Origin of the sequence: Bradyrhizobium sp. 154 (genome assembly GCF_023073875.1) — a bacterium.
GTDB lineage: Bacteria > Pseudomonadota > Alphaproteobacteria > Rhizobiales > Xanthobacteraceae > Bradyrhizobium.
In genome coordinates this window covers 1-57,671 of sequence record NZ_JADPKG010000072.1, presented here as the reverse complement: position 1 = coordinate 57,671, position 57,671 = coordinate 1, and the positions used below count along the sequence as shown (strand labels likewise).

50 protein-coding genes (1 of these 50 running past the window's edge) are annotated in these 57,671 nt (G+C 57.1%); 34 read left to right on the top strand and 16 right to left on the bottom strand.

The window, feature by feature from the left end:
* From IVA92_RS18010 to IVA92_RS17985, 6 genes are all read left to right on the top strand, one after another.
* Window positions 1–1,079, top strand: partial view of an ABC transporter ATP-binding protein gene (locus IVA92_RS18010; RefSeq protein ID WP_247281192.1) — the 3' portion only. 4 nt of this gene lie to the left of the window's left edge; the window shows 1,079 of its 1,083 coding nt (coding positions 5–1,083); the start codon falls outside the window, past its left edge; the stop codon is at window positions 1,077–1,079.
* 36 nt (window positions 1,080–1,115) lie between these two features.
* Window positions 1,116–1,832 carry an HAD family hydrolase gene (locus IVA92_RS18005; protein WP_247281191.1) on the top strand — a complete coding sequence of 239 codons (717 nt, stop codon included), beginning with the start codon at window positions 1,116–1,118 and terminating at the stop codon, window positions 1,830–1,832.
* 14 nt (window positions 1,833–1,846) lie between these two features.
* A complete protein-coding gene (locus IVA92_RS18000) occupies window positions 1,847–3,154 on the top strand; it encodes an FAD-binding oxidoreductase (RefSeq protein ID WP_247281190.1) in 1,308 nt (435 codons plus the stop codon).
* 22 nt (window positions 3,155–3,176) lie between these two features.
* Window positions 3,177–4,223, top strand: a complete 1,047-nt coding sequence (locus IVA92_RS17995; protein WP_247281189.1) for an ABC transporter substrate-binding protein — start codon at window positions 3,177–3,179, stop codon at window positions 4,221–4,223.
* A gap of 69 nt (window positions 4,224–4,292) precedes the next feature.
* Window positions 4,293–5,105, top strand: a complete 813-nt coding sequence (locus tag IVA92_RS17990) for an ABC transporter permease (RefSeq protein ID WP_247281211.1) — start codon at window positions 4,293–4,295, stop codon at window positions 5,103–5,105.
* Window positions 5,102–5,887 (top strand): ABC transporter permease, encoded by a 786-nt coding sequence (locus IVA92_RS17985; RefSeq protein ID WP_247281188.1) that lies wholly within the window; start codon window positions 5,102–5,104, stop codon window positions 5,885–5,887. The genes IVA92_RS17990 and IVA92_RS17985 overlap by 4 nt, the downstream gene beginning before the upstream one ends.
* A 938-nt stretch (window positions 5,888–6,825) precedes the next feature.
* On the opposite strand, the gene IVA92_RS17980 is transcribed toward IVA92_RS17985, so the two are convergent.
* Window positions 6,826–7,041, bottom strand: a complete 216-nt coding sequence (locus IVA92_RS17980; RefSeq protein WP_247281187.1) for a hypothetical protein — start codon at window positions 7,039–7,041, stop codon at window positions 6,826–6,828.
* 701 nt (window positions 7,042–7,742) lie between these two features.
* Between IVA92_RS17980 and IVA92_RS17975 the strand changes: the two genes are divergently transcribed.
* From IVA92_RS17975 to IVA92_RS17965, 3 genes are all read left to right on the top strand, one after another.
* Window positions 7,743–7,988 (top strand): hypothetical protein, encoded by a 246-nt coding sequence (locus IVA92_RS17975; protein WP_247281186.1) that lies wholly within the window; start codon window positions 7,743–7,745, stop codon window positions 7,986–7,988.
* A gap of 182 nt (window positions 7,989–8,170) precedes the next feature.
* Entirely contained in the window at window positions 8,171–9,310 is a 1,140-nt protein-coding gene (locus IVA92_RS17970) for a PqqD family peptide modification chaperone (RefSeq protein WP_247281185.1), read from the top strand.
* Window positions 9,297–10,376, top strand: a complete 1,080-nt coding sequence (locus IVA92_RS17965; RefSeq protein WP_247281184.1) for a nucleotidyltransferase family protein — start codon at window positions 9,297–9,299, stop codon at window positions 10,374–10,376. The genes IVA92_RS17970 and IVA92_RS17965 overlap by 14 nt, the downstream gene beginning before the upstream one ends.
* 160 nt (window positions 10,377–10,536) lie before the next feature.
* Here the strand turns inward: IVA92_RS17965 and IVA92_RS17960 are convergent, their stop codons facing one another.
* On the bottom strand, window positions 10,537–10,920 hold the full coding sequence (locus IVA92_RS17960; protein WP_247281183.1) for an H-NS histone family protein: 384 nt from the start codon (window positions 10,918–10,920) through the stop codon (window positions 10,537–10,539).
* 725 nt (window positions 10,921–11,645) lie between these two features.
* Between IVA92_RS17960 and IVA92_RS17955 the strand changes: the two genes are divergently transcribed.
* Window positions 11,646–12,014, top strand: a complete 369-nt coding sequence (locus tag IVA92_RS17955) for an H-NS histone family protein (protein ID WP_247281182.1) — start codon at window positions 11,646–11,648, stop codon at window positions 12,012–12,014.
* A 42-nt stretch (window positions 12,015–12,056) separates the two neighbouring features.
* On the opposite strand, the gene IVA92_RS17950 is transcribed toward IVA92_RS17955, so the two are convergent.
* From IVA92_RS17950 to IVA92_RS17940, 3 genes are all read right to left on the bottom strand, one after another.
* Window positions 12,057–13,523: an exopolysaccharide biosynthesis polyprenyl glycosylphosphotransferase gene (locus tag IVA92_RS17950; protein WP_247281181.1), complete on the bottom strand. Its 1,467-nt coding sequence runs from the start codon at window positions 13,521–13,523 to the stop codon at window positions 12,057–12,059.
* Between the two features lie 168 nt (window positions 13,524–13,691).
* A complete protein-coding gene (locus IVA92_RS17945) occupies window positions 13,692–15,689 on the bottom strand; it encodes a hypothetical protein (RefSeq protein ID WP_247281180.1) in 1,998 nt (665 codons plus the stop codon).
* Between the two features lie 100 nt (window positions 15,690–15,789).
* Window positions 15,790–18,117, bottom strand: coding sequence for a Wzz/FepE/Etk N-terminal domain-containing protein (locus IVA92_RS17940; protein ID WP_247281179.1), 2,328 nt, complete (start codon window positions 18,115–18,117; stop codon window positions 15,790–15,792).
* Window positions 18,118–18,509: 392 nt separating this feature from the next.
* On the opposite strand from IVA92_RS17940, the gene rfbC (IVA92_RS17935) reads away from it, so the two are divergent.
* Genes rfbC (IVA92_RS17935) through IVA92_RS17915 form a run of 5 tightly spaced genes read left to right on the top strand, consistent with a single transcriptional unit; the run spans window position 18,510 to window position 23,284 of the window.
* Window positions 18,510–19,208 carry a dTDP-4-dehydrorhamnose 3,5-epimerase gene (gene rfbC / locus IVA92_RS17935; protein ID WP_346015613.1) on the top strand — a complete coding sequence of 233 codons (699 nt, stop codon included), beginning with the start codon at window positions 18,510–18,512 and terminating at the stop codon, window positions 19,206–19,208.
* 14 nt (window positions 19,209–19,222) lie between these two features.
* A complete protein-coding gene (gene rfbB, locus IVA92_RS17930) occupies window positions 19,223–20,281 on the top strand; it encodes a dTDP-glucose 4,6-dehydratase (protein ID WP_247281178.1) in 1,059 nt (352 codons plus the stop codon).
* Between the two features lie 8 nt (window positions 20,282–20,289).
* Complete coding sequence (rfbD, locus tag IVA92_RS17925; protein WP_247281177.1) at window positions 20,290–21,276, top strand: dTDP-4-dehydrorhamnose reductase; 987 nt, start codon at window positions 20,290–20,292, stop codon at window positions 21,274–21,276.
* Window positions 21,185–22,060 (top strand): glucose-1-phosphate thymidylyltransferase RfbA, encoded by an 876-nt coding sequence (rfbA, locus tag IVA92_RS17920; protein ID WP_247281176.1) that lies wholly within the window; start codon window positions 21,185–21,187, stop codon window positions 22,058–22,060. The genes rfbD and rfbA overlap by 92 nt, the downstream gene beginning before the upstream one ends.
* Before the next feature lie 54 nt (window positions 22,061–22,114).
* On the top strand, window positions 22,115–23,284 hold the full coding sequence (locus IVA92_RS17915) for a hypothetical protein (protein ID WP_247281175.1): 1,170 nt from the start codon (window positions 22,115–22,117) through the stop codon (window positions 23,282–23,284).
* A 22-nt stretch (window positions 23,285–23,306) separates the two neighbouring features.
* Here IVA92_RS17915 and IVA92_RS17910 read toward each other — a convergent pair whose 3' ends face one another.
* Complete coding sequence (locus tag IVA92_RS17910; RefSeq protein WP_247281174.1) at window positions 23,307–24,212, bottom strand: glycosyltransferase; 906 nt, start codon at window positions 24,210–24,212, stop codon at window positions 23,307–23,309.
* 188 nt (window positions 24,213–24,400) lie between these two features.
* Between IVA92_RS17910 and IVA92_RS17905 the strand changes: the two genes are divergently transcribed.
* The 7 genes from IVA92_RS17905 (at window position 24,401) to IVA92_RS17875 (ending at window position 32,467) form a co-directional block, all read left to right on the top strand.
* The gene (locus IVA92_RS17905; protein WP_247281173.1) at window positions 24,401–25,195 is read left to right on the top strand and encodes a WecB/TagA/CpsF family glycosyltransferase; all 795 of its coding nucleotides are present in this window, start codon (window positions 24,401–24,403) and stop codon (window positions 25,193–25,195) included.
* 3 nt (window positions 25,196–25,198) lie between these two features.
* Complete coding sequence (gene wecB / locus IVA92_RS17900) at window positions 25,199–26,323, top strand: UDP-N-acetylglucosamine 2-epimerase (non-hydrolyzing) (RefSeq protein WP_247281172.1); 1,125 nt, start codon at window positions 25,199–25,201, stop codon at window positions 26,321–26,323.
* Entirely contained in the window at window positions 26,316–27,578 is a 1,263-nt protein-coding gene (gene wecC, locus IVA92_RS17895) for a UDP-N-acetyl-D-mannosamine dehydrogenase (RefSeq protein WP_247281171.1), read from the top strand. The genes wecB and wecC overlap by 8 nt, the downstream gene beginning before the upstream one ends.
* 34 nt (window positions 27,579–27,612) lie before the next feature.
* A complete protein-coding gene (locus tag IVA92_RS17890; RefSeq protein ID WP_247281170.1) occupies window positions 27,613–28,779 on the top strand; it encodes a DegT/DnrJ/EryC1/StrS family aminotransferase in 1,167 nt (388 codons plus the stop codon).
* Window positions 28,780–28,798: 19 nt separating this feature from the next.
* Window positions 28,799–29,797, top strand: coding sequence for an NAD-dependent epimerase/dehydratase family protein (locus tag IVA92_RS17885; protein ID WP_247281169.1), 999 nt, complete (start codon window positions 28,799–28,801; stop codon window positions 29,795–29,797).
* Window positions 29,798–29,966: 169 nt separating this feature from the next.
* The gene (locus IVA92_RS17880; RefSeq protein ID WP_247281168.1) at window positions 29,967–31,019 is read left to right on the top strand and encodes an SDR family oxidoreductase; all 1,053 of its coding nucleotides are present in this window, start codon (window positions 29,967–29,969) and stop codon (window positions 31,017–31,019) included.
* 329 nt (window positions 31,020–31,348) lie between these two features.
* Complete coding sequence (locus IVA92_RS17875) at window positions 31,349–32,467, top strand: acyltransferase (RefSeq protein ID WP_247281167.1); 1,119 nt, start codon at window positions 31,349–31,351, stop codon at window positions 32,465–32,467.
* A 115-nt stretch (window positions 32,468–32,582) separates the two neighbouring features.
* On the opposite strand, the gene IVA92_RS17870 is transcribed toward IVA92_RS17875, so the two are convergent.
* A complete protein-coding gene (locus IVA92_RS17870; protein ID WP_247281166.1) occupies window positions 32,583–33,926 on the bottom strand; it encodes an NAD(P)-dependent oxidoreductase in 1,344 nt (447 codons plus the stop codon).
* A gap of 57 nt (window positions 33,927–33,983) precedes the next feature.
* On the bottom strand, window positions 33,984–34,604 hold the full coding sequence (gene rfbC, locus IVA92_RS17865) for a dTDP-4-dehydrorhamnose 3,5-epimerase (protein WP_247281165.1): 621 nt from the start codon (window positions 34,602–34,604) through the stop codon (window positions 33,984–33,986).
* A 197-nt stretch (window positions 34,605–34,801) separates the two neighbouring features.
* Between rfbC (IVA92_RS17865) and IVA92_RS17860 the strand changes: the two genes are divergently transcribed.
* The 4 genes from IVA92_RS17860 to IVA92_RS17845 are packed head-to-tail and all read left to right on the top strand — an operon-like array spanning window position 34,802 to window position 38,880.
* Window positions 34,802–35,599, top strand: a complete 798-nt coding sequence (locus tag IVA92_RS17860) for a sugar phosphate nucleotidyltransferase (protein ID WP_247281164.1) — start codon at window positions 34,802–34,804, stop codon at window positions 35,597–35,599.
* Window positions 35,596–36,249 carry a PIG-L deacetylase family protein gene (locus tag IVA92_RS17855; RefSeq protein WP_247281163.1) on the top strand — a complete coding sequence of 218 codons (654 nt, stop codon included), beginning with the start codon at window positions 35,596–35,598 and terminating at the stop codon, window positions 36,247–36,249. Before IVA92_RS17860 ends, IVA92_RS17855 begins: the two co-directional genes overlap by 4 nt.
* A gap of 36 nt (window positions 36,250–36,285) precedes the next feature.
* On the top strand, window positions 36,286–37,761 hold the full coding sequence (locus IVA92_RS17850) for a lipopolysaccharide biosynthesis protein (RefSeq protein ID WP_247281162.1): 1,476 nt from the start codon (window positions 36,286–36,288) through the stop codon (window positions 37,759–37,761).
* Window positions 37,762–37,794: 33 nt separating this feature from the next.
* The gene (locus IVA92_RS17845; RefSeq protein ID WP_247281161.1) at window positions 37,795–38,880 is read left to right on the top strand and encodes a hypothetical protein; all 1,086 of its coding nucleotides are present in this window, start codon (window positions 37,795–37,797) and stop codon (window positions 38,878–38,880) included.
* Here IVA92_RS17845 and IVA92_RS17840 read toward each other — a convergent pair.
* Entirely contained in the window at window positions 38,877–39,884 is a 1,008-nt protein-coding gene (locus IVA92_RS17840) for a glycosyltransferase family 2 protein (RefSeq protein WP_247281160.1), read from the bottom strand. The two genes, IVA92_RS17845 and IVA92_RS17840, sit on opposite strands and share 4 nt — an antisense overlap.
* A gap of 380 nt (window positions 39,885–40,264) precedes the next feature.
* Here IVA92_RS17840 and IVA92_RS17835 point away from each other — a divergent pair, with 380 nt between their 5' ends.
* From IVA92_RS17835 to IVA92_RS17820, 4 genes are all read left to right on the top strand, one after another.
* Window positions 40,265–41,566 (top strand): glycosyltransferase family 4 protein, encoded by a 1,302-nt coding sequence (locus IVA92_RS17835; protein WP_346658126.1) that lies wholly within the window; start codon window positions 40,265–40,267, stop codon window positions 41,564–41,566.
* Window positions 41,563–42,813, top strand: coding sequence for a GNAT family N-acetyltransferase (locus IVA92_RS17830; RefSeq protein ID WP_247281158.1), 1,251 nt, complete (start codon window positions 41,563–41,565; stop codon window positions 42,811–42,813). The genes IVA92_RS17835 and IVA92_RS17830 overlap by 4 nt, the downstream gene beginning before the upstream one ends.
* Window positions 42,814–42,968: 155 nt before the next feature.
* Window positions 42,969–44,222: a glycosyltransferase family 4 protein gene (locus IVA92_RS17825; RefSeq protein WP_247281157.1), complete on the top strand. Its 1,254-nt coding sequence runs from the start codon at window positions 42,969–42,971 to the stop codon at window positions 44,220–44,222.
* Window positions 44,223–45,070: 848 nt separating this feature from the next.
* On the top strand, window positions 45,071–46,126 hold the full coding sequence (locus IVA92_RS17820) for a glycosyltransferase family 2 protein (protein ID WP_247281156.1): 1,056 nt from the start codon (window positions 45,071–45,073) through the stop codon (window positions 46,124–46,126).
* A gap of 283 nt (window positions 46,127–46,409) precedes the next feature.
* Here the strand turns inward: IVA92_RS17820 and IVA92_RS17815 are convergent.
* From IVA92_RS17815 to IVA92_RS17795, 5 genes are all read right to left on the bottom strand, one after another.
* Window positions 46,410–47,548 (bottom strand): IS3 family transposase gene (locus IVA92_RS17815; RefSeq protein ID WP_247281155.1). Its coding sequence is split into 2 segments (ribosomal slippage): window positions 46,410–47,287 and window positions 47,287–47,548, totalling 1,140 coding nucleotides; the frame shifts between segments, so codons are not numbered across the junction.
* A 396-nt stretch (window positions 47,549–47,944) separates the two neighbouring features.
* Window positions 47,945–48,781: a hypothetical protein gene (locus IVA92_RS17810; protein WP_247281154.1), complete on the bottom strand. Its 837-nt coding sequence runs from the start codon at window positions 48,779–48,781 to the stop codon at window positions 47,945–47,947.
* Window position 48,782: 1 nt separating this feature from the next.
* On the bottom strand, window positions 48,783–49,499 hold the full coding sequence (locus IVA92_RS17805; RefSeq protein WP_247281153.1) for an SDR family NAD(P)-dependent oxidoreductase: 717 nt from the start codon (window positions 49,497–49,499) through the stop codon (window positions 48,783–48,785).
* A 5-nt stretch (window positions 49,500–49,504) separates the two neighbouring features.
* A complete protein-coding gene (locus IVA92_RS17800; protein WP_247281152.1) occupies window positions 49,505–50,758 on the bottom strand; it encodes a class I adenylate-forming enzyme family protein in 1,254 nt (417 codons plus the stop codon).
* Between the two features lie 83 nt (window positions 50,759–50,841).
* Window positions 50,842–51,090 (bottom strand): acyl carrier protein, encoded by a 249-nt coding sequence (locus IVA92_RS17795; RefSeq protein ID WP_247281151.1) that lies wholly within the window; start codon window positions 51,088–51,090, stop codon window positions 50,842–50,844.
* A gap of 172 nt (window positions 51,091–51,262) precedes the next feature.
* On the opposite strand from IVA92_RS17795, the gene IVA92_RS17790 reads away from it, so the two are divergent.
* Entirely contained in the window at window positions 51,263–51,937 is a 675-nt protein-coding gene (locus IVA92_RS17790) for a polysaccharide deacetylase family protein (protein WP_247281150.1), read from the top strand.
* Window positions 51,938–51,971: 34 nt separating this feature from the next.
* Here the strand turns inward: IVA92_RS17790 and IVA92_RS17785 are convergent, their stop codons facing one another.
* Together IVA92_RS17785 and IVA92_RS17780 are read right to left on the bottom strand one after the other, a co-directional pair.
* Window positions 51,972–52,322 carry a hypothetical protein gene (locus IVA92_RS17785; RefSeq protein WP_247281149.1) on the bottom strand — a complete coding sequence of 117 codons (351 nt, stop codon included), beginning with the start codon at window positions 52,320–52,322 and terminating at the stop codon, window positions 51,972–51,974.
* 90 nt (window positions 52,323–52,412) lie between these two features.
* Window positions 52,413–53,354, bottom strand: coding sequence for a hypothetical protein (locus IVA92_RS17780; RefSeq protein WP_247281148.1), 942 nt, complete (start codon window positions 53,352–53,354; stop codon window positions 52,413–52,415).
* 259 nt (window positions 53,355–53,613) lie between these two features.
* Between IVA92_RS17780 and IVA92_RS17775 the strand changes: the two genes are divergently transcribed.
* From IVA92_RS17775 to IVA92_RS17765, 3 genes are all read left to right on the top strand, one after another.
* Window positions 53,614–54,471, top strand: a complete 858-nt coding sequence (locus tag IVA92_RS17775; RefSeq protein ID WP_247281147.1) for a 2OG-Fe(II) oxygenase — start codon at window positions 53,614–53,616, stop codon at window positions 54,469–54,471.
* A 409-nt stretch (window positions 54,472–54,880) separates the two neighbouring features.
* A complete protein-coding gene (locus IVA92_RS17770) occupies window positions 54,881–55,930 on the top strand; it encodes a hypothetical protein (RefSeq protein ID WP_247281146.1) in 1,050 nt (349 codons plus the stop codon).
* Window positions 55,931–56,332: 402 nt separating this feature from the next.
* Window positions 56,333–57,202 (top strand): right-handed parallel beta-helix repeat-containing protein, encoded by an 870-nt coding sequence (locus IVA92_RS17765; protein ID WP_247281145.1) that lies wholly within the window; start codon window positions 56,333–56,335, stop codon window positions 57,200–57,202.
* Window positions 57,203–57,671: the final 469 nt, after the last annotated feature.

The following is a 57,671-nucleotide window of genomic DNA, read 5'->3' as shown; positions in this document are numbered from 1 at the left end:
ACAAGCGAGCGGAAAGCGTCGAGATCAGGTCCGCCAGCAAGGCCTATGGCGCCGTTCGCGCCCTCGACGACGTTTCGCTCACTGTCGGCGCCGGTGAATTCGTCTCGCTGCTCGGCCCCTCCGGCTCCGGCAAGACCACGCTGCTCGGCATTCTGGGCGGCTTCATCCTGCCGACGTCAGGCACCATTCTCTTCGGTGGCCGCGACATCACCTATATGCCGCCGCACAAGCGCGATATCGGCGTCGTGTTCCAGAACTACGCGCTGTTTCCGCATATGAGCGTCGGCGAGAACGTCGCCTTTCCGCTGCGTGCGCGGCGCCTGCCGAAGTCCTCCTGGCCGGACAAGGTGCGCGCGGCGCTCAGCATGGTCGGCCTTGCCGGATATGAAGAGCGCGGCATTGCGCAGCTTTCCGGCGGCCAGCGGCAGCGTGTGGCGTTGGCGCGCGCCATGATCTTCGAGCCGCGCCTGATCCTGATGGACGAACCGCTCTCCGCGCTCGACAAGCAGCTGCGCGAATCCATGCAGATCGAGTTGCGCGCGCTGCACCGGCGAATCGGAGCCACCATCATCTACGTCACCCATGACCAGCGCGAGGCGCTGACCATGAGCGACCGCGTCGCGGTGATGAAGGATGGCAGGCTGATCCAGATCGACAAGCCTGAGCGCCTGCACGATCATCCCGCCGATTCCTTCGTCGCCAGCTTCATCGGCGAAGCGACGATGCTGCCGGTCCGCCGCGTCGATGCTTCCAGCGTCGCGCTCGGCAATGCCTTGCTGCGCAGCGCGCGTGCCATTCCCGATGGCGATGCCTTGATGCTGGCCGTGCACAGCGAAAAGCTGCTGATCGACGACGGTGCGCAGGATGAGGCCTGTAACCGGCTGACCGGGACCGTCACCGACATCGTCTACCAGGGCGAGAGCCTGCGCATTTTCCTCGCGCTCGCCGATGGCATAGCGCTCAGCCTGCGCCAGCCGAGCTACCACCAGGCCTATCACCGCATCCCACCGCTCGGCGGCAGCCTCACCGTCACGCTCCACCCCGAGGACACCATCATCGTGCCGAGGGTGGGGGACTGAACTCAAGCCTCATCCAACCCGAGAGAAGAAACTGATATGTCGACCCAAGCCGCGTTCAGCAATTTCAAGGTTCTCACCTTCGACGTCGTCGGCACCTTGATCGACTTCGAAACCGGCGTGCTCGAAGCCGTGCGCAAGATCGGAGGCAAGAAGGCGGCCGAGCTCAGCGACGAGCAGATATTCGAGCCCTACAAGCGTGGCCGCGACAAGCATTACGAGCGCTCGAGCGAGGTGATGTTCCACGTCTATCGCCATCTGGCCACCGAACTTGGGCTGCCAGCGGACGATGCGTCCTGCGACATGTTCCAGCTCTCCGTGCTGCGCTGGGGGCCGTTCCCGGATTCGGTCGAGGCGCTCAGGCGCCTGCGCACCAAATTCCGCTTGGTCGCGATGACCAACGCGGACCGCGTCGCGCTGTCCTGCTACGCGCACGCGCTGGGCAACCCCTTCGACGACACCGTCTGTGCCGACGACACGGGAGTTGCAAAACCGAACCCGGAATTCTTCGCCTACAACAGGGGCCGCCAGTCGGCGTTCGGCTACAAGCAATCCGACATCCTGCACGTCGCGCAGAGCCAGTATCACGACATCGGGATCGCGCGGAAGCTCGGCTACAAGGTGTGCTGGATCGAGCGCCGCCAGGGCATTGCCGGCTTCGGCGGCACGCCGGCGGTGGAGACGCTGACCAAGCCGGACTTCCACTATCCCACCCTGAAGGCGCTTGCCGACGCCGCGATCGGTCCGGCGGCGTAACGGAGAGCCGCGGCATGACAAGGGACTTCAGCACGCTGCCATCGGTCAATTCGCTGTGGGAAGCCACGGCGGACCCGGCGCGCGCGTTTCCCGTGCTGTCGGGCGAGAGCCAAGCGGATGTGGTGATCATCGGCGCCGGCTACACCGGCCTCTCCGCCGCGCACCACATCGCCAAAAGCGGGCTCAGCCCCGTCGTGCTCGAGGCGAACCGCCCCGGCTGGGGCGCGAGCGGGCGCAATGGCGGGGTGATCACGGCGAAATTTCGCCTGTCCTTCCGCGAGATCGATGCCTTACACGGCCGCGACATGGCACGGCGCATGTACGAGATCGCGCATGAATCGACCGACATGGTCGAGGAACTGGTCTCCGAGTTCGGCATCACCAGCGCGAACCTAGTGCGCACCGGCCAGGTCAAGGCCGCGCACAATGAAGCGACGCTAAAGGCCGCGATCGACGAGGCCAACTGGATGACGCGCGAGATGGGCTCGGCCGCGGTTCGCATTCTCGACAAGAACGGCGTGCGCGAGGAGACCGGCTCCGACATCTTTGTCGGCGGCGTGCTCAATCCCGGCTCGGGCGGGGTCCATCCGCTGAACTATTTGCGCGGCCTGGCAAATGGCGTGGCGAGCCGCGGCGTTCCGATTTTTCAGGAGTCGCCGGTCGTCAAGCTCCGGCGCGAGAAGGACGGCATCGTCGCCGAGACGCCGCAAGGCGCGGTGCGGGCGAAGCAGGCGATCATCGCCACCAACAGCTATTCGGATCTGACCGATGCCACCGTGCAGATACAGCGCACGCTGATCCCCTTCCGCAGCGCCATAATCGCGACCGAGCAGCTGCCACGCAATCTCGCGGGAAAACTGATGCCGACGGGGCGCACCTATACCGAGACCAAGCGCATGATGCGCTGGTTCCGCATGGTCGACAACCGCGTCATCTTCGGCGGCCGCGGCGCCTTCGGCAAGCAGGATTCGCAAGCCGCATTCGACGCCTTGCGCAAGGCGATGGTCGGCATCTTCCCCGATCTCGCCGATGTCCCGCTCGCATACAAATGGTCGGGGCTCGTCGCGATGACGCTGGACTCGGTGCCGCATATCGGCCGGCTCGACGACCGCACGCTGTTCTCGATCGGCTACAACGGTGCCGGCGTTGCGATGTCGAGCCTGATGGGCCGCTATCTCGCCGCCTTCGTGCGTGGCGAGACGCCCGACGTCGGCCTGCTCGATGCGCGGCGCATGAAGGCCATACCGTTCTATCCGCTGCGTGAGCCCGCCGTGCGCATGGTCGCGGGCTGGTATCAATTTCTCGATGCAATCGGTCAGTAAGATCTATTTGGAGAAGGCGAGGATGACCATGAAGCGCACTATTGGATTGGGCTGCGTCCTGCTGGGCGCAATCGGACTGACCAGTGCGGCCGATGCCGCCGAGCAGATCACCTTCGTCTCGCAAGGCGGGGCCTATCAGCAGGCCCAGACGGTGGCGATCCTCGATCCCGCCGCCAAGAAGCTCGGCATTACCATTAACCAGGACTCCATTCCGGATGCCTGGCCCGCGATCAAGACGCAGGTCGGCAGCGGCAAGCCGATCTGGGATGTCGTCGACACCCCGACCGGCAACTGCCTTCGCGGCGGCGAGCAGGGGCTGATCGAGAAGCTCGACTTTTCGAAGATTCCCAACGGCGCGGCGATGCCGGAGGCCTATCGCAGTCCCTATTCGGTGTCCTACGAGTTCTATTCCAGCGTGCTGTCCTACAGCCAGAAGACCTTCCCGAAGGACGCGCCGAACAGCTGGGCTGATTTCTGGGATGTCAAGAAATTCCCCGGCCGCCGCGCACTGCGCAACCACCCGTTCGCGACGCTCGAGGCCGCGCTGATGGCCGACGGCGTCGCGCCCGACCAGCTCTATCCGCTCGACGTCGACCGCGCCTTCAAGAAGCTGGAGGAGATCAAGCCGCATATCACGGTGTGGTGGACCTCGGGCGCGCAGTCGGCGCAGCTGCTCAATGACGGCGAGGTCGACATGGAGATGGCCTGGAACGGCCGCGTCAGCGCGGTCGCGAAGGAGGGCGCCAAGGTCGCCTTCACCTACAACCAGGGCATCCTGCAGAGCACTTCGCTCTGCATCCTCAAGGGCGCGCCGAATCTCGAGACCGCGATGAAATTCCTCAATGAGGCCGTTGATCCCGTGCACCAGGCCAATCTGCCGCTGCACATCGATTATGGCCCGGGCAACCCCAAGGCCTTCGAGACGGGCGTGGTCAAGCCCGAGCGCGCGGCGCAATTGCCGAGCGAGCCGGCCAATGCGGCGAAGCAAGCGCTGATGTCCTACGCCTGGTGGTCCTCGCCCGCGGGCGAAGCCGCCGAGAAGCGCTGGGCATCGTTCATGCAGAAGTAGGGCGAGGCAGCCTTGACGACATCCGTGCCAGATCCTTCCCAGAAGCATCAGCGCCGCGAGCACGGTCTGATGCTGGTATTGGTGTCGCCGGCGCTGCTGGTGATCCTGGCGCTGATCGTGCTGCCGGTCGGCTGGCTCACCTGGCAGTCGATCTACCATGACGGTTTCACGCTGGAGAATTATCGCCGCGTCTTCACCGAAGACGTCTACTGGCGCAGCTTTGCGCTGACCTTCGAGATCAGCCTCGCGGTCACTTTGATCGCGCTAATGCTCGGCTATCCCGTGGCCTACCTCGCCAACTCGGTGCCGAAAGGGTGGAGCATCCTGATCCTGTCGCTGGTCGTGCTGCCGTTCTGGACCAGCGTGCTGGTGCGCGCCTATGCCTGGCTGGCGCTGCTGCAGCGCACCGGCGTGATCAACCAGTTCCTGCGCTATCTCGACGTCATCAGCGAGCCGCTCGCGCTGGTCCACAACACGTTCGGCACGGTGGTTGCCACCGTGCACATCCTGCTGCCATTCATGGTCCTGCCGCTCTATGCCACCATGCAGAAGATTCCGAACGATCTCATGCAGGCCGGCGCCAGCCTGGGCGCGAGCCCGTCCCTGACCTTCGTCCGCGTGTTCCTCCCGTTGTCGCTGCCCGGCGTGCTCGCGGGCTGCACCATGGTGTTCGTGCTCTGCCTCGGCTTCTACATCACGCCGGAGCTGCTCGGTGGCGGGCGCACCGTGATGTTGTCGATGCTGGTGAGCCGCAATGTCGAGCTCTACAACCAGTTCGGCGCCGCGAGCGCGGTCGCCGTGGTGCTGCTCCTATGCGTGCTCGCGATCTTCTTCGTCGTCAGCCGTTTCATCTCGCTCGATCGCGTGCTGGGGCAGAAATGATGCGCGTCTCGCCCGCCCGGATCGTCCTCTACGTGGTCAGCGCGCTGGTGCTGGTCTATCTGATCCTCCCCGTTCTGATCATCGCGCCGATCTCGTTCTCCAGCGCGCGCTTCCTGACCTTCCCGCCTCCGTCCTTCTCGCTGCGCTGGTACCAGCAATACTTCTCAAATCCGGCCTGGATGCAGGCGACGCGGGTGACGCTGACGGTCGCGCTGCTGACCGTCCTGATGGCGACCCCGCTCGGCGCGGCCGCCGCCTATGCCATCAACCAGTCGAAGCTGCGGATCATGCGGCTGATCCACATGACGCTGCTGCTGCCGCTGGTGGTGCCGATCATCATCACCGCCGTCGGCATCTTCTTCGTTTATGCCAGGATCGGCCTGGTCGCGACCATGCCCGGTCTTGTGCTGGCCAACGTGATGCTGGGCCTGCCCTATGTCGTGATCTCGGTGCTGGCGGGTCTGCAGAGCTTTGATCCCGCGCAGGAGATGGTGGCGCGCAGCCTCGGCATGAATCGCCTGCGCAGCTTCTTCGCGGTGACGCTGCCGCAGATCAAGTCCAGCGTGGTCGCCGGCGGCATCTTCGCCTTCATCTCGGCGATGGATGAGACCATCGTCGCGCTGTTCATCTCCGGCGGGCAATACCAGCCGCTGACCAAGCGCATGTTCACGTCGCTTCGAGACGAGATTGATCCCACAATTGCAGCGATATCGACGCTGATGACGGCGGCTTCCTTCTTCCTCGTGCTGCTCGCAACTGGTCGACCGAGGAAGAAAACGTAGGGCGCACGCCATCTGAGGTCCGGTAGATTGAATCGTATAGGAGGGTGGGCGCCTAGTTCAGCTGCGCGTTGACAATGCGGATTCGTGCGACGAATGCCCATCTTCGGCCGGATAAGTCCAGTGGTACGACCAGTAAGTCACTGATTGTGCCCAACCCGTCGCTATCGCTTAATCAGCGGGTCCCAGGTTCGAGCCCTGGTGCGCCCACCAAGCTTTTCAACGGCTTGGGTATCTGGCGATACGGGTATTCCAGCAAGCGATCAGCGGCCTTTCAGCCGATCACCGTCTCAATTCGGATCGAGGAGTGATCGTGGTCTGTGCTCGTCTCTTTATTCTCGGCAAGATGCCCACGTCGCTGAATTTAGTCCGGGCCGAAAACATGCGCATCGTACAACTGGACATTCGCAGCCCGTCATCGGACTGCTACTCGCGCTGAGGCGATCGATGTCTTGCGCAGCGCGAGTCGCGCGTAGAGTTTCGGAACAATAGGACGCTTGCAGGTGATGTTGGTGAGGGTCACGCCGGCTACAGACGCGTGCGATACCTTGTTGCTCGGGGCGTTCGCGTGCGCGAGGCGGATGCTGATCGCCGTCGTTCTCCCGAGCGTCGTGCTTCCGCTCTTCGTACTTTCTCCCGGAGCCGCTGCAATTGAGCGAGCAGGCCAACGAGTTCGATCGTTGCGTGACGCAGAACAGCCAGACTGCAAATCCCACTACTCACGACAACACCCCCGAACAGGCCCTTGCCAAACCCGTGACGGGAAGCTCGAATTTGTGATGACCTGCCAATAACGTCTAAGCGATTGATCATCGCGCCGTCCGTTCGCTTTACGACGATACGCGGAAATATTTTCGCGCATTCTAACGCGTCGCAACAAAATGCCTGCATCGGGGAAAGGGAATTTGGACGCACTCTCTAGAACGGCCTCGTCATTTGCATCAGAACGAGGGAGCCGCACCAAGCATCTCCGCCGTCCGGATGATCGGCTCTTCGACCCAGGCCTCGCGGGCGAACCAGTTATGATTAGCCTGACAGATCGGACAACGAGTATTGCCGAAAAACACGATGCTCCGCAGGAAAGTCTCACGATCGGATTTGATGCCGGTCGTGATCGCGCGACCGGTTTGCGGGCACTTGACCATAATCATACCCATGCGAGCCTCCCTGAAATAATTTGATGGTTGAATAAGGGGCCGGCCGGCTGGAGTGCGCTCTCGTCGGTGCGGGTTAACTGGGGGGCATCGCACCTGGGGTCGTTTGTTCGAGCAAGGGGCAGCTTGCTCGTGACGACGCTTCTCCAACCGACCGGATTCCTGCTTGGCGAAATGGGGATATCGCCGGCTTTCGCTCGGCAACCTTGAATGGTGCTGCGACCTCAACCGAAAGCTTCTGGGAGGCGCCTAACAATAGTCATGTCCAAATCCCTGCGGTTTCGCGCGGAACGTTCCGCTTGCAATGAAACCATTATCTTGGTCTTGACGGACAGATCAGCCCACCGGATCACTGGTATCGCTCCCTCGTGCAATTCGTTAATATTCGCTGTCCTTATTTAATGTGCGAACTAAAATTTGCATTGTCGGTCTGATTTGCGACTCTCGGCCGATTTATTTTGCGGGTGCTGCACGGCACGATGTCCCTCACCGAAATATCGGTCTTTCCTCCTTGGCTATAGCAGCCCCGCATTGCCGTCGTCGAGTTCGCTGCGTGCTGCGGCTTGCTCGTAGGTATTAAATGGTTACGCGAGGTTCAAATATGAAACAAATTTTGATTATGCGATAAATATGCAAATTTCGTTGTTAATTGCTGCCAATCACGTAAGCTAAACTCGTCCAAGTTCGTGCGACTGGAGGAGACGATGTGGGAATCAATTCTTAACAAGCACAACCTCACCTCGAATACACTGCAGTTGGCTCAGATGCGCGCTGAATTGCTAAGCATTGGCGAGAAGGAGCGCATTCTGAGAGAACGGAGTGCCGATCGCGAAGCTTATCGGTACCTGTTGGATGCTCATCGGTTGATTGCGAGAGCGAGCCTTCTTGGAAAGCAGGTGTTGAACATTTCTCCGCAGGGAGGGGGCAAGGACGGTCAGCTGGCGGCCTGACCGGCCGGATTGTCATTTTCGAAACGAGCCCGATCGGGTGGCCTGTGTTCGGCTGAACGGGAATTGCAGCGTCGCAGGCCGGGCTAGACTGAATCTCGCGGGCGATGGCCGTGTCCTTGGTGCCGCGACAATAGCGCCTCCCAGACGCTGTCGCCGGCTCGTCGGTACAGGGCGAGGCGGATTTGTTCACATTGGTTGGAGCCGTGCTGGAAAGATCGTCGGCAGAGATGGTGTTGAGACCGGCTCCGGATGCAGTGTTCGCGCTGCTGGAGGGTCGATCAATACTCTTCAGCGAAGCAGGGCAGAAGATTTTTGAACTGGACCGAGTAGGGGCATTCATTTGGTGTAAGTTGGCACAAGGCGCCTCTCTGGAAGAGATTTGTCAGGGGCTTGGTGCGCTAGGCATTGACGAGCAAACGGCACGCCAATTCACGCGACAGGCTGTAAATGTCTGGATCGATCGAGCGTTGCTTGAAGTCGATCGGCGAATGCCGGCCGATTTTGCCTTCTCAGCGGTCCTGGGTCGGCACAGAATAGGCATCCGGGCTGCAAATCGGAACCTCTTGAATCGGCTGCTTCCGCTATTTTGTGTTCCGGACCAGAACGCCGGCTGCGACGTCGACATTGCCGTCGAGGCAATGATGCTGGACGAGCAAGTGTTCTTCCGGGGAGAGGATGCCCGCATCTCCAGATGTGAAGTCGAAGCGCTGGCCCCCACGATCAGAGCTCACATCACCGAGCGGCTCATTCGAAGCAGTCGTTGGGTCTTCTCCCTTCATGCGGCTTCTCTCGTGAAAGACGGCATGGGCCTGCTGTTATGCGGCCAACCGGGAGCTGGGAAATCTACCCTCACACTGCAACTGGTTGACGCCGGACTTCGGTATGCTGGCGACGATGTTGCGCTGGTTGGATCTGACGGAACGATCTGCGGGCTTCCGTTTGCGCTCACCCTCAAGCAGGGATCGTGGGGCTTTCTCTCGCGACTACATGGCGACCGGCACGACGCGACGCACTGCCGTTCCGACGGCGTTCTGGTGCGGTACGTACCCATTCCGGATGCACAGAATCGATGCTTTTCCGCAAGCTGGGTGATCTTCTTGAACCGAGTCGCGAGCGGTCCGGCCGAACTGACCGCGATAGATCAGTTGGATTCGATGAAGCGGCTCATCGAGGACGCATTTGCTGCTGACGGACGACTTTCGCAGGCCGGCTTTTTCGCTTTGAAGCGGATTGTCGCGGGAGCGCGATCGCTTCAACTCACCTATTGCGAGGCCGTGGAGGCTCGGCGATTGATTATGGATTTGTGCAATGGCAAGACATAGCGCCGCACTGACGAGCCTTTGCAATTGCTTGCGAGGCATGCCACCGGTCAATGTAGAGTGGACGCCCGTAATCGGGCTCGCAAACCAGACTCTGACGACGCCGGCGCTCATCGATTTTGTCGACAAATTCGCATTGATGCTGCCGGAGGACGTCTGCACATATATTCGCCAGATCCACCGCCGAAACGTGCTGCGCAACAATCGGCTCATCGCCCAACTGGAAGAAGCGGTCGTTGCGATGAACAGCTTGGGAATTACGCCGATCATGCTCAAGGGGGCATCGACACTGGCGACCGCGCCGGAGGAGCGACGAGGCGTTCGGTTAATGTCTGACCTGGACATCATGATTATGCCAGAGGAGGCCAGAACGGCAGTCGCCGCTCTATGTGCAATTGGTTACGATATCGATTACCAGGCCCCTTCCGAAAGCCAGAGATGGCACGTCGAGCTGAATCGGTCGCAGGATGTCGGGACCATCGACCTGCAGCGGGCAGCTCCAGGTCCTGCGTACCTCTACCAGAGCTTCGGGCATGCGCTGAACCATTGCGTCCCTGCGCCGCTGGGACGGGGACGCGTCTATATCCCCAGGCCTACCTACCAAGCGCTCATGTTGATCATCCATGATCAGTTTCAAGACTATGGTTATTGGCTCGGCGACCTCGACCTGCGGCACCTTGTTGAATTACGCGATCTAAGCAATTCCGCCGAGGGCCTCGATTGGGGGGAGCTTAGCTCTCTTGTCTCGGGCGAGTTGATGAAGAACGCAGTCGAAACCCAGCTGTTCGCTCTTGCTGAGCTGCTGGGCGTCGAGATTCCGCACGCGTTGCGCTCCCGACTGATTCCGCGCCTGCAGTTCATGCGGCAGTTGATGCAAGCACGCTTTCCGGCCACACGCGTGGCCCTCCTGGCGATGAACATTCTGGACCTCAGAAACTACCGCAGGGAGGCGGCCGTTGTCTCGACAAGAACCAGCGCGAACCGACGTGGATTGTGGTCTGTGCCAAGAGCGAGAACCTTACAATTTCTGCTGAATGCGACGACCGCAGTTCGCGCGGGAAAGGTCTAGTGCCTGTGACCGTCACACGAGCGTTCTCGAGAGATCGTGGCGGGAGGTCTTGGCTGAGCGGGTTTTCGATCCGCTACCTGCTCCAGGTGGGTGGGCGGCTGCCCCAATCCGCAGGACTGAACATTCTCAGTCGGTCCGAGGTGCGCCCAATGGCGCAGAGCTAGGAATGCTCTCGACCACCAGGATTCCCTTCGGACGATTCGCCGTTCTCGCGGATTTTGAACTCCTCCAGCGTGTGGCCTGATTGGAGGGCGGCAACCAGCCAGCGGGGCTGCTTACCACGTCCTGACCAAGTCTCTGTTGGCTGGAGCGGGTTGTAGTACTTCGGTACGACCTTCGGGTATTTGCGACGGGGCTGGCTGGTCCCCGTCTCAGACGCCCCGCTTTCAGCTTCGCCGAATTGATCCGGCTGGTTGAGTTGCGCAAGACGCTTTTCCAGTTCCCGCTTTTCGGCGGTGATCTTTTCGGCGAGAATCTTCGTCAGCTCCTCGTGAAGGAGCCAGAGTTCCTCGAAATCCATGGCTTCGAGATCTTGCCTTCGCATAGCATTTCTCGTCACCGTTCGACTGATGCCCCTACCTGCCTGTCATCTCCACGCCGAATATCGTTGTTCGCGCGGCGAGTTACGGACAGGGACCGAGACCGGTCTTTCAAATTTGACGCGACAATAAATAAATAGTATATTATTTAATATTATATCGCGAGCGTTATTTTCAGTCGACGTATTGAAAGGCCAGAAGCCTTGCTGCAAGCCCGAAAAGAAACATTGGACGCTATTGACTGCCCTATGGGGCGCCTTGAAGCGGCGATCAGCCGGTTTATCGCTCCGTCGGCTGCATTGGCCGACATCCAGGCTTTGAAGCTGCAAATCCAGCTGCGAGGGCTCGCGCTAAGAGACATCGCAATCATAAGCTCGCGATTGCGGCAGGCCGATGGTCGCATTTCAGGTGGATTGTCGACTACGAAAGGCGGCCTCGCGCGCCGGGCCTATCCGCCGAGAGTGCGGCGCGGCAGATTGATCCCACGGCCCGCTTAACGTGCATTCTTCGCTTGAGTGGAGGCGTCGGTGCACGTAAAGCGCGTGATGGCTTTGGCCGAATGAAATTGAGGGGGATAGTTCATTTTTCCGTCTTGATTAGAACCGGCGACGCAGTTATGTGGAGCACGAACTTGTCGTTCGGTTCCACATATTTTTGTAATGTTGACCCTCTTGGTTCTTGATTACCCGGCCGGGGCAATATTAAATGGGCGCAACTACAGGATGCTAGCATGTCGACCAAGAAGCTCGAACTAGAAGCGATGTCCCTCGACGATCTATGGTCGCTTCATGAGGAAATTAGCGGCATTTTGTCGGATCGAATCAAGGCCGAAAAGCAGGAACTGGAGAAGCGCCTGGCGGTTCTCGGCGGTGGCATAGCTGTGTCAGCCGAAATTGGGGGGGCGGGTGTCTCTCCGACCGGCAAACCGAGGCGCAAATATCCGCGCGTGCTGCCGAAATACCGCAACCCGCAGACTTCCGAAACCTGGTCGGGACGTGGCAAGCGGCCGCGGTGGTTGGTTGCTGCCATGAAATCCGGCCGTCGGATCGAGGAGTTTCGCATAGGGGAAGCGGCTCCGAAGTATCGGCAACGGGCGTGAATTGCCGTCCATGGGCCGGCGTGGCGCCGCGATCCTGTTCGCTTAACAGGCGTTGCGCCCCCGCAGCACTTCCATGGGAGTTCGCAGCAGGATTGCGAGGTCTAGCCGAAGACTCCAATTGTCGATATACCAGAGATCGTACTCCACACGTCGCTCAACCATGGCCGCTGTAGGCGTTGGTCCACGGCAGCCATGGATTTGAGCCCATCCGGTCAATCCGGGTCTCACTCGGCGCCGGAAGGCGTACTTCCGGACGAGCTTTTCGAACTGTCCGTCGTGGGCCACGGCATGGGGGCGTGGGCCCACCAGTGACATGCTGCCGTCGAGGACGTTCAACAACTGCGGCAGCTCGTCGAAGCTCGTTCGCCGTAGCCATCTGCCAACCCTGGTGATGCGAGGATCAAGAGGCGTTGCCTGAACGACGACAGGTCCATTCTCGAGCACATGCATCGTCCGAAACTTTCGGATGGAAAATATTCGGCCATTGAAGCCGCATCTTTGTTGTTTGAAGAGGATCGGACCGGGAGAATCCAGTCTGATCGCGACCGCAGCCATCGCGAGCAATGGTGCAAAGACTATCAAAGCAAATCCCGCGCCGATAATATCAATTATTCGCTTGCTTGCGCGCTCGATTGCGGTGAGGGGGCCCGGCTGGATTTCCACGCAAGCGGCACTTCCCAAGCTCCTCGCCGGATGTCGAAGCAGTTCGGATGCGGCACCAACCGGGACGAACACGATAGGGAATGGCAGCACCCTCAGGTCGGAGATAAAGGCACGAAGGTCGGCCCAACGTTCCGGATTGGCCTCCAGCACGATTTTATCGACTTCGGAATTCCGAATATGTTCGATCACGCGGCAGCTGAGCCGTTTTCTGGAACCGGGGTCCGAGCTCATCGCAGGCAACCCAAAGCGGCCCTTAACGCAATAGCCGAGGACCGCAAGAGTCTCCGACAGACCAGCATGATTCGAAGGCGGCTGATCGGTGATCAGGACGAGATTCGTCCGAGCGAACCTCCTGCCACTGAAGCATTTTATTAGCAGTGTCCTGGCAACGCACCGTTGCGCAATCAAAGATGCCAGGCCGAGTGCCGCAAACAGGAGGCCGGCACCTCGGAAGAACTGTGGCTTGTCATCCAGCATCTCTACAGCGGCGGCCAGGAGATGCAACAAAATCCACGTGAGGCAAATAGCGCGAACTTGGCTTCGGAGAACGAGGAGTTCTGTTGGCCGATACAGCCCCCTGCCTTTCAGAATGTAGACAAAAGATACTGATGCTGCTGCCGCGTAGGCGCATGCCTGGCCTAGGCCAGCTGGTGCCGGGCTGCCGGGTGAAAGAAGCGCGGAAAGGAAGCCGGCGAATAGAATGGTCGCGATATCGGCGCAGATCGCTACGAATTCAACAGAGTCGTACCGGACGGGCCATTTGCCTTCATCAGCAATGGACGATCGTGAGTTGACGAGAGCTAGATCGCTCTCATGGTCGCCGATATGCCGGTTGATAAAATTCATGGCCAATCAACAGGAGCGCATGCGGTTAATAATTAATATATTATGAATTTAAATATATTATTCAACCTGAATTGGTCGCAATTTGATAAATTTAATCGGATCTTGGACGCCCGCCCGATTATCAATCAGGACCGATCTGGGCGCGATCGGACACACTGCTGGAAAACGCTATGGGCCTTGCGAGCGCAACTTGTGGAGGTAGCTTGGGTCGAGCTCCGAAATCGAGCTCTCGGCAAGCGCCCTGCCGTCTGCCGATGCCGATTGGTATGCAGCGGCGATAGCTGGCCCGAGTGCGGTCCGGCCGGTAATCGCAACTTTAAGATCGCGCCGGATAAGATCTCGTAGCTCAGGATCCTTGATCGCAGCGTCAATGCCGAGAGCGACGGAAAGCCGTAGTGGAATAAGATCCAGCGCGTTTGGTGCAGTATAGTAGGACATCCTAAGTAAGCTTGCCGTGTCATAAGTCGCCGCGTGCTGCTTTGAAAGCGCCGCCAGCATGAGCCAAACGTCGCCTCGAAGGGGCGAGTATTCCAGCACTGCAGAAAAAGCATTTAAGTCCGTGGACCGGCCGGTGTTCTGCGGGTCCGTGGCCTTGTCAGACCTGAGGCGCACAGTTGCAGCGGCGACATCCTCGCGCGTGGATTGGTGCGCTGAGATCAAGGCTTCGTTCGAACCGGCAACCGATGTATCAGAGAGGCGATCACCAAACGGCCAACTTTGCGAGACCATCAAAGCTGCTTGCGCAGCCAACAGCAATCCGATCATTGTCAGAACAACGCGTGTCAGAGGCCATGGGAAAGCGAAGATGGCCGAATGAATTCGTCGCGCTGCCGTGGCTCGGTCGCTGGCGTCCTGTGTAGGCTGCCGCAACTTGATGGATTCCACGTCGCGGGCTGTACCGGACAGGCTTTGAGCGAAAGCCAGGCCGTAGACCGCCGCCACCAACAGTGATGTCCATAAATCGAAAAGGCCGTTTTCGGCAAAGGCCAGTATTGTCAACGATACGCAAGCGCCTGCGCCGACGGCTGGATATAGGTAAGCCTGATTGCGAGACAACGCGCGCCCGAACAAGATGCAGGCGCTGATGACGGTGACTATCAATAGCCCGCAGAGGAACGTACGTCCCATTTCGACCGCGACCGCCGCGGCAGCGGTCGGCCGTTCGCGCATTGGGACCATGCCAACGTCTCCATAAATCGGCAGAAGCACAACAAAAGTGCCTGCACCGGTCCCGATCGGGTGAGTGTCCTGTAGCATCCGCTCGGTTGCGGCCCGAGTTTGCGTCGATAAGGCAATCGTCAGGTCAGCATTCCGATTGATCGGAACGAAAGTGAGGCTGGCGACGAACAACATGGTGGCGGTTGAGAGAACACCAGCTCTGCCCCACAGGCCAAAGAACCATTTGCGAATTGCGACCACCGTGAGGATGATTGTCACCCCGAGCAGCACGGCAATCAGCGCTGTCGAACCGCTACAAAGTGCGATCGCCACAAGCGAGACGATCAATGATAGAAACGCGCTGCTAAGAATGGCGAGCGGTCCTGTCGGCGAGCGAGGCGATCGTCTAGGCCGCCGTAACTGGTCGATCGCACGGATAGCCATTGCAGTGGAGAGAAGGACACCAAGTGCTGCCGCGGTCGAGCCGGTCCAAGCTTGTTCGGCGGGCCAGGAGCCACTCAGGTTGTTGTTTCTCCAGATCGAAAATATACAGCTGACGGCGGTGATCGATACAAGGATATAGAGGACCTGCGCCGCCCGATGTGTGTCCAGAGCAACGACCGCGGTGACGAGGGCGGCAGCGAGGACAATGTTGTAATGTGAAAGCGCCAGTACCGTCTCGTGTACATCAACCGAGAACCTCTGTGCGAGAGGTTGGTGTAGAGCGGCCGACGCCGTCGCCCAGATCTGATTGCCGAGCCCGCGGAGCGGGATCGGAACAACTTGCAGTGCGATCCAAAGCACGGGTGCGGCAAGAGCCAGAATTATAAGGGGTCGCAGAAGCCTTGCGAAGGAGGCGAGGGTTGACGGCTTGGCGAAGAGGCCGATGGCCAGTATAGCGGCCGCAAGAATGCCCGATAGCACCACTGGACTCTTTAGGTTCTCGACCACAGCAAAAGCCGCAGCGACCGCCGCAGGCACAGCGAGCATTGCAGACTGGACAACCATTTTACACCATTTCTGACTCTGACCCGCTCAAACCAAGGGCATGTTGCAGCAGGCGCCTGACTCCATCGTTTTGGCTCGACGCGAGTTAGAGGGGGTCATCCTAAGAGACCGACAAGCCATATCTGACGTAGTGGCTGTCATCGTAGTAATCACTCCGGTGAGCGTCGTACCGTGCCATTGCCCTTATATCGGTCTTGTTAAGGACGACGCCGATCAAGGAATCGGAGATGGTCGGCGCAGTATGCAGGGCATGCTGAACCACATCGATTTTCGTCCGTCCCCATTCGACGACGAGAACGTAGCAGTCGACCAACGGCGCAGTGACACGCACGTCTACCAGGGGCGAGAGTGGCGGGAAATCAACTATGACGTAGTCATAGGTCTGCCGCAAACGGTCGAATAGCTTGCTTATGTTTTCGGCGGAAAGGATCTCGCTCGTATGAAGGATAGGGCCACGCCGGACGGCTGGCAAGAATGCAAGATTGGTTCTGGGGTCGTGCCACAGCGCTTCTTCGAGCGAACGCTTTCCGTTCGCCACCTCGAGTAAACCGAATGCAGCTTTCGGAGCCATGGCCGCAGAGAGTGAAGGGTTTCTAAGGTCGCAATCGACGACAATAGCTCGCTTACCGCTATGTCCGATGAGGTGAGCTAGAGAGGCTGCAATCGTCGTCTTGCCCTCATTTGGCAGAGCCGACGTGATTCCGATCACTTGGTTGGAGGCCTTCGCGGGGGTGTGGTCTATAGCGAGCTTGATCGAACGGATGGCTTCCGTGAAGCGGGAGAGCGGCATCCCGATGACGGCTCGGTGAAGCGTCGGAACGTTTGAGATCGTGCGTGATCGCAGATCTTCATCCGGTTGCTGGGATCGGGCGGTAGACTTCTGCCCCTTCGGAGACGACAGCAAGGGGACCAGCGACAAGCACGGCAGCTCCAGTGCGGTCTCCACCTGTGAGGACGTGCGGAAAACTCTGTCCAAAACATCTCTCAGAAGAGCCAAGCCGATCCCGAGTGCTAGCCCGGCGGCCAAGCCGAAACCGAGCACCAAGTTTGCCTTCGGCTTGCTCTTGCGCTCCGGCGGGGAGGCGGGAAAGATCACCCGTGTTTCCGAAATCGGAAATGTCTCCTGCTGGGTCGCCCCCATGGAGTGCTGCAGAAACGCCTCATGCATGGCGCGCAGACTTTTCGCTCGGCTCTCCAACTCCCGTATTGTCAGTTCTGCTGAGTTCGTCAGGCGTGATTGCGAGACGGCGCGAGCAAGTTGCTTCTCGAGCTCCTGCTGCCGCTGCTGAGCAGCTTCCAATTCGTTTCTGCTGGTTTCGGCGAGCCTCTTAACTTCTTCGAGGATGGATGTGCGAATGTCGCGTATCCGAGTGCGCAGGTTGACAACCGCCAGATGGTCGCGGCCGAACCGGGCTGACCAATCGGCTTCGCGACGTGACAACTCGAGATATTGCTGGCGAAGCGTATTGATGATCGCGCTCTGGAGGACATCGGCACTCGCCGCGTCAGGAGCGCTGACGGTGGAGGAGCCAGCTGCATTGGCGCGTAGGACGGCGTCGAAGCGGTTGAACTTGACCTGTGCATCGGAAGTCTGGGTTCGGGCAGCGACCAATCGGGCGTTGAGATCGTTGACGGGCTGTTCATCAATCGATTTTCCGCCGGTCGAGACGATGTTATTTTGGGACTTATATGCGCTCACGGCGCGTTCGGCCGTCAGTGCTTGCTCATTGAGGTTTTGGAGACGTTCCTGCAGCCAACTCGCTGCCGTTCGCGTGGCCTCGAATTTCGCATTCATCTGGTCGTTAATGTACGCGTTGGCCACGGCATTGGCGATCTCCGCCGCGCGTTCCGCGCTGCTCGAACTGTAGCTAACCTCGATGATCTTGCTATATCCGATCCTGTACGCGGAGAGCCTATCCAGCAACGCGGCGATCGCGCCTTCCGTGGGCGTATCAGCCTTCGAATCGTGCTCCGGCTGCTGACCGCGGTTTCGAATGCGATACAGTAGCGAGCTGAAGGACCAACGTGAACCCGTAAAGTCTGGATCGTTGGCGAGATTCAGCTGCGTTATGACTGCTGCTGCAATCCCCCGCGACCTTATCATCTGCAGTTGCGTTTCGATTTGGGCCGCGTCGACGACCGGCTCTGGAAGGAGTGACTGCTGCTGAACGAACTGAGCTCGAGGATTCGACAGCAGGATCTGTACTTGAGCTGTGTAGGTCGGGGGAGCGAACCGCAGGTAGAGCATCGCGGCTGCGAATACGAGAGCGGCGGTGACGATGATCATAAGATATCGACGCCTTGCAAAGATGACCGCGAACTTGACGAGATCGCCGATTCCCCCGCCGTTCATCTCGTTCGACTGGGCGGGGCTGGCCAGAGGAAAGCGTGTTCTGTCGGTCTGTAGAAGATTGCTCTGATGAAGCATGGGGTACCTGTCTGGCTCGGGAACACGTCGGTTTGGTCGCCCGCATGCGAGCGTTTGGTATATGATTTATTAAATGAATATAACGTAGAAAAATATGATTGCCAAATTAAATGTTATTCGGGTATTAATTGAACGGCGGTCCACGGAAGGGGCCTTTTTGGCCAATTCTGCGCGGAGTCGCTGTTGCGCGCCGGACGATAATCGGCGGATGGAATTAAATGTATTTGAATTATGGTGGTTAAAGGATGGCCCGGCGGGACCGATCGTGAAGGAAGAAGCGTGGCGGGTCTCCCCGATCATTCAACGACATTCGAACGCCTTGAATGGACCGCGTGCTGGCATAGCGATGCGACTGGGCTCAAGAAATCGAACTCCTCCCGCGCTGCAGACGCGTGGCATATGCGAGCGCCCATCATGACGGCTCGAATGACAACGGCGAAGGCAGTTTCGACGAGAGCAATTTCGATCGGTGCTTTGAAGACTTCGTTGCGCCTTCTGGCGGGACTGAGCACTACGTACGGGAGGACGCTTTCATGCTGGAAGTACGGTGTTTAGAGATCCCAGATATAAAGATCATTCAAACGGATCGAGTATCCGACGCGCGGGGTTATTTCTGCGAGACATTTCAGCGATCGGCATTCGCAGAGAAAGGGATTCTCGTCGATTTCGTTCAGGACAATCAATCCAGCTCAGATCAGGTCGGGACAGTCCGGGGCTTGCACTTCCAGCGACCGCCGTTCGCCCAGGCCAAGCTCATACGAGTGCTAAGCGGCGCCATCCTGGATGTCGCGGTCGATCTTCGGCGTTCCTCGGCGACCTTCGGAAAGCATATAGCTGTCAAGCTGGATAGCAAAACGGGTGAGCAACTGCTTGTCCCCAAAGGCTTTGCGCACGGTTTCTGCACGCTGCAACCTGAGACCGTCGTGTTCTACAAGGTCGACCAGGTCTACGCTCCAAGCCATGACGGAGGGCTCTATTGGGCCGATCCGGCCCTGGGGATCGAGTGGCCGGTGACAACAGTCGATGCCCAAGTGTCGCCAAAAGACAGGTCCCTGCCCAGGCTGGACCAGCTTATGGCCATTTTCGAGTGACGGAGAGCGGTCAGATGCGCGTTCTGGTGACCGGGGGAGCGGGATTTATCGGCTCTGCAGTGTGCCGTAGCTTGGTGCTACAGAAGGGCGCTGCAGTGATCAATGTCGACAAGCTGACCTATGCGGCCAACTCAGCCTCGTTGGCGTCTATCGAGGGGCGAAAGTCATACTTGTTCGAGCAGCAGGATATCTGCGACCGCGAGGCCATGGATTTCGTGTTCAGCAGCTACCAGCCTGACGCGATCATTCACCTCGCAGCCGAGAGTCACGTCGACCGCTCGATCACCGGCTCGGCCGCTTTCATTGCTACGAATATCGTGGGGACCTACACGTTATTGGAAGCAGCCAGAAAATATTATGAGGGCCTCTCGGTATCACGACGAAAGCGGTTTCGCTTCGTTCACGTCTCGACAGACGAGGTCTACGGCTCACTCGGACTTGCCGACTTCTTCCGGGAAGAAACGCCTTACCAGCCGAGTTCGCCCTATTCGGCGAGCAAGGCAGCCTCGGATCATCTCGCGCTTGCATGGTTCAAGACCTATGGCCTGCCGGTCATTGTATCGAATTGCTCGAACAACTACGGCCCGTTTCAATTTCCAGAAAAGCTCATCCCCTTGATGATTCTTAATGCGATCGAGCGCAAGCCGCTGCCGGTGTACGGCGACGGCCGAAACGTGCGCGACTGGCTGCATGTGGAAGATCATGCGGCAGGTTTGATCACGCTTCTGTCGGAAGGTAGGCCCGGCGAGAAGTACAATTTCGGCGGCGATAGCGAACGCTCGAACCTCGACGTAGTTACCCAGATCTGCGACGTCGTCGACAGGTTGTATCCCGGTCCGGCAACGCGACGATCGATGATTACCTTTGTGCCGGATCGTCCGGGACACGATGTCCGCTACGCGATCGACGCGTCGAAAGCTCGCCGTGAGCTCGGCTGGCGGCCCACAAGAACGTTCGAGCAGGGGCTGACCGAAACAGTCGCATGGTATCTCAAGAGCCGCGCGTGGTGGGAGCGTGCCCGCAGCGGGGTTTATGACGGCTCGCGTCTAGGGCTCTTGGCTACACAACATTGAGGCTGAGAATGATGGAAAGGCCCATTTTCATTGCTGGTCGCAACGGTCAGTTGGCAAGGTGTCTTCATGACCTCGCGGTGCTGCACAGCATGCCCGTGGTCTCCCTTGGACGCAGCGAACTCAATCTGGAGACTCATGGGGAACTCCGACGGGCGATCGATCCATTCGCACCGTCCATGATCATCAACGCTGCCGCTTACACGGCGGTGGACCTAGCAGAATCGGAAGTAGCAAGAGCCTTCAGCATTAATCGCGACGCAGCGGCCGCGTTGGCCGATGTCGCATGGCAAATGAATATACCGTTCATCCAAATCTCAACCGACTATGTCTTTGACGGCACAAAGCTGGATGCTTACGAGGAAAGCGATGTTCCAGCGCCAATGAATGTGTACGGCGCATCGAAGCTCGCGGGCGAAGCTGCCGTTCTAGCGGCTCACCCGCTCGCAACGGTAATTCGCACTTCATGGCTTTATAGTCCCCACGGCAACAACTTTGTTCGGACGATGCTGCGGCTCTGTGAATCGCAACCAGTCGTCAGAGTCGTTCAGGATCAATGCGGAAATCCGACTTCCGCGCTCGACCTTGCGTCGGCGATCCTTCAGCTCTCAGCGCGGCTGCTAACCCGCGATCGTAGAGCCATGGCCGGCATCTTTCATCTTGCCGGACAGGGTGAGACGACTTGGCATGGGTTTGCCCAAGCGATTTTCGACTTGCTCGCTCATCGCGGAATCCGAGTGCCGCAGCTTGAGGCGATCACGAGCGAACAGTACCAGACGGCCGCGCGACGGCCGCGGAATTCGCGCCTCGATTCATCCAAGGCAGAACGCGTCTTAGGCATTCGATTGCCGTTATGGCGCTGTTCTCTCGAAACTTGTCTCGACCAACTCCCGGAAGGTAGAATCGATGCTGAAAGGAATTGTGCTGGCTGGGGGCAGCGGAACTCGACTGTATCCAATCACGAGAGCGGTGAGCAAGCAGCTACTGCCCATCTATGACAAGCCGATGATCTACTATCCCTTGTCAACGCTGATGCTGACAGGCGTGCGCGAGATTCTTATCATAACCACACCATCAGATCGGTGTCAGTTTGAGCGCCTATTGGGGGACGGCAGTCAATGGGGAGTTAGGCTCAGTTACGCGGAGCAGCCCCGACCCGCCGGTCTGGCGGATGCGTTCATTGTCGGCGCAGACTTCATCGGGAGCGATCGTGTTGCGATGGTGCTTGGAGATAACATCTTCTTTGGCGACGGCCTGAGCGAAATGCTCGCAAGGGCTGCCGAGCGTGAGGAAGGTGCAACCGTTTTCGCCTATCATGTACGAGACCCGGAGAGGTATGGCGTCGTTACGTTCGACGAGGGCGATCGCGCGCTGCGGATCGAGGAGAAGCCGAAGCAGCCGAGCTCGAACTGGGCGATCACAGGTCTCTATTTCTTCGACAACAACGTCGTGCGCTACGCACGGCGCATTGAGCCGTCGTCGCGCGGGGAACTCGAGATCACCGATCTGCAGATGCAGTATCTTTCGGCCAAGGCGCTCCATGTCGAGCGGATGGGACGGGGGTTCGCTTGGCTAGATACCGGAACAGTGGAGTCGCTGATCGATGCGGCTATGTTCGTGCAGACGCTTGAAAAGCGCCAGGGCATGAAGGTTGCTTGCCTTGAGGAAATTGCGTTGGGGCAGGGATTCATCGAGCGCAACCAGATCGAAGAGTTGGCGCGACCGTTGGAGAAGAGTGGCTACGGTCAGTATTTGCGCGAGATCGGGTCTCTCCTGACTTGAGTCTCGGGTTGAGTCATCCGCAGACATTGGAACGAGTCGACTCATGGTTCTTCGATGAACATCAACCCAATCAACAGTGGGACTTTGATGCCCGATCTCTCGCAAAATTCCCCGCTGGTGCGCTATGCGCTCAGCGGATTGGAGCGGTGTTGGCTACCTGAACACGGCTGCTGGTCACATATCTACCATCTGGACGGGCGCGCTTCGCCGAACGAGTCTTTACGGCGCAGCGATGTATTCTACACGCTTAACGTTCTGCTCGGAATGTCAAGGATAAAGGAGGTTCCTGGCAGCATCAATCTAGCGGAAACATTCCATCGGAATGCGGTCCAGCTCACGGTCCTTTCGGTACCAAAGTATGCACTCGGCATGGCGCTTTGGGTTTCCGCAGAACTCAGCCTCGAGCTGCCCGAGCAAGTTAGGCGTGAAGTGAAGGCGCTCTTGAGCGATCAGGGGGGGTGGAAGACATTTCGGGCCCAAGATTTGGGTATGCTATTGACGGGCGTGGTGGCTCAGGCCAGGGCCGGCGGCAAGGAGTGGGCGCCTTTCGCCGCTCCGCTGTATCGCTTTCTCCAAGAGCGATTCTACACCGGATCAGGGCTATTCTTCGACGCAGCATCGGGATTTCGGCGGCGCTTCGCTTCGTTCGCGACGCAGATCTATCTCTCAATTGCGTGCTATCACTACGGTGAATTCGCAGGCGAGTCATCCGCACTCGCCATGGCAGAGGCCTGCGTGCGCAAGTTGATTGCGCTTCAAGGCCCCGACGGCGAGTGGCCCTGGTTCTTCGATGCGGCTGGTGGGCGCGTGCTTGATTTCTATGAAGTCTACTCGGTGCACCAGTATGGCATGGCTCCGGCGTTGCTTGAATGGGCAGAGCGCTACCGGGTTCGGGGGGCGCGGAATGCCCTAGTCAAGGGATTTACCTGGGTACTGGGCAAGAACCAGCTTCGCCGCTCGATGCTGGTGCCCGATCTCGGGCTGACCATCCGATCTCAGCTCCGCAAGCAGGAGCTGACAACGAGGGCGCCCAGGATGCTGCGCGCAATCACAAACGCCTACTCCGGACACGAGTCCGGGCTAATTGAAAATGCCGGTGTCGGACTTCGGCTGGAATGCCGTAGCTACGAACTGGGCTGGATATTGTGGTCATTCGGTCAGCGAGCTGACTTGCTGGAACTGACCCACAACTCGGCCTTTGGCAAGGTACCCATGCCGGCCTGACGCCGTCGGACGAACGCTTGTGCTAACGGTTCCAGATGACGGCTCGCCGATTGCGCAGCAGCGACAGCATTGTTGTGACCCGATGCATTCTTACGGCACACATGACTGCGATAGCTTTGATGCGGGCCCCGATACCGTAGAGCCGGTCACTCGTTAAGATCGTGATGATGCCCGGAGCGGGCGAGGCCAGAACAAGTAGGGCCTGCGCAATCCAGCGTAATCTCCACGCCGGCTTACCGTCGGCCATGTTGCGGTAGTGCAGAAGCTGTCGGTCCCACTTGACATAGAGCTCCTGGAGAGAACTCCTGGCCGGGTGGAAGACGATCATTTCCGGGATATATTGAAATCGAAGCCCGGCACGCTGCGCCCGTTGTCCCCACTCCATATCCTCCGCCACGTCGATCCCTGCGAACGGACCGACGCAATGGAAATCCCGGCGAAGCATCGCCATGTTGCCAGTGCCACAATAGCCATCGCGCTCAATATAGAGCTTGAATCGATAAGCGAAGACGCTCTCGTAGGCCGCGATGGCATCCTGATGTGGCTTCGTGCCACGCCAGATGCGGACGTCCCCTCCGAGCACCGTTCGAGGCGGCAACGAATGCAGTGAGCGCCACACGCTGCTCAGCCAATCCGGATGTGCCCTGCAATCGGCATCAATGAAGGCAAGTACCTCGCCGCTCGCAGCAGCAACTCCGGTGTTGCGCGCCGGGCCAGGCCCGGGCCGCGCCTCGCACAACAGTCGTACGCCCGGATATTGAGCGAGGACGCCGGTTGGCAAGGTTGCGGAGCCGTTGTCAACGACAATGATCTCGAACGAATCCCGGGGAATGCTCTGCGCCTCGAGACTGGCCAGGCATGTTTTCAGCGCGCCTGGCTGATTCAAATGTGGAACAATCACCGAGATCGCGCGACATTTAATGTTCATTTAATTCCCTCCGCCGACGACTGCCGCGACTTGACCGCTTACGCGGCTGTCGGCCTCGCATTTAAGGTCAAAATATAATATCAATATAACTTGCAAATAAAATCGCTATCATTATTATCTCGATATTATTTAAGTTTCAATTGAAAGCGGTCTTTCGCTCAAAGCGAACCATGGCCGGGGAGGAACCCATGCGTGCCTACTTTTTGGGGTGCCCCATCGATATCTTGACTATGGCAGAGACCGTCGACCTTGCTCGTAAGGCGATGCGAAACCGTCAGCGTCTGCAGCATGTGGCGCTCAACGTAGCGAAGTTCGTCAACATGCGCTCCGATCCAGTGCTTGCCGCTGATGTCGCGAACAGCGACATTGTCGGAATCGACGGCATGGGAATCCTTTGGGGAGCGCGGGTGCTTGGTCTCCCGGCAACGTCGCGAGTCACCGGCGTAGATCTACTCAGCGAGTTGCTGAAAGTGTGCGCGCAAGAGGGCCTCCGACCGTATTTTCTGGGAGCCTCACCCGCCGTCGTGCAACAGGCGGCGCAGCGTGTTCGGGACGAGCACCCTTCGCTTGTCTTTGCTGGGTTGAGGCACGGCTATTTTTCAAGCGAGCAGGAGAACGAGGTCGTCCGCGATATTCGGTCCAGTGGCGCTGATTGCCTGTTCATCGGCATGCCCACGCCGCGGAAGGAACGATTTCTTGCGGCCCACCGCGACGAGCTCGGCGTACCGTTCATCATGGGCGTGGGCGGCGGGTTCGACGTTCTCGCGGGCTCGGTTCTGCGAGCTCCCACTCGCATGCAGCAACTCGGCCTCGAATGGTTGTACCGCATTTATCAGGAGCCCAGGCGGATGTGGTGGCGGTATGCCAGGACCAACACGCTATTTGCGGGAATCTTGACGCAAGCCTTCATGTGGCAGGCAGTTAGACGGGCGCCTGGCATGTACAGTGTGCTGCCCCCTGGGGCAGGTCGGATCGGAGGGTGAGGCGTGCGAAAGCATTTTCTCATCCTGTTAGGAACCAGGCCGGAAGCGATCAAGCTGTTTCCGGTCATCAAGCGGCTCAAGGCCGAAAAGAACAAAGACATCGCCCTCACGGTCTGCGCGACAGCGCAGCACAGGGAATTGCTCGACCAGGTTCTCAAGGTGGCCAAGGTGGTCCCGGATGTCGATCTCGACGTCATGACAGTGAATCAGACGCTCGATAGTCTAACCGGCCGGCTATTGTCGCAGATCGGAGAAGTGCTGGAGAGGGTGAAGCCCACCAGAGTGATCGTCCAGGGCGACACTGCGACTGCTATGGCAGGTGCGCTGGCGTCGTACTATCACCGCGTTCCGGTCTCACATGTCGAGGCGGGACTGCGAAGTGGAGATATCTTCGCACCCTGGCCCGAGGAGGTGAACCGCAAGATTGTCGGCTCGATCGCCGATCAGCATTTCGCGCCGACCGAGCGTGCTGCGAGAGCGCTGCGGGCGGAGAACGTCTCCAAGGATCGCATTCATGTTACAGGAAATACGGTCGTTGACGCGCTGATCCTCGCGAAAGCCATGGTGGAGGCCGATCCGCAGCTCTCGTCCCGCTGGGACGGAATCAAGAAGCGCCACGGCAACCGCCGCATTATCCTAGTCACTTGCCATCGCCGAGAGAATTTCGGCGGGGGAGTTTTCAACGTCGTCAATGCACTGGAGACAATCCTGAGCAGGGAGGACGTTGCCGTTGTACTTCCGGTTCACCCGAACCCGAACGTTCGCGACGTGTTCGCGAGCCGCCTCGCCGATCATCCGCGTGTCGTACTCATTTCTCCCCAAGAGTACACCGATTTTGTCAGCCTTCTGTCGCTCTCGTATTTGGTTCTCACTGACTCCGGAGGCGTGCAAGAAGAGGCGCCGACGTTCGGAAAGCCCGTCCTTGTCATGCGTGAAACGACGGAGCGTCCGGAGGGCGTCGAAGCCGGCACCGCACGACTGGTCGGCGCGAACTACGATAGGATCGTCCAAGAAACATTCCGTCTTCTTGACGACGATGAGACTTATTCGGCTATGGCTCGCTCCCATAATCCCTTCGGTGACGGGCGGGCGAGCGAGCGGATCGTGAAGGTGCTTCTTGATGCCTGAATTCCATAAAGTTGCTGTCATCGGACTTGGCTACATCGGCTTGCCGACAGCCGCGCTGATAGCCAGCCGCGGCCTTCAGGTGGTTGGGGTGGACACAAAGGAATATGTGGTCAGGACGGTTGGTTCCGGATCCATTCACATTTCGGAGCCCGATCTTGATGGTCTCGTTTCCAAAGTGGTGTCGAGCGGAGCGTTGACGACATCAAGCGAACCGCAAGCCGCCGACGTCTTCATTATCGCGGTACCCACACCTATTGACGGAAACAATCGGCCGGATTTGTCCAACGTGAATACCGCGGTCGAGTCCATACTCGATCTGCTTCGACCGGGTAATCTCGTCATTCTCGAATCGACCTCGCCGATCGGAACGACTGAAGGAATTGCCAAGCGGATTAGCGAACGCAGGCCCGACCTGAGAGTTGGTGTCAACGGTCATGAGGATGGTGCAATCTACGTCGCTTATTGTCCGGAGCGCGTATTGCCCGGGAGGATCTTGAGTGAACTCATCAACAATGACCGGTGCATCGGGGGAGTGACGCCTGCCTGCACTCGGCGGGCTCAGCGCTTCTATAAGATGTTCGTTCGGGGCGCCTGCGTTGCAACCACCGCGCGCGCAGCCGAATTGGTCAAACTCACGGAAAACGCGTTCCGCGACACGAACATTGCATTCGCCAATGAGCTCTCATTGATCTGCGATAGGTTCGACATCAATGTTTGGGAGGTTATCGATATTGCCAACCGTCATCCGCGCGTGACTGTGTTGCGACCGGGACCAGGTGTGGGTGGTCATTGCATTGCGGTCGATCCCTGGTTCATCATCGACTCGGCGCCGGACCTCGCGCGACTCATGCGGGCAAGCCGCGAGGTCAACATTGCCAAGACGGAAAGCATTATTGAGCGAGCCGAGGCTCTGATCGACGATCATCCATATGCAAACGTGGCTTGCTGCGGGCTGACGTTCAAGGCAAATGTCGATGATTTGCGCGAAAGCCCGGCGATGGAAATCGCAATACACCTGGCGAAGAAGTACGGGGAGCGCATCAAGTTTGTGGAACCGAATCTGCGGCGGCTACCGCCCGAACTTGCAGACTACCGGCTCGGATTCTTGAGCATCGACCAAGCATTACGCACGTGTGAGATCGCCCTTCTCCTGGTCGACCACGACGAATTCAAGATGGTTCCACTAGCCGAACGCCGTCATCTCGACGTCATCGACACTCGGGGCATATGGCAAGATATGCCTGCGCGAACGTGAAGCTGCCGAACCCTCCAGAGGCGAGACTGCCAATTTGATACCCTTCCTGGACTTGAAAGCACAAGGTCGGACAGTCGGGTCGCAAATCGACGTTGCGATCGCGCGTGCCGTTCGAGACCTGCGGTCTACATGGAGGCCCGAAGCGGCCGCTTTCGAGAAGCGGTTTGCCGACTACTGCAATGTCGCGTGCTGTTGCGCTGTCAACAGTGGCACATCGGCGCTCCGTCTCGCATTGCTGGCGGCTGGAGTGGGGCCGGGCGATGAGGTGATCACGGTCTCGATGAATTTCGTCGTGGCGACTGCTGCCATCATCAGGTGCGGTGCAACACCCGTCTTTGTGGACGTTGATCCAGTCACGTGGACGATGAATCCTGCTTTGGTCGAGGCTGCAATTACGAACAGAACGAGGGCGATCCTGCCGGCCCATCTGCATGGGCTCATGGCGGACATGGATCCGATCATGTCGATTGCCCGCCGCTATGGTCTCTTTGTGATCGAGGACGCTTCGCAGGCGCATGGTGCTGTGTACAAGAGCAGGCGTGCCGGCTCGATCGGAGACTTGGGCTGCTTCAGCTTCTATCCCGACAAGAATCTCGGAGCCTATGGTGAGGCCGGAGCAGTTGTCACCGATCAGCCGGAACTCGCGCGACGTGTGTCGTGGCTCCTCGATCGGAATCAGGATGACGAGCGCAATCACGTTTTTGCAAGATACGATGATCGAATGGACGAATTGCAGGCAGCAGTACTGAACGTAAAGATGGACTACATCGAATCCTGGACTGAGACACGTCGAGCGATCGCGGCGCAATATGACCAGGCATTGTCGACTGCTGCACTCGCGAGTCCGCGGCCACCCAGCCACAGCCGGCATGTCTATCATATCTACGCTCTTAGGCTTCAGCATCGCGATCAGGCTCTTGCCATGTTAGGCCGCGCGGGGATCGGCGTCGGCATTCATTACGCCGTTCCGGTGCATTTACAACAGAGCTACGTAGAACTGGGATATCGCGTCGGCGATCTGCCTGTAAGTGAGAGGCTTGCGCGTGAGTTTCTATCGCTTCCCATTTATCCCGAGCTGTTGCCGGAGCGCGCCGGCATTGTTGCTTCCGAACTGAGAAAAGTGGCTCCACGAGAGGCCCAGATATTCCGGAGCGACTGGGCATTTCAGAACAAAATGCCTCGAGATGGCCGATTAGCCTAGAAGCAGGAGAGCGGTCAGCATGGATCTCAAGGGCAAACGCGTTCTCGTTACCGGAGGGGCCGGATTCATCGGTTCGCATATCGTAGATTTGTTGTGCGACGAAGGCTGCGTCGAGATCGTCGCGCTGGATAACATGACGACCGGCCGACCGGAGAATCTTAGGAAGTCGCTTAATCGAGGCCCCGTTCGACTAGTCCGCGGTGATTTGCGCGACACCAAGTTGGTAGAAGCTCTTGTAAAGGGAGCCAACATCATCTTTCACCACGCTGCACCATGCAGCGCCCATTGCATGGCCGAGCCGCGTCTTGCCATGGAGGTCATGGTGAACGGTACCTTCGACCTGCTTGAACTTTGCGTCAAGTATGACGTCGAGAAGTTCATCGCTGCGTCTTCCGCTGCGGTGTACGGCGCGGCGGAGGAAGTTCCGACGACGGAGCATCAGAACCCGTATGGAAACCGTACGATCTGTGGAACAGCGAAGGTCTGCATTGAAGGCCTGCTCCGCGCCTATAACGATATGCATGGTCTCGACTATATCGCTTTGAGATATTTTGACGTGTATGGCAGCCGAATGGATGTGCACGGCCGCTACGCCGAAATGTTGATCCGCTGGATGGAGGAAGTGGAGGCTGGAACGCCGCCGGTAATAATTGGGCACGACCAGCAGACCTTGGATTTAGTGCATGTCCGTGACGCAGCACGAGCAACAATCCTTGCTGCGAGGGCAAAGGTCAGCGACGAGGTATTCAACGTGGGGAGCGGTGTCGAGACAAGCTTGGTGCAGCTCGCTTCGGCCTTGGCTTCCGTTACGGGCAATGACGGCGTGCTCCCGCAGATCGCGCCCGAGCACTCGATCAATCCTGTACCGCGGCGGGTGGCGTCGACTGGCAAAGCGGAACGGCTGCTGGGCTTCCAAGCCACAGTGCCGCTCGAACTCGGACTGACGGAGTTTGTGAAGTGGTGGCGCTCCGAACGAGGGCTTGCAACAGCGCGCCAACGGCAGGCTCTGGCTTCATGAGTCCCTTGCTGTGGCGAAACATCCTGCGAAGGAGCCGAAGCCCTGCGTGCAGCCGTCCTGCTCTGCACTTTGCGTGGTCCAGGCGGGGCCGCCATTTGACAGAACGTTGGCCGAAACACGGAAACCGGGCAAGTTTCGTTCATGAAATTGAGTACGGTGGAGAATGGCAATGCGAGTTCTTGTAACGGGTCATCTTGGCTACATCGGCACGGTCTTGACGCCAATGCTGATCGGCGCCGGTCACGAGGTGACTGGAATGGACAGCGATATCTACTCCCGGTGTACATACGCTGCTGGCGGTAGCATTCTCGAGGTCCCGACGATTTGGAAGGACGTCAGAGACGCGGAGGTCGCGGATCTCGTTGGCTTCGACGCTGTGCTGCATCTAGCAGCGCTCTCCAACGATCCGCTCGGCAATCTGAGGCCTCAGCTGACCGACGAGATCAATCATCGCGCAAGCGTTCGAATCGCCGAGATAGCCAAACATGCCGGCGTACGTCGTTTCTTGTTCGCCTCGTCCTGCAGCAACTATGGAAAAGCCGGCGAAGAAATGATCGATGAGACCGCCGTGCTCAATCCGGTGACCGCCTACGGGGAATCCAAGGTTGCCTCCGAACGTGATATTTCGACGTTGGCCAGCGACGGGTTTTGCCCGGTGTATCTGAGGCCAGCGACAGCGTACGGAGTCTCACCGCGGCTGCGCTTCGATATTGTTTTGAATAACCTTGTTGCATGGGCGTTTACAACAGGAAGAATTCATCTGAAATCGGATGGCTCGCCCTGGCGGCCAATCGTCCACATCGAGGATATCTCTAGAGCTTTCATCGCCGCATTGGAGGCGCCTGCCGAATCCGTCTTCAATGAGGCATTCAATGTCGGTCAGACTGCTCACAATTATCGAATTCGGGATCTAGCCGAGATCGTCGCGAGTGTGGTGCCGAATTCTACGGTGGAGTTCGCCGAGGATGCGAGTCCAGATGAGCGATCCTACCGAGTGAGCTTCGAGAAGATCCGCTGTAAGCTGCCAGGGTTCCAGCCGCGCTGGGACGCTCGGATGGGCGCGGAACAGCTCTATAGGGTCTACCGTTCGTCAAATTTGACGTTGGAAGAATTCGAAGGGCCGAAATATCAGCGGATCAGCCACATTCGGAAGTTGCTTGGGGAGGGAGTGCTTAATAGCGATTTGCGCCACTCGAAACTGCAGCTTCAAGCCGCGTCATGAATGCCAGCTGATCGGTGCGGCAAAACTCGACGAGCTGGAGATCGCCGAGGAACCGTCAAGCTCATTCGTCAGAGTCGGCCTGACACGATCACAGATAGTGCACTGCCAGGTCGCGCTCCCTCGAAGAGTCGCCGACGGTCGGAATGGTCTGAGGGGACCCCGGCCGAATGTCGCGAGGACGATGGGACGAAGAGCGACCTGACATTTGGGGAGGTGTCGCGATGTCACGTTATTTAGATCATAGCCTTGGAGAACATACATCCGACAAACGAGAATAACATCTTCCGAACCGCTGCTAGAGACAGCCGCGATCGAGAAGGCGAGCACCGGTGAAGAGATTTCAGGCAATCGAGGGATTGCGAGGCTGGTTGGCGTGGACCGTGGTCTTGGCGCACCTCGCATACTGTTCGGGCTTCAATGCGGGAACGTTGGCGGCACAGTTCAGATCACTAGGCCTACCCGCTGTCCTCGTTTTCCTTATAGTCAGCGGCTTCGTGATCACGCACGTCGTTGTTGAAAAATCGGAGGCATATCCTGTCTATCTCGTCCAGCGTTTCGCACGATTGTTTCCGTTGTTCGCCGCCACCTGCATTGTTGGCTTCTTTACCAACGATCTTCTTGCCATTTCGTTAGCCTCTCCTGGCTTTAACGATTCCGAATTCGCAAAGGTTGTGAATGGTATCGGCGCAAGCAATCATAAGTACTTCTGGTCACACCTTCTCGCGCATGTCACGATGCTGCACGGTGCCGTTTCCAATGCAGCGTTGCCGTACTCGGAGTACGCATTCAACATGCCAGCCTGGAGCATTTCGCTGGAATTCCAATTCTATCTTGTTGCACCGCTGATCATCTGCATCATCCGAAATGAAATATTCATCCCGGTACTCGCGATTACAGTTGCAGTTTGTGAACTGTGGTTCAAGAGCTTCGTCGGCACTGTTCAGCCCGGAGCGCTGCCGCTCGCAGCCAGCTACTTCGTGGTGGGAATTGTGAGCCGATTGACCTACCCGTATGTGGAAGGTCATAATTGGCTGGTCCCGGCAGGGGCTTTGGCAATCGTCCTTTTTCCGCTGCGCAGTGAACTGCGACCGTTCCTGATCTGGTTTATTGTATTTTTTGGTCTTCCGCAGAAGTGCCACGAACGGCCGGGACTTGCTGCCAATATATACTCTTGGGCGCTTACGAATCCCGCGGCGCAGTATTTTGGTTCGCGCTCCTACTCGATATTTTTGTGTCACTACCCTGTCATTTCAGCGATCGTTTGGTCCGTCTTCAGTTACTCTGGAACTGCTCCTGGAATGTTGCTGCTTTCGTTCCTGAGCATACCCGCCACGATAATCGTTTCAGAACTCACGTATCGATACATTGAACTGCCGGGGATAAATGTGGGAAGACGTGCCGCGGCTTGGATGCAGCCGCCGATAACGTCGGGTGTGGCTTCCCAATGAATATTCAGCGAAGATCCGCTCAGGATCACGAGTAAGGCGGGCGAGCGGACTCCTCGCGACGCATTCGCAAGCCTGCGTCAAATGGCTCGGCAAACGTGGTCATCTTCCAGCCCTTTCACGCCGTGAGAGCAAATGAAGCATCCGGGGTAATCCGTTGCTCAAGCCAAGTGTGTCCATTGAAATGTTTGTATTGTTCTGCGCGCAGCTTGTCGGCCAGGCGACCGGGCGGCAGATCAACATCCGCATAGGTCAGCACTTCATCCTTTTTGACTGCGTGCCGCAACTTGCAGCCCTCTACGAGACCTTCGGGAAGGTATTGCATTTGGCTCATTTCCTCGGAGTTCACGGCTTCGCCATAGGTCATGTACATCCCATAGTCGTCGAGGACCTCGCCCGCCGCCAAATCACGCTTAGCGACGGCACAGACCTCGACAACCGGACCGGCGATGGGAGGGGCGATCAAATCTTTGAAAAGAAACGCACGAGCAATCGAGTTCGGTACTTCGAAATGAACGAGGTGATATGGTGTGAAGAACGAGTACAAGGGGCCTTCACCCATTTTGTACAAGCTCAAATACTTCTGTTGTTTTGGATCGGTGTGCTCGGCTAGCACGTAGACCTTGGTCAGAGGTGTGCCGACGACATAGTCGATGATTCCGCCCAGGGCGCGGATTTCGTCTATGTCGTAGAGGGTGCCTATCTTCATGACGTCGCCGCGATATTCCAGTCCGCGCGACATGCCGCGTGATCTGACCTTGAAGCCAGTCGCATTGGCCACGATCGTTTGCTCGAAGCTGATCTTGGATCCGTCGGCGAAGCTGGTGACCATGGCTGGGTTCTGTCCCCATTGCTCGGCAAATCCCTTCTGCGTGGTGGGGGTGCGATACGGATCCTGAAGTCCCTTGATGTTGCCGACGACGCGCGGGATCAAGCCGAGCCCCTTGACCCATCGGACCAGGTTCATTTGCACCCCCGGTTCGTCGCCATCGCATGCGGACAGGGTGCCCCCATACATCTTTGCATAGACCTGCAAGATCGGCCCGATAGTCGCGTCGATCTCCGCGTTCATGAGAACCATGGTCTTTTGATGCTTGAAGGCTTCCAGCGCGACGTGGGCCCCGAATTCAACCGATCCGGTTACGTCGACGATCACGTCGACCAGGTCCGATCTGGCGAGGAGGAACGCGTCCTCGGTGACCGCCGGAACGCCAGCGGCAACGGCTCTGTCCAGCTGCCCTTGGCTGTCCGCGTAAACCACGTCGGCTAGGCCGGAATAGTTGAATACGTCACGGCCACGCTGAGGCTTTCGGCTGTATATGGCAACCACCCTCATTCCAGGAACACTGTTGGTTATCTGATTGGCAATCCCCTGAACCATGAAGCCTGCGCCGAGAAGGCCGACGCGGATTGGCTTTCCCGCCGCATGACGGGCTTTTAGGGCGTGGTCGATGAGTATCATCGTAGATTCTTTCAACTGGAGGGATCGGTCAACGCTGCGAGCAACGTGCTTTCGGCGTCAACCCGCGACGCCGGCGAGTTCCATCCGCTCTTTCAGTTCGGATTCGACCTCGTTAAGCAACCGAAAGTTCTGATCCTTCTCCGAGATCACGGAAACCGGAAGCGGCCACGTCAGTCCGAGCCGAGGATCGTTATACATCAGCCCGCTCTCCGCCTCGGGGGTATAGAACTGTCCCACCTGGTAACTGGTATCGGTGTTGTCGACGAGAGTCTGATAACCGTGAGCAAAACGTTCCGGCACATAGAGCGACCGATGGCTGCTCTCGTTCAGTTCGATGGCGACATGTTGCAGGTAGGTCGGGCTTTCAGGGCGCAGGTCGACTATAATGTCGAGGATGGCGCCACGTGTGCAACGAACCAGTTTCGTTTCCGATGCCGGCGGAAACTGAAAGTGCATACCGCGCAAGGTTCCCCGCCGGGTATTTGACGCGATGTTGGCCTGCGCGATGACCGGATTGAGGCCGAGGGTCCTAAACTCCCTCTGGCAAAAGGCTCGCCCAAAAAAGCCGCGGGAATCTTCGCGGCGTTCAATATCGATAATGTAGGCTCCTTTAAGCTCGGTTTCGGTTATAATCACCCCAATTCCTCCATAACTGCCCGCGCCGGCATTCAAATGCATCGAAATGTCAACGATGATAATGCTTAAGGACGGAATCTCAAAATAGTTTTCAAAAAAATATTGATTAATTCAGTCTGCAATATAAAATGCGACATTCAATAGTGGATTTTATGTTATTTAAATCGAGGCCTGTAGGACCCGCTCTTGGCGATCTGTGGCGACCGAAACGGCCGGCAAGAACATGGGAAGCGCTAGCCATGAAAGTTGTGCTGTTCTGTGGGGGGCTCGGGACCCGTATCCGAGAATATTCCGAAAGCATTCCGAAGCCCATGGTGCCCGTCGGCCAACACCCGATGCTGTGGCATGTTATGCAATACTACAGCCAATATGGTCACCGCGATTTCATATTGTGCCTGGGTTATAAGGCCAATGTGATCAAGGAGTACTTCCTCAACTCGGATCGCTGGGCTCACAGCGATTGCGTTGTTTCCAACTTCGGCAGGAAGGTTGAGGTGATCGGCGAGCAGCCGCCGGATTGGCAGGTTTCGCTGGTCGACACCGGCATTTGGCGAAACATCGGTCAGCGCTTGATGGCGGTGCGCTCCCTCGTTGAGAACGAGGACATCTTTCTCGCAAACTACAGCGATGGCCTGACCGACGCGCCGTTGCTTGAAATAGTCGAGCGGTTCAAGAGGAGTGGAATGGTTGGATGTTTTGTCGCCGTGCATCCTCCGTTCAATTTTCACCTAGCTGAATTCAACGGCGGAGACACCGTTAAGCGTTTCCGCTCCAGTCAGCAGTCCGAGATCTGGATCAATGGGGGCTACTTCATCTTCCGGAGAGAGATCTTCGACTACATACGCGATGGCGAGGAGCTTGTGCTCGAACCATTCAATCGCCTGATCGAGGCCGGAAAGCTTATGGCCTACAAGTACGAAGGTTTCTGGCGCGCGATGGATACGCTGCGGGACCGACAGGTTCTTGAGGAGATGATTGAGCGGGGCGAAATGCCCTGGAAGGTTGTCCCGGAAGTGCGGACGCAGGCGGCTTCATGAAGGGTGTCCAGCTTGCCGCGCCCGGAGAGCGCCTGTCCGTTTTGTGTTTGGGCGCACATTCAGACGACATCGAAATTGGCGCAGGAGCGACGCTTCTGAACCTGTTTGGGCGAGGCGCTCGCCTCGATGTGCACTGGTGTGTTCTCAGCGCGACGGGTGAGCGCGAGGACGAGGCGAGGGCTTCCGCGGCGGATTTCCTGTCCGAAGCAGCTAGCGTCCGAATCGAGACAATGAACTTCCGAGACGGCTTCTTTCCGGAGCAGGGCGAGCAGATCAAGAGTTGGTTCGAGACATTGAAAGGACGTGTTGAGCCAGATCTTATCTTTACGCATCGTAGAGATGATGCGCATCAGGATCATCGCGAGCTCAGCCGGTTGGCATGGAATACCTTCCGCGACCATGTAATCTTTGAATACGAGATCCCGAAGTGGGATGGCGATATGGGACGTCCGAATCTTTACGTTCCGATTTCGGAGAAGATACTTCGGCGCAAGATTGATCTGTTATTGACCCATTTTGGCAGCCAACGGTCGAAGCAGTGGTTTGATGCCGAGACGTTTTCCGGATTGGCGCGGTTACGGGGAATGGAATGCCGCGCACCAGAGAGGTACGCCGAAGCGTTTTGTGCGCGTAAGCTGACCCTGGTCTAAACGGGCAAGGCGATTGTGGGTCGTTCGGGAATAATCATGGATGATGTAAAGGAAAAGGCGATTCGGGGCGGCTTCGCAAAGGTCTGTGGCCAAGCCGTGAGTTTCGCTCTTCGAATTATTTCTGTGGCAATCTTGGCGCGCCTGCTTGATCCCGGAGACTTCGGGTTGGTCGCGATGGCAACCGTCGTTACAGGCGTTTACGGGCTATTCACCACCGCGGGCCTTTCGTCGGCGACTGTCCAGCAGGCAACGATCACCGACGAACAGATATCGACCTTATTCTGGATCAATATGGGGGTCGGTATCCTGCTCGCCGCAATATGCGCGGCGAGTGCGCCAGCGCTCGTTGCCTTTTATAACGAGCCTCGGCTGTTCTGGATAACAGTCGCCATCGGCGCGGGGTTTGTCCTCAACGCAGGAGGTGTGCAGCATTCCGCGCTGCTTGAACGCCGGTTGCGCTACGTTACCATGACCGCTGTTGAATTGCTGTCCCAAGTGGGAGGCATGGTGGCTGCAATTTGCATGGCTCTCGCCGGCTTCGGCTATTGGGCGCTGATCGCATCCGCGATGGTCTCACCGACAATAAGCACAGCTTGCATGTGGATGGCGACAGCTTGGATGCCAGGTGCGCCGCGATGGGGAAGGGCGACTCTTCCAATGCTCCGGTTTGGCGGGACCATTACCGTGAATGGCTTCGTCGTTTATGTCGCGTACAATCTTGAAAAGGTGCTCCTTGGCCGGTTTTGGGGAGCCGACGCCCTCGGGATCTATGGACGAGCTTATCAACTCGTCACAATTCCCACAGACAACCTCAATGGAGCGGTCGGCGGTGTCGCGTTCTCCGCGTTATCGCGTCTCCAGCATGATTCCGTCCGCTTGAGGAACTACTTTCTGAAAGGCTATTCGCTCGTCGTCTCGTTGACGATCCCTGCGACTATTTTCTGCGCCTTGTTTAGTGAGGATATCGTCCTGGTCGTTCTTGGACCGAAATGGCTGGAGGCGGCAGTCATCTTCCGCTTGCTGGCTCCGACGGTTTTGGTATTCGGGATGATCAACCCGCTTTCGTGGCTGCTCCTGTCGGTTGGGCTCCAAGGACGAAGCCTGGCGATTGCACTGGTCATCGCTCCGCTGGTGGTTTCTTCCTATTTTGTTGGGCTGCCTTATGGCCCGAAAGGCGTTGCAATAGCCTATTCGGCTGCGATGACACTGTGGGTGCTTCCGCATCTTGCTTGGTGTCTGCATGGAACGGCGATTTCGCTATCGGCCCTCCTTTTGGCGATAAGCCGTCCATTCCTTTCGGGCATTGTAGCGGCGATGGTTGCGTATATTGTTCAAGTCAAACTTGAAGGGTGGGGGGCGCCGTTGATGAGACTGCTGGTCGAAGGTAGCGTAATGCTCAGCATATATTGTTTGCTGCTCCTATTGGTAATGGGGCAGAGAGCATTTTATCTGGATCTTCTTGCTGCGCTAAGGAAGTCTTCACTGCGCGACGGAACGGCTTCATTGGGTTGATCTGGATATGGTCGTTGAGGGAGCCAGACGAACATGAGAATGCGCTCGGGCGATTGGGTGGAGGTAAGAACGAAGGATGAGATCCTCAGTTCGCTAGACAAGTCTGGTCGGTTGGATGGGCTTCCATTCATGCCGCAGATGTTCCAGTATTGTGGAAAGCGCTTTAAGGTCTACAAGCGAGCCCACAAGACCTGCGATACTGTCTCGGGAAAATTCGTCGGGCGGAGTCTCTCGGACGGAGTTCATTTGGATCTCCGTTGTGACGGCAAAGCATACGGCAGCTGCCAAGCGTACTGCTTGATTTTTTGGAAAGAGGCGTGGCTCAAGCCGGTCACGGAGGCGTCGACCTCAGAAAAATCCTCATCGTACCGGGCAAGTCGGCGTAGTGGCGCAGCCGATTGCTCAGAAGAGGACGTTTGGAAGGCAACGCATGTCAGCAGCGTAAATGGAGAAACAAGATACACTTGCCAAGCGACCCAGTTACTCGACTACACCACACCGCTGCCGTGGTGGGATGTCAGACAGTACGTTGAGGATTACAAGTCTGGGAACGCTACGGTGGGCCGCATACTCAGCGGTTTTATCTACGTCAGCTACTACTACGGCTCTCTGGCCTACCGTGGCAGACTGGGGCGTCCCGGCCGTTGGCTTTACGATCGCTTTCAAGCCATCCGTGGCGGCGTTCCATTCCCGCGAAAGAGAGGATATATCCTAGCCGGACGACCTACCCCCACGTGTGATTTGAATTTGCAGCCCGGCGAATTGGTCCGTGTCAAACCCTATGAAGAGATCCTTGCTTCACTGGACGAGACACTTCACAACCGAGGGATGGGATTTGACGCAGAACTGGTGCCCTATTGCGGAGGGACCTACCGCGTAAAAGCGAGGGTGATGAATTTCGTCGATGAGCAAACCGGAAAAATGAGAAAAATGAAAACGCCGGCAATCATATTGGAAGGCGTCTGTTGTCAATCTTGCTATAGTCATAATCGAATGTTTTGCCCGAGGAGCATTCATTCTTGGTGGCGTGAAATTTGGCTTGAACGAATTTCGGCAGATACACAGACACAAACGGTGTCGCGTGCAGTCCATTCAAGCAAAGAGAAGGACCACGCCTAATCCTTGTTCGGCCATGTCAGCCTGATGCTGCGTGCCCAGCGCGTTACCGGGCTGGGCAAAACAAGGACCGCAAGTGGGCGAGCCATCCTTGCTATGTCCTGCGGTTGAATGCAGCGCAGATAGCTGCGCAAGTGCCAAAGTACCGGGACCAATTTGAGAAGGCGGGTTCCGGCTTTTCGGTAAGACGCGATGAGTTGCACAGCGTAACGCGCAAAATAGCGCTTTGCCGCCGACTGGAGGGCGCGGCGCCTTCGCACATCCGCCATGGACCGGTCAGTCTCGTCAGATACAAAGTCAACTAATTTTTTCAAACAGTTTAGACGAGTTTCCAGCTCCAATTTGGAAGTTTCGTTCCCGGTGTGAACGCACACGGTCCCGCAGGACTCGTTGATTAATCCGGCCCGGCTGCTCAACAGCAGTGAAACCCATGCTATCGTGTCACCGGCAAACGGAAAATCCAGGGGGAATCCATCCCGGGCGCGAAGGCTCTCCGTGTTAATCATAATGCTGCACATCGGCGTCGATATCCTATCCTCAAAATACTCTTTCAGGAGATCCGCTCCATCCCAAATCCCTGTTGCAAGTTTCCGGTTTTGCGGAGCATGCCAGGTTCGGTCTTCAGCGCAGAAATATACGTCGCTGAGCGCGGCGACTACCTGAACCTGCGGTTCGCCCTTCACAAGTGTCACACAGCGTTCCAGTAGGGACGGCGCAATCCTGTCGTCGTCAGAGACAAACACAACATAATCGCCCTTTGCTTCCGCCAAGCATGCATTCCAATTCGGAATCTGACCTACGTTAGTACTTTGCCTCAGGACCCGAACTCTTGGATCGCTAATTTGGCTCAAAATCTCTGACGTTGCATCTGTCGATGCGTTGTCAGATACGAGGACTTCGAAACGTTGATAGGATTGGGCAAGAGCCGTCTCAACGCAGCCCGGCAGCCAAGCGGCCCTGTTAAACGTTGGAATGGCGATTGTTACCAGTGGCTCGGTTGACGACATCGGTTGGGTCCCTCGCAGGGCGGACCGTTCAATAACCATTTTGAATTTAAGCGTTGCCGGCCGCGACAGATTTAATTGATTGCCCTTGATTAATTATTGTCATATAAATAGACCAGTTTAATGTCAAAAGAGATTTGCGAGTGTGGTTAGTAGTTTCAATTGGTGGGGCAGGCAAGGACTGAAGATGCGATGGACTTGGAGCATTGTCAGTCGTGTGACCGTGTCGTCGCTGATCTTCCGCTCGGCGGCACGAGCTACGGCGCGAGGAGGGTGGGTTGGCGCCCAACACTTGCAAGCAGGCTTTGGATTGGTGCCCTTCCGGTGAACTGGCCCGGCCACCGCTCATGCTGGCTCGAAGAGGCGGTACATAGCATAAACTCATGATCATGGAAACGGTTGAAGGCGACTTCGCCTCCGGTCACTTGGCCGATGGGAAGCATTCGGAGAGTCCGGGAACGGCCGCGAGACTCTTGTTCTTGAGTCATGAAGCGTCGCGAACTGGAGCGCCGATATTTCTGCTGAACTTCCTGCGATGGTTTCGTCGGAATCGATGTTTTGATATGCGGATCTTGACCGGGAGGCCCGGCGTACTCACGGAGGATTTTGCGAGAATCGGAATGGTAGATTCGTTCGAGCCGAGTGCCGCTGTTTGGTACAGGGCAATGCGGAAGTTGCGCCTCCAGCACCGGTACGATTCGAACCATTTTGCGCAGCTCCGACAACGTTACCTCAAAAAGAAGTTCGATTTGATGTACGTCAATTCGGTAGCCAGTGCGAGAATGCTCGAGTTTCTTTCCTTTGTAGAGTGTCCTGTCGTCTGTCATGTCCACGAGCTTGCGGGAGCAATTGCAGAGATAGGTGTCCGGAGTATTGCTCGCTTGGAAGAACGCAGCCCCGTGTACATAGCCGTTTCGCACGCGGTAAAGAATAATCTTGTGACGAACCATCGAATTTCAGAAGATAGAATCAAGGTAATTCACGGCTTTGTGCCAAGTACCCAGAGCGCAATCGAAGCGGAGGCGGCCCGTAAGATTGTATGCGGAAAGCTGGGCATCCGGCAAAATGCAAACTTGGTGTGTGCCTGTGGTTCAATCGAATTCCGGAAGGGCACGGACATTTTCCTGCAAGTCGCCGGCGAGGTTGTTCGGAAATACGACGGTGCGCCGGTTCACTTTGTTTGGGTTGGTGGCAGGTCCGACAGAGTCGAGATAATGCAGGCAAGAGTCGCCAACTTTGGGCTGCGCGACGTGGTGCACTTCGTCGGCCTTACATCGGATGCAGAAATGTACTTCAAGGCATCCGATATGTTTATCCTGACGTCGAGGGAAGATCCATTCCCACTCGTGGTGATGGAAGCGGCGCAGCAAGAAAAGCCAATTCTTTGTTTTGCGAACGCAGGGGGGGCTCCGGAGTTCGTGGAGGCAGACGCGGGCTTTGTGATACCGGGTTTCGATGTCGACGGAATGGTTGACAAAGTAATCGAGCTCTTGTCGTCACCGGGCCTTCGCGGTCGGATGGGATTGGCCGCTAGGAACAAGGTTCTGAGCCGTTACAACTTGAATCTGGGTGCCGCCAGAGTAGCCGGCGTCATTGAAACTGCTATTGCGAATTGCAGCGATAAGGATCGGGGATTGAGCATACGAGGCTATGCTCATGACAGCCCAGGTGTTTCGGTCCGATGATGCAGTTTATGACGGTTCCGACTGCCAACAGCGTTGCTGAGCGAGTTTCGTCGCCAAGTCATGATATAGACGACGCGGGGATGGGTTGCCGTATCGAGATCCTGCGGACCCGCCGTGAAGTCGAGTCGTTGCGAGAATTCTGGAGTGGCTGCAATCCTGGTCGGGATGCAGACCTCGACTTCTATCTGTTCATCACTGACATCTATCCAGAGGCACTAACTCCGCATGTAGTCGTGCTCTATGATCGAGGTGATCCGATAGCGCTGCTTGCCGGGCGGCTTGATGTCGGCCGAGTGCGTGTCAAGGCTGGCTACTTCGCCTTGCCCGTACCACGCACGAGAATCTTGAGTTTCGTGCACGGTGGCTGCCTTGGGCAAATCTCCGATGCGACGGCTAAGCTACTCGTCAGCAGCATCATAGAGACTTTGGCGGGCGGCGAAGCCGATGTGGCTAGGTTCGAGCATTTGGACATGGACTCTCCACTCATTCACTGCATCCATACCCAGCCATCATGGCCGTGTTCAGATCACATTATCCATCCCGAAATCCATCGGATACGGAGCGCCTCAAAAGAAGCGGCCTCGTTTATGGCGTGCCTTTCCAAGAAAGAACGTTACAACCAGAGAAATCGTGCAGCAAAGCTATCCGAAGACTTTCGCCGCGTAAGAATCGAGCTCTTCACGGGATGCGACGACGTTATCCGCCTCATGCGCGATGCTGAGAGCGTGGCGCGCAAGTCCTATCAAAGAGGGATTGGAGTGGGCTTCTCGGAAACTCCTATAATCCGGTCTCGCCTCGAGTTCGAGGCCACGCGTGGTTGGCTTCGAGCATACATTCTCTATCTTGATGGTGATCCTTGCGCGTTTTGGATAGGTTCGCTTCGTAACAAAGTGTTTCTGAGCGATTTTCTTGGCTTTGATCCGGCTCGCGCGAAATACGGTCCAGGCCTGTATCTCATGATGAAAGTCATCGAGGAGCTATTCGACAATCAGCCCGACGGCTCGAGACTTGCCGAGCGGATAGACTTCGGTATCGGTGATGCATCCTACAAGGAACGGCTCTCCAACAGTAGCCGTCGGGAGCAGGCCATCTATATTTTTGCCCCCCGGATGACAGCAGTGTGGCTCAATTTCTTACGATCTTCAGTCGGCATGATGAATCGCTGGGCCAGGCATTTAATCGCGATAGTGCCGTGGCTCGGTGACCTTAAGCGAAAATGGCGCGTAAGCGTGATGCAAAGAGAGTGACGATGATTTCAGGCATCGAGTACTCCTCCGTCTGTTCATTAATGCGGCTTCGGTCGCGCCGTCACTTGTTCGGCCGAGAGAACAATCCCGTTCTTGGAGAAGACGCTTGGTGAGGCAGGGTCGGCTATCAATATCGCCTCTCTAGGAAGACGTGATTGAATGATGGGATCGCTGTGACCGTCTCGATTGCTGCTTTGATGCCGTTGCCGCTGAACGGGATGGGGGTGGGCTACACATGCGGCTCCCTCGCAAAGGGCATGGCTGATCCGGAGTTCGGGGTGACCATCGTCGCTCCGCGAAGCCGTTGGCCATTGTCTCCCGTTGAGGTGGTGGAGGTTCTGCCAGCTTGGGCGCGCTACGCACCCTACAAATGGGTAGAGCCGTGGGCGAGAAGTCGAATAGAGGATGCGTTGCTCACCTGCATCGACAGGTTGCAGCCGGAAAGCACTGCCGCTTATCTTTGGCCCGACGCAAGTATCGAAACCTTGAGGGAGTTGAAGCGTCGCAATGTCACTGTCTTTCGGGAGCAGTTCAACTGCCACACCGCGACGGCCAAGAGAATTCTTGATCTGGCGTACGAACGGCTCGGCGTGACACCTCAACACGGGATCACTGCCAGGAGGATTGATCATGAAGTGCAGGTATCGGAGGCAGTGGACCATATCTTTGCACCTAGCCCTCTCGTCGCGTCCTCTCTGCTGGAGAACGGGGTTGCTCGAGGCAAGGTGCTAAACGCGACCTATGGCTGGGATGCCTGTCGTCTTGCCGGAGACCGCACGTTGATCCCCTCGATCGAGGGGATCACTGCGATCTTTGTCGGCGCGATCTGCGTACGGAAGGGGGCGCACTTACTTCTCGAGTACTGGGCGCGAAGCGGCGTGAGAGGTCGGCTGGTGCTGGCGGGGGAGCTGGAGCCGATCATCAAGGAGAAGTGCGCCAGCCTTCTCAGTAGAGATGATGTACTAGTGCTCAATTACTTTAAGGACATCGGATCGCTCTATCGATCGGCGGACATCTTTATGTTTCCATCCCTGGAGGAGGGAAGCCCGCTTGTCATATATGAGGCTTGCGGCTCTGGCCTTCCGATTCTGACGACTCCAATGGGCGCGGGTTGGATAATACGGCCTCATCGTGAGGGTATTGTGCTCGATCCATACGATGCGCCGGGCTGGATCGATGCGATTCGATTGTTGGCCGAAGACCATGAACTTCGGCGAAGAATGTCGATCACGGCGGCCGAACGCTCCAAGAGCTTAACGTGGGCCACCGTTGCAAGGCAGCGGAGACGGCAAATAACGGATTGTCTGACCGGACACGCAACGGCTGTGCCAAGTCAATGCGGCGGAGGCGTTTCGCCTGCAGCTGCGCGAGTCCCAACGGAGAACAGTTTGAGTGCCCCAAAATTCTGATTCTGTTGCGATTCTCATTGTCTGGTTTCGTAACCCGGATGGTGTTGCCAGCTGCCTGGCCGCATTGGACAATGCGACCTTATTTCTCAGGTTTGATATCTGCATTTGTGAAAATGGTGAACCGTTAGCCTCGACGCTGTCGTCGGAAATCTCGTCTGTAAGCCATGCTCTTGTGAGTCGATTGACGGCGCGTATCCGTTGCCTTTCTCGGAGGCAGTTGCCAAGAAGACGTTCGTTCGTTGGAAAGCTCTGCGACTTGGCGACACCGGTGCACTGGTGATTGTGGGGGAGACGCCGCTATGCTTTGTCGGAATGCATTTGGTTGCGGTCGTTACGCGACGGAACAGACCGCTAGTCATCCTGTACCATCACAGCGTCCCATCGCATTTGAAGGCACACTTTGTTCGCCAATTGGATGCGATAAGCGCCTGCGCCCTGTTATCACTACGTCGGAGGTTTGGGAGCGAAGAGCCGGTTGATTGCGATCACATTTGAGCGCCGGTTCCGGGATGGTCTGTACTGCGGTTCCAGAGTTGGCGATCAGGAGCATGCCGATGCCAATATTTGCTCCACCTGGAAAGCTGGGATTTATGCCGCGTGAGATATGGAAGCCGATGCAGAGGATAGAGGCGGGCGAGATGGTCGAATCCACCGATGCAGGCCGACCACTTTTTATTCGATCAGCCGACCACTTTTTATTCGATCAAAAGCTGATAAGCTTAATGGTACGGTTTGACATGATCGTATCGAATTCAATAAGTTTTCGATTGCTGTTTACGTAAATTATTGGAATCGTTTCGCCTGCTCTGGTCCGTCCAGCAAGGCGAGTTCTTCGGAGAATAGTTTAGGTGCCGAACAATCCAGGCCAGATCGCAATTCTCATTGTAGGGTTTCGTAACCCCAGCGATGTTGCCAGCTGCTTGGCCGCGTTGGCGAATGCGAACAAAGTTCCGAGTTTTGATATTTTTATTTGCGAAAATGGCGGACCGCTCGCGTTCGATGCCCTCGTCGATGAGCTTGTCGTTGAGCAATGCTGTTATGATCCTGCGCAAGAACCGTGCACGTTGCCCTTTTTGCGATCGGCCGCGGAAAAGGGGTTTGTACGTCTGAAGGTCTTACGATTGCACAAAACCAGTGCGTTGGTGATCGTGGGCGAGGCGCCGCAAAACCTAGGCTACGCAGGCGGTGTTAACGCGTGGGTGCGTCCCGTTCTCGAGCAGCGCGAGCACGCAGGACTATGGATTCTAAATCCGGATACTCAACCGGAACCCGACGCGTTGACTGAGCTCGTCTTCTATGCACAGTCCCGACGTAAGGGAATGGTGGGGAGCCGCATTGTCTCGGCAGTTAAGCCTGCGCGCATCCTTTCGCGCGGACTCAGATGGAAGCCCGCTTGGGCTAGTACAGAAGCTGTGGACCGCCACGCGCTATCGAGCGTGCTGCCAAACCCCGATGAAGTGGAGGCGCAGCTCGATGCGCCATCGGGCGCTTCCTTTTTTGTGACGTGCGAGTGCATCGAGAAAATCGGTCTTATGGACGAACGGTACTTCTTGTACTTCGAAGACCTCGAATGGGGACTGCGCGCGAAGCAGCAGTGCGGAGTGGGATCTGCTTGGCGTTCGGTGGTGCCTCACCGGGGTGGGACGACAATTAGGTCAGCCGGTGCGCGCGCCGACCATTCGCCGCTATCTGTATACCTCGATTTCCGCAATCGAATTTTTTTCGTTAGTCAGAGATATCCGACCTGGTTGGTGTGGACGGTCTTGATTTTATTGGCCAGGGCACTTGAGTACGGATTTGTTGGTTCATGGACTAATATGCGAATGGCCTATCGCGGTATTGCAGCCGGATTGGCCGGAGAAATGGGGCGGCCCGACCAATTTTTATCCGTCCACCGCCCATAGCAGAGCGATCGAGCTGCGCCTACCGTGCGTCGTCAAGGCTCAATCGACGCGGTGTTTTGACCGCTCTTTGCGGAGGCGCTGACGATTGTGGATCGGTTTGGCGAGATCGGCACAGTCTTCCTCCGGTGTAGGCCGCCTCATCGGATTTGGTCGAGTGCTGTGTAACAATCCTTATGAAAAGCCATAAGTGCAGTCCTTAGCTTGAACGGTAGGAGGTGGTTGAGAGCTGGTCCCGGTTGTCTGAACAGAATCTCCGCGTCGATAAGTGGGGCGTCTGCCGGGGTTAGGCTGCCATGCGGATTGGCAGCAGGTTGAAGTAGGCTTGATCCGGGGTGCCGCCGTCAAGGCTCGAGTGGGGACGCCGGCCATTGTAAAAGTCGAGGTATCGGCCGATCGAGGCGCGGGCGTCGCTGACGCTGTCGTAGGCCTGCAGGTATACCTCCTCGTACTTGATGCTGCGCCACAGCCGCTCGACGAACACGTTGTCCCGCCAAGCTCCTTTACCGTCCATGCTGATGGCGATGCCGTTGCTGGTGAGCGCGCCCGTGAACGCCGCGCCGGTGAACTGCGAGCCCTGATCGGTATTGAAGATTTCGGGCTTGCCGTGACGGGCCAGAGCATCCTCCAATGTCTCGGCGCAAAACGCCGCCTCCATCGTGATCGAGAGCCGCCACGACAGAACCCGGCGGGTCGCCCAGTCCAGCACGACAGCGAGATACACGAAGCCGCGCGCCATCGGGATGTAGGTGATGTCCATCGCCCAGACCTGGTTCGGGCGCGTGATCTCTATGCCACGCAGCAGGTATGGATAGATCCTGTGGCCGGGCTCGGGCTTGGTGGTGCACGGACGGCGGTACAGCGCCTCTATCCCCATCCGCCGCATCAGCGTCTTGACATGCCGGCGGCCGATCTTGCACCCCTCGGCAGCCAGCAGGCCTCGCAACATTCGCGAACCGGCGAAAGGAAACTCCAGATGCAGCCGGTCGAGCCGTCGCATGATCGCGAGGTCCGCAGGCGGTACCGGACGCGGCAGATAATAGACACTGCCGCGGCTGATCTTCAAAACTTCCGCCTGCCGGGTGATCGACAGATCGTGCTCACGGTCGATCATCGCTTTGCGCTCAGCAATCCCGCCTTGGTGAGCGCTCCTTCTAAAAAATCGTTCTCCAGCGTCAGTTCTCCGATCTTGGCGTGCAGCGACTTCACGTCGATGGCGGGTAACGCCGCCGCTGTGCTGCTGCCCCCCGGGCCGAACACATCGGCGGCTCCGCCTTCAAGTTGCGCTTTCCACGATGTGATCTGATTGGGGTGAACGTCGAATTGCTCCGCCAACTGAGCCAGTGTCCGGTCGCCCTTGACCGCGGCAAGCGCCACTTTCGCCTTGAAGGCCGGTGTGTGGTTCCGGCGTGCGCGTTTCGTCATCGTCTCTCCTGATTCGCGGGACAATCTTGCCCGCCGTCAGGCAGAAACTCCACTTATCGTACTGTGCAGATTTCCGGAGCCGGCTCTGTTGGTCGCCGGCGGCGCTGGCCGGATGACAAGAAGCTGCCGATCGTCACGGAGAGCTTGCAAGCCGCCGCGCGGTTTGTCTTCGACGCTCGGCGCGGCAATACCTGCACCTGAATTCGCTACATGACCTTAAAAATAGACTCGGGTCACGTCCTCAGAAAGAGTTCGGCTTGCTACATTCTCGCCGCCGATGATACAGATTCTGGAAGGAGGGAGACTAACAAATAACCGATCGACGTTCGGTATGTCTTGCAGGGCGTGGCTTTCCACGCAATGAGACATAGGGCGTGGCTAGAGTTGCGACGGGAGCTACGGCCCGAAAATTGCAAATTCCGTCTCAAGCAGATCGCCTGTTGATGGTGTGATTGAGCCACGAACATAACGAATCGAGCGGCCTTCCATCAATGTGCCGGCAACAACCGTCTCTGTCCCATCACTATCGATTAGCGCCGTGGGAATGCGAAGCCAAAGGAGTGCCCGCATAAGCGGACCCGCGAGAGCGATCAGTCTCGCCGGAGCACCAAACAAAAACTGCGCGCATGGGATCGCCCCTTTCAGCATCTTGATTCGATATAGCGCGATCCCCGTTCCTTCCGCATCTTGGAACTCGAACCCCGCACATCCATAGCCCAAGTGAGATTTCGTCACGGCTCGAAAGGGATCAGGTAAAGAGCCGATCATACTAGCCCGAATGGGCGTGACGCGGCCTGTTGCTGTGCGCCAAGCCGCTCGGGGATCCAGAAGGATCACGCCTGTAGTATAAGGTTTGAAGCCGAACGCCTCAGCAATTGGCAGCGCGTGGTTCGAGGGCGAGAGGTCTAAGAATACACCCCCTTTTTCTTTGAGGGTGCGCTGGAAGAGAAAGGTCGCAAATGCGCGATAGGCCGGACGCACATACCAACTCGAGAGGGTGGAACGAGGGCCATTGCCGAGATTGGCTGTCAGCAACAAAATCACGCCTTGGACGGCATTGTCGGCATCGATGACATACCCAAATCGCGGATAGCCAGGAACCTCAGCGCGGCGCTGAAGGTTGGCGATTCCGGTTTGCCAATAGACAAGCGTGCGGCGGGGAAAACCCTCGCGGAGGACGGCGACGACTTCTGGAAGGTCAGCCGGCGTAATTTCTCGAATGCGCACGCTCATTTTAGGCTGTGCTACCCCCATCAACGGTAATGACGGTGCCCGTCACCCGCGCTCCATCGTCACCCAAGAGATAAATTACCGCACCTGCGGCATCCCGGGTCAGAGGAAGTCCGAGCGGCGCTCGCCGACGTATAGAATCCATGTTTGTGTCATTGAGCCCACCGGTCATCTCGGTTTCCATATAGCCGGGAGCGACACAGTTTACGGTGATCTTCATCTTGCCTAGCTCCCGCGCTAGCGAACGGCTGAACCCCTCCAGTCCCGCTTTGCTCGCCGCATAGACCGATAGGCCATGAAAGCCTGTGGAAGCGATGATAGAGGAAACATTGACGACTCGTCCCTCGCCCCTACTAAGCATGCTGCGGGCGATATACTTGGTCAGCGTAATCGGCCCAACGAGATTCGTTGCTATCACCCGCTCGATATCGCTCTGATGCATGGTGGCGAGCACCCCATCGAGCCCTATGCCGGCGTTGTTAACCAAGCCATAGATTGGGTCATGTGCCTTAGTCAGTTTGCGTACGACATCCGGAATCGCGCCGAAGTCGGAGATGTCGAATGGCTCGAACATCGCTTGTTCACCGGCGCGGGCCATCAGCGCGCCGAAACCGCCTACGCTCCGGCTCAGGCCAACCACCCGATAACCGTCAATCACCAGCCGCTCGGCTATTGCGAGACCCAGACCGCGGGAAACGCCAGTTACAACAACTGTGCGCACGTCTTTTAGCCACTCCTCGCCAGCTTACCAGCGGCATTGACAGTCAGTGAACTATCCAGCTGCACTAGGGCAGGAACTGCCTCGCGCGGCAACCGGGCGCGGCAATGCTTAATCACGCGCAACTTGAAGGCATCCGGATTCGATACGGGCTCCATGAGCACAATGTGCGCTATCAGAACCGCACCGGAAAGCGGATTGCGTCGCGGGATCACCCGAACCAATGCAACATCGGCCATTTGGTTGATAACTCGCTCCACCGCTTCCGGAAAGACCTTGGAGCCACCGATGTTGACGGCGCCCGTGTCACGACCGACAAAAAGCACTCGGTCTCCGCGAAGCTCGACCCGGTCATGTGTGTCGACATAGCCCTCCACGTCGCGGCGAATGCGTTCCTCTGAACCTATCATGATAGTTTTCGGCCCCGGGGTCCGTACCCAGAGCCGGCCATCCGCAAGTTTCAGGCGGACGCCATTCAGCTCTTCCTCCAAAAAGCGTCTCGGGAAACCTTCGCGCCCGTCCTTAACCGAGAATCCGACACCAGTTTCGGTGGATGCATAAAGATGGGAAATCCTCGCCTCTGGGAATCGAGCCGCGAGTCTGTCCAACAGGAGCTGATCGCTGATCTCTCCGCCGAGAGTAACCTGTCTGAGCATAAGTCGCACGGAAGAGGGATGCATCAGGATCTGACGCCATAGCGTAGGCGTGGCCGACAGATGAGTAACCCCGTATTTGATCCAATGCGGAACTTTCGCGGCGACCTCCATTTCGGGATCGCAGGCCACAAGGAGATTGCCACTGAGTACTGCCTGAAGCAACACCTGCATGCCGGCAAATCGTGTTGCCTCGTAAGTCAAGCCCCATACCGGCGGGGAACCTTGGCCAAGCCAAGGTCTGACGGTTCGCGCGAGGCCTGCTAGACAATGGCTAACCATCTTTGGCTGGCCAGTCGTGCCGGATGTGGTCATTATCCAGGCGGTCTCGTAACTCGGGCCGGTGCACTCGTCGGGACTGGAGAAGAGCGCCGCCTCGAGCGATAGGGCACTGGAGATGTCGCCTCGATCCGAAACTATCGTGCCGCAGGCTGTTCGTGCCGCAAGGCTCTGAACGATATTCGGGGCGAGACTAGCCGAGATCAGCAACATTTCCGGTACGTAGCCATCACAGGCAACTAGCATTTTCAGCAGGGATGCCGGGTCTCGGATCGAGAGAGCGACCGGCCGGTCGCGATCAAGCTTGGGAGTGAGCCGGGCGGCGCGCACCTCCCCCAGCCTAAGAATACCCTTCGCTGTCTGGAGCACGGGGAGCGCTGGATTACAAAGAGCGAGGCGGCAGGCTAAGGTTGTCACGAGGCTGGCCTGTATTTTTCGTAAAATGCCGCGAACTCACCGAATGTCTGAGGATAAATCGCATTTTCTGCAATGGTGAAAGGATCATAGCCCAGCTCATCATCGAGGCGGGTTACAATAATTGCGAAGCCAAGGCTATCTAGACCCGTGTCGAGAAGCAGCGTGCCTGATTCCAGCACGGGCGGTTTGGTTCCGTTCTGCTCACGCCAAACCGCGTTGAAGACCTGCTGGATCTTGTCTCTCATCTTATTCTCAACTATCGTTTATAAATTAATCTAGCGAGATTTAATTTTGTGGATTTAAACTTCTTTTTAATGGAAGGTCAAGCGGGTTTGAGGCAGATTTACCTTTCGTTGATATGCCTCTCCTCGGTTTGGTAGCGAGGATTTCTAAAGGTTGGCGTAGGGTTCGAAAACGATGATACGCAACATCGCGTTATGCTTTCACGGAATTGGAGCACCGCCAGCAGGTATTCCAGCTGACGAGCGCTCTTACTGGATTTCCGAGAATTTGTTTGCGTCCTTTATTGCCGATGCCCCCTCAAAGGCAAAAGCGCTAGGCGTGAATTTGCTGGCGACGTTCGACGATGGAAACCGAAGTGATTTGGACATTGCCGCGCCAATTCTCGCAAAATATGGATTATCGGGGACCTTCTTCCCCTGTACCGGTCGACTCGCGAGACGGGGGTATCTCTCAGAGGATGATCTGCGGTGCCTCTCTGCAATGGGCTTCCAAATCGGCAGTCACGGGGTTGACCACGTTTCGTGGACCGAGCTTAACACAGAGGAACTTAACCGCGAGATTGTGGACTCCAAAGATGAGCTTGAACAAATCCTGGGTGCGAAGGTCCAGGCTGCAGCGATTCCTTTTGGGCACTACAATCGTCGTGTTCTGGCGGCATTGAAGGCGGCTGGTTACACACAGGTCTATAATTCCGACCGCGGGTTCGGGTATGTCGGAAGATGGCAGACGCGTCGTTGGACCTACACCTCAGAAGAAAAATTCGACCTCGAAAGCTTGGTATCAATGTCTAATTCTCTCGGGCGTCGCGTAATTCTTGAAGTGAAGGGTATCATTAAGGCTCTACGCTAGGTCCAAGGTTTCCCCAAAAGTTCGCATGCACGGCTTATGGAGGGGAGAACCTGTTACGCCTACACCAGCTTGGCGGATTGACGGCAGCTGGCCTGATCATAATTCGCTTCGTCGAACGACCGCTCGGTAGGTTCGTGGTGGCCTTGATCTGCCCCTTGAGTGCAATCGGCTGCAGCAGAGCAGCGTCCGCAGGGTGGTTGGAACAGTAGCGGATCATCTTTCGATCGGCCGCCGACGATCGAGCAGACCCGCCGATCCGACAGGCTCCCTGATAGCGACCAAGATAGAGGTTTTCCTTCGTGGCCTCCGCCAGGATAAGCTTGTCCAGCGTCAGATCCGAGACCGCTCGCCCGACCCAGTTGTTCTCGATCTCCAGCTCCTGCACCGCTCTACCTGATCGCCCTTTAGACGCGATACTCACTTCCCTATGCTGGTCGCGCAGGTCGGTAGGTTGCCGGCGCGGTCCGCTGGAGAACTAGCGGAACAGCCCAGTTGATGGCATTTGACGTTGGTTGCTCTCTTCCGGTGTTTTTGAAGCTGAGCTGGGGCCAACTTCCGCCCGAGAGCCACCCCTGACATCGTGGGCGCTGCTGTTCTCCATTGGAGCGGCGAGTAGCCGATCCATCCCAAGCTCTCTTGCCTTCACGGAAGGATCGGAGAGTCGTTGCGTTGAATAGGTCGAGGTTCGAAAGATCGCTTTGTAGCGTATCCTCAGCCGGCGCATCGGAAGAACGAAAGGATTTTGCGTCAGCAAACCACAGGTTGTCGGCACGGGTAAGCGATCGCGCCATTTCCGCACCATGTAACGGTATGACCGAATGTAATCGGGTCCGAGTCGGAGCTGCGCCTTTGCATTATGTATTAATGGCATGTCCAGCCCGTAGCAGGACTTGCCCAGCCGTCGGGCTTCGAGAGCAATATCCGTCCCGTAGAGATGAAATTCCGGGAGCAGAGGATCAAACGACACGCCCGCTTCTCGCCGAACCACGATCACCATCTCATCGAGGCTAACAATGGGGACCGGTCGCTTCAGTTCCTTGCCATAAAGTCCCGCTGTTTCAGGGAACCACGGAGCCAGCGAGCAATCCCAGGTACGGCCCACCACCTCGCCATCTGGCGCTACACCGCTGATCCCGGCGACGGCCCACCGGGCGTCGAGGCGCGTAAGGCGATCGACTTCCCAGTCCAGTCGTTCGAACCAGTGGTCGGGAAAGTAGACGTCACAGTGGGCAAAAACGAGAATTTCTGCGCTGGCTGTCTTGATTGCATTTGCGTAGGCGCTGGCAGCGCTGGGTCTGTTCCAAAGAACGGTCAGGTCTATATCGCCATTAGCAATCGCGGGCGATCGGCGAAGATTTCGTTCGAGAATATTGACGTCGCTCGATCGAGCGCAGGTATAGATGTGAAAGCTTGCCATTCAATTCCCACGGATTCAAAACGTGCGTCGTTGCATTCAGCGAGATGCATCCACAAGACAGGCGCCAAATGGCGCACATCTAATTCCCTTATCTCCCGGGTACCCCACCGTACTATCCATATTAATTTAGGTACAGGTGCCAATATCGAAATAAATTTATTTTGGTTGAATTTGTCCGGTTTTTGATTTAATGCCAGAATGTAATTTAATGCGCCGGCACGCAATCAGATGGAGCCGTGCGAACGTCGGAGCGAGAAGCATGATTGCCAGAGCCACGGTGCCGATTTCGATGCAGGCTCAGACCTTCGGTGCAAAGTCCTTTCTGCCTCTGGAAAAGATGAGGAGATGCGGTGAGGAATGGGCTGAACAGTACAGGGAGAATCGGCCATTCCCTCATATCCGGATCGATGGATTCTTTGACGAGTGTATTATCCAGCGCGTGGTCTCGGAATATCCTGGCGAATTCGACGCGTCCTGGAATCGTACGTTTCTTGATGCCGGAGCGTATGAGGAGCAGAAGCTGGGTCTGGACAAGCTGGAGGAGTTTCCTCCTTACATTCAGCAATTCGTCAATTCGCTGAATTCCAGGATCTTTGTGGAGTTCCTCGAGCGCCTTACCGGGATCGATGGTCTGATCCCCGATCCGCACTTGGCTGGCGGCGGCTTGCACATGATTCCCCGTGGCGGGCGCCTCGCGATCCATGCGGATTTCAACAGGCACAAGAAGCTGAGACTGGACCGCCGCCTCAATCTGCTGGTGTATTTGAATTACGATTGGAAATTGGAGTGGGGCGGCGCCCTTGAATTGTGGGACAAGGATGTCAAGCACAAGGAGAAGGCCTATCTGCCGATTGCAAATCGCATCGTGATTTTTTCCACGACTGATACGGCCTATCATGGACATCCGGATCCTCTGACTAGCCCCAAGGGAGAATATCGCAGGTCTATTGCGATGTATTATTACACGAATGGTCGTCCAGAAGACGAAAGATCTGAGGATCATACGACTATATTCAAAATGCGTCCCGGCGAGGTTAAGAGGCGGGAAGCCCTCGATGTTATCAAACCCTTCATTCCACCAATCGTCTGGCAAATTCCTAGGATGTTCAGGCGTTGACTTACTTACGATCCACCGGTCTTTCCAAGTGTGGATGATAAATGACCTTGGGTGCGCATTGCAGCCGGGCATTTGGGTGCCCCAATAGGGCTACATAGATCAATTGAAGGACCGCATGACCAGCGTTCGAGTGGCATCCGAGCCGATAGATCATGGTACCTCATCTTCTATAGCGAGCTTGAGGGGGGGCGCAGTCCAACGTTCGCACCCATTCGCGCCCTGGCTGTTCTTTTTGGGGTTCCTTCTTCCCGGTGATATGACCTTCTCTCTTGGAGGGGGCAAGTTTAATCCCGAACGGCTGGCTATAGCCCTGCTCCTAGTCCCAGCTGTGTTTGTGTTGCTACGGAGAGGACGGCATTTTGTAGTATCGGATTTGTTTGTTTGCCTCGCGTCAATGTGGATGATCGCGGTGTCCCTGCAGGAGAGCCGCTTGCCGTCATTGTCATCGTCGGCGGCGACGGTACTTGAACTCCTTGGCGGCTACGTCGTTGCGCGTGCATTTTTTTATGAGCGGCCAGCGCTAGATGATTTTATCCGGGCTATGAAGGTCGCGGTCACGTTAATTCTCGCTGTCGCGATGGTCGACCATATGTCCGGAAGATGGGTTGTAAACGGCATTCTCGGACTGAACCCCGTGCCGGAGTTCAGGTATGGCTTGATGAGGGCCGAATCGATATTTCCACACCCAATTGCCTATGGAACGTTCTGCGCGGTCACAGGCGGGATATTCCTGTACTCGGAAAGAAGTTCGCTCAGTCGAGTTCGTTGGGTTGGGCTCTGTCTGCTTGGCTGTCTGCTGGCGATGTCTTCAGCCCCCCTGTTGATGTTCTGCATTGCGGTATTCGTCTATTGTTATGATCAAACTACGAAGTCCTATGCGTGGCGATGGAAAGCCTTCGCCGCCATGGTCGGTGTCGCGCTCGGCTTCATATATATAACAACCGAGAATCCAACGTCTTGGATAATCGCGCATCTCACGCTCGATCCGTCCACAGGCTATTTTCGGAAGGCGACGTGGGACCGCGCCTTCTACAATATAGGTCTGGCTCCATGGGCAGGATACGGTTTCGATGACATGGGCGACGGAAGCGATTTTTTTGACAATGTGTCGGTTGACTGCGTTTGGCTTGTGCTGGCGCTGCGGTTCGGCATACCAATCCTGATTTTTCTGCTTCTGGCTAACATTAAGTGCTTTTTCACCGGCTTCGGGCGGAGAACCGCTAGTCGGACTCCGGATGCTTACATGGACAACATGCGTACGGGGTTCACGTTTGCTGTTATGGCGTTCGTGCTTGTCGGACTAACGGTACATTATTGGAACACTATGTGGATGTTTTGGGGAGTTTGTGTTGGAATACGGGCTTCACTTTACGAGCAGTCTCTTCAGACCAGACCTGTTTTCGCGGTTCGGGCTGAATGGAGTCGTTCGTCACGCATAGTTGGCGTTCCGGCTGGCTGAGCGTTTGAAGTAGATCTAGCCTACCTGCCTTGTTGTTTTCAGGGCCGCGATTTTTCTGATGGTGGCATAATCATCTCCATGGCCGTTCATTGCCTGGGTGTGCTCTTGATATCGCTGCTGGCGTCGATGCCAGCAACTGATGTTGCCAGCAATTCGAGAAGTCCGACATCAGGAGCTGAGAGCGGTCGCGTGAGAAGTGGCGTTGGCAATCTTGTGGATGCATTAGCAGGTGCGTTGATTGGGCCTGCAGCAGCGGCCCAGCCGAAGGCGCCCGCCAGAGCGGCAGAGCAACCAGGATATGAGGGAATTGATGATGGGTTCTCTAACGCTCCCCCTTGCAGTATTCAGTATCCGTCGCTCCTGAGGAGATATCGCGTTCGTCCTACTTGGCGGGTGGCAGGCGTGGACTATTGCGTTGGACATGCGGCGAGCGGCGCGCTCAGGGATCCCTCGGTCTCCATGACTGGAGTGTCAGTCAACGCGGCCACCAGGACGGTCACGGTCACCGATAATGATGTAACTCTTGATGACTACGATTTTTCGCTAAATGGCGGCTGGAGCGTCGTGGTTCTCGGAGACAACGCGAGAATTCTGAATTCGAAATTTCTTGTTGGCGCCTCGAACAATCAACCGATCCTCGCAATGCGATCGGCAACAAACTTGTACGTCGGCTATTGTGTAGTTGACGGCAACAGCAATCCGGATGTCGGCGGTCTCATTGAGATGCGGGGCTCCGGTACCCTCACCGTGGAGTATTCCTGGCTCAAGAATGCCGGCGGCGACATCATCCAGCTGCATGGCTCTGGAGGCAATGTCGTTGTTGCGCATAATCTTTTCGAGAACTCCGGCATGGCGCCAGGCGCGCACGGCGACTACACCGAGTTCATAGGCGGGCCCTATTCGGCGACCATTGTTTTCAACACGACTATGCAGAGCGGCGGCACTACGCAGGGTTTCATGGTTGAACCAGATGTCGGCTCGAGCCCAGGGATCATTATTTCCGGTGAAATTGGCCACAATACATTCACGGCCAAAGGCGGAGGGATTAATGCTTACACGGGAATCACAGTGGCAGATATCGTCAATACGTTCACAGTGCACGACAACTATTTTGACCCTAAAGGTACGTTGTCCGGGCTCGCGTTTGGCGGCAACATCCGCGGCGGTCCCAACGACCGGAGCCCAAAGTCGATCTATGTGAACAACGTCAACATGCTTACAGGAGCTGTGTTGGAGGATGCTGGCGCAACTGCAAAAAGACCGCGTCGCTAACCGATGCGATCAGCATTTCACGCATGAGCGTCCGCATCACAATCGCTCTAACCGATAGATCTGCTCAAGTTAATTGAAGGCGCGGAAAGGGAAGTCTTCGGGGATGATTGGGGCACGAGATCCGGTGCCTAATGATCGAAGTACATGATCGACTTAAGTCGGGCTGTCGCGAAGCTGTCTCAGTGACGGGCGCATTCTCTCGGCCGCAACGTGGCGAAACCACTTTGCACACGTGGGCCAACTGACTCAAGATACGGCTTTTGCTGAAGGGGAAGTCGCCAGATCCTGTCGGCTTGCTTTTCGACAGCACAAGTTTCGAAGTATCCGTCCGGTGAAGCTTTCAATTACCCACAAATTCTCCTCCGACCACGACACCTAGCGCTATGTCGGTGAGGCGTGACAGCCCGCGCCACATGACGGTATTGCCGGGTGGCGGATCGCTGGCGCGGGCGAGATAACCGCCGAGCCG

Excerpts from the sequence above, each read along its gene's own strand:
- IVA92_RS18005 (WP_247281191.1), top strand. The coding sequence starts at position 1,116 with ATGTCGACCCAAGCCGCGTTCAGCAATTTCAAGGTTCTCACCTTCGAC.
- IVA92_RS18000 (WP_247281190.1), top strand. The coding sequence starts at position 1,847 with ATGACAAGGGACTTCAGCACGCTGCCATCGGTCAATTCGCTGTGGGAA.
- IVA92_RS17995 (WP_247281189.1), top strand. The coding sequence starts at position 3,177 with ATGACCATGAAGCGCACTATTGGATTGGGCTGCGTCCTGCTGGGCGCA.
- IVA92_RS17990 (WP_247281211.1), top strand. The coding sequence starts at position 4,293 with ATGCTGGTATTGGTGTCGCCGGCGCTGCTGGTGATCCTGGCGCTGATC.
- IVA92_RS17985 (WP_247281188.1), top strand. The coding sequence starts at position 5,102 with ATGATGCGCGTCTCGCCCGCCCGGATCGTCCTCTACGTGGTCAGCGCG.
- IVA92_RS17980 (WP_247281187.1), bottom strand. The coding sequence starts at position 7,041 with ATGGGTATGATTATGGTCAAGTGCCCGCAAACCGGTCGCGCGATCACG.
- IVA92_RS17975 (WP_247281186.1), top strand. The coding sequence starts at position 7,743 with ATGTGGGAATCAATTCTTAACAAGCACAACCTCACCTCGAATACACTG.
- IVA92_RS17965 (WP_247281184.1), top strand. The coding sequence starts at position 9,297 with ATGGCAAGACATAGCGCCGCACTGACGAGCCTTTGCAATTGCTTGCGA.
- IVA92_RS17960 (WP_247281183.1), bottom strand. The coding sequence starts at position 10,920 with ATGCGAAGGCAAGATCTCGAAGCCATGGATTTCGAGGAACTCTGGCTC.
- IVA92_RS17955 (WP_247281182.1), top strand. The coding sequence starts at position 11,646 with ATGTCGACCAAGAAGCTCGAACTAGAAGCGATGTCCCTCGACGATCTA.
- IVA92_RS17950 (WP_247281181.1), bottom strand. The coding sequence starts at position 13,523 with ATGAATTTTATCAACCGGCATATCGGCGACCATGAGAGCGATCTAGCT.
- IVA92_RS17945 (WP_247281180.1), bottom strand. The coding sequence starts at position 15,689 with ATGGTTGTCCAGTCTGCAATGCTCGCTGTGCCTGCGGCGGTCGCTGCG.
- IVA92_RS17940 (WP_247281179.1), bottom strand. The coding sequence starts at position 18,117 with ATGCTTCATCAGAGCAATCTTCTACAGACCGACAGAACACGCTTTCCT.
- rfbB (WP_247281178.1), top strand. The coding sequence starts at position 19,223 with ATGCGCGTTCTGGTGACCGGGGGAGCGGGATTTATCGGCTCTGCAGTG.
- rfbD (WP_247281177.1), top strand. The coding sequence starts at position 20,290 with ATGATGGAAAGGCCCATTTTCATTGCTGGTCGCAACGGTCAGTTGGCA.
- rfbA (WP_247281176.1), top strand. The coding sequence starts at position 21,185 with ATGCTGAAAGGAATTGTGCTGGCTGGGGGCAGCGGAACTCGACTGTAT.
- IVA92_RS17915 (WP_247281175.1), top strand. The coding sequence starts at position 22,115 with ATGAACATCAACCCAATCAACAGTGGGACTTTGATGCCCGATCTCTCG.
- IVA92_RS17910 (WP_247281174.1), bottom strand. The coding sequence starts at position 24,212 with ATGAACATTAAATGTCGCGCGATCTCGGTGATTGTTCCACATTTGAAT.
- IVA92_RS17905 (WP_247281173.1), top strand. The coding sequence starts at position 24,401 with ATGCGTGCCTACTTTTTGGGGTGCCCCATCGATATCTTGACTATGGCA.
- wecC (WP_247281171.1), top strand. The coding sequence starts at position 26,316 with ATGCCTGAATTCCATAAAGTTGCTGTCATCGGACTTGGCTACATCGGC.
- IVA92_RS17885 (WP_247281169.1), top strand. The coding sequence starts at position 28,799 with ATGGATCTCAAGGGCAAACGCGTTCTCGTTACCGGAGGGGCCGGATTC.
- IVA92_RS17880 (WP_247281168.1), top strand. The coding sequence starts at position 29,967 with ATGCGAGTTCTTGTAACGGGTCATCTTGGCTACATCGGCACGGTCTTG.
- IVA92_RS17870 (WP_247281166.1), bottom strand. The coding sequence starts at position 33,926 with ATGATACTCATCGACCACGCCCTAAAAGCCCGTCATGCGGCGGGAAAG.
- rfbC (WP_247281165.1), bottom strand. The coding sequence starts at position 34,604 with ATGCATTTGAATGCCGGCGCGGGCAGTTATGGAGGAATTGGGGTGATT.
- IVA92_RS17860 (WP_247281164.1), top strand. The coding sequence starts at position 34,802 with ATGAAAGTTGTGCTGTTCTGTGGGGGGCTCGGGACCCGTATCCGAGAA.
- IVA92_RS17855 (WP_247281163.1), top strand. The coding sequence starts at position 35,596 with ATGAAGGGTGTCCAGCTTGCCGCGCCCGGAGAGCGCCTGTCCGTTTTG.
- IVA92_RS17850 (WP_247281162.1), top strand. The coding sequence starts at position 36,286 with ATGGATGATGTAAAGGAAAAGGCGATTCGGGGCGGCTTCGCAAAGGTC.
- IVA92_RS17845 (WP_247281161.1), top strand. The coding sequence starts at position 37,795 with ATGAGAATGCGCTCGGGCGATTGGGTGGAGGTAAGAACGAAGGATGAG.
- IVA92_RS17840 (WP_247281160.1), bottom strand. The coding sequence starts at position 39,884 with ATGTCGTCAACCGAGCCACTGGTAACAATCGCCATTCCAACGTTTAAC.
- IVA92_RS17835 (WP_346658126.1), top strand. The coding sequence starts at position 40,265 with ATGATCATGGAAACGGTTGAAGGCGACTTCGCCTCCGGTCACTTGGCC.
- IVA92_RS17830 (WP_247281158.1), top strand. The coding sequence starts at position 41,563 with ATGATGCAGTTTATGACGGTTCCGACTGCCAACAGCGTTGCTGAGCGA.
- IVA92_RS17810 (WP_247281154.1), bottom strand. The coding sequence starts at position 48,781 with ATGAGCGTGCGCATTCGAGAAATTACGCCGGCTGACCTTCCAGAAGTC.
- IVA92_RS17795 (WP_247281151.1), bottom strand. The coding sequence starts at position 51,090 with ATGAGAGACAAGATCCAGCAGGTCTTCAACGCGGTTTGGCGTGAGCAG.
- IVA92_RS17790 (WP_247281150.1), top strand. The coding sequence starts at position 51,263 with ATGATACGCAACATCGCGTTATGCTTTCACGGAATTGGAGCACCGCCA.
- IVA92_RS17780 (WP_247281148.1), bottom strand. The coding sequence starts at position 53,354 with ATGGCAAGCTTTCACATCTATACCTGCGCTCGATCGAGCGACGTCAAT.
- IVA92_RS17775 (WP_247281147.1), top strand. The coding sequence starts at position 53,614 with ATGATTGCCAGAGCCACGGTGCCGATTTCGATGCAGGCTCAGACCTTC.